Annotated in this window: 34 protein-coding genes, 1 tRNA gene and 1 pseudogene (1 of these 36 cut by a window edge); 19 read left to right on the top strand and 17 right to left on the bottom strand. The window is 60.0% G+C overall.

What is annotated here, in order from left to right; translation table 11 throughout:
* Positions 1–343 precede the first annotated feature (343 nt).
* Entirely contained in the window at positions 344–3,304 is a 2,961-nt protein-coding gene (topA, locus tag ADA16_RS04000; protein ID WP_048759373.1) for a type I DNA topoisomerase, read from the top strand.
* 45 nt (positions 3,305–3,349) lie between these two features.
* On the opposite strand, the gene ADA16_RS03995 is transcribed toward topA, so the two are convergent.
* On the bottom strand, positions 3,350–4,663 hold the full coding sequence (locus tag ADA16_RS03995) for a DUF418 domain-containing protein (protein WP_342626528.1): 1,314 nt from the start codon (positions 4,661–4,663) through the stop codon (positions 3,350–3,352).
* Between the two features lie 209 nt (positions 4,664–4,872).
* Here ADA16_RS03995 and ADA16_RS03990 point away from each other — a divergent pair, with 209 nt between their 5' ends.
* A complete protein-coding gene (locus ADA16_RS03990) occupies positions 4,873–5,463 on the top strand; it encodes a hypothetical protein (RefSeq protein ID WP_048759369.1) in 591 nt (196 codons plus the stop codon).
* On the top strand, positions 5,464–5,667 hold the full coding sequence (locus ADA16_RS03985) for a helix-turn-helix domain-containing protein (RefSeq protein ID WP_048759367.1): 204 nt from the start codon (positions 5,464–5,466) through the stop codon (positions 5,665–5,667).
* A gap of 89 nt (positions 5,668–5,756) precedes the next feature.
* Here ADA16_RS03985 and ADA16_RS03980 read toward each other — a convergent pair whose 3' ends face one another.
* On the bottom strand, positions 5,757–7,283 hold the full coding sequence (locus tag ADA16_RS03980; RefSeq protein ID WP_193387485.1) for an adenylate/guanylate cyclase domain-containing protein: 1,527 nt from the start codon (positions 7,281–7,283) through the stop codon (positions 5,757–5,759).
* 82 nt (positions 7,284–7,365) lie between these two features.
* On the opposite strand from ADA16_RS03980, the gene ADA16_RS03975 reads away from it, so the two are divergent.
* From ADA16_RS03975 to ADA16_RS03965, 3 genes are all read left to right on the top strand, one after another.
* Complete coding sequence (locus tag ADA16_RS03975; RefSeq protein WP_048759364.1) at positions 7,366–8,739, top strand: DNA polymerase III subunit delta'; 1,374 nt, start codon at positions 7,366–7,368, stop codon at positions 8,737–8,739.
* Between the two features lie 134 nt (positions 8,740–8,873).
* Positions 8,874–8,946: transfer RNA gene (locus ADA16_RS03970), tRNA-Thr, on the top strand.
* Between the two features lie 208 nt (positions 8,947–9,154).
* Positions 9,155–10,126 carry an N-acetylmuramoyl-L-alanine amidase gene (locus ADA16_RS03965; protein ID WP_048759363.1) on the top strand — a complete coding sequence of 324 codons (972 nt, stop codon included), beginning with the start codon at positions 9,155–9,157 and terminating at the stop codon, positions 10,124–10,126.
* Positions 10,127–10,134: 8 nt separating this feature from the next.
* Here the strand turns inward: ADA16_RS03965 and ADA16_RS03960 are convergent, their stop codons facing one another.
* Positions 10,135–12,186 (bottom strand): acyl-CoA dehydrogenase family protein, encoded by a 2,052-nt coding sequence (locus tag ADA16_RS03960; RefSeq protein ID WP_048759361.1) that lies wholly within the window; start codon positions 12,184–12,186, stop codon positions 10,135–10,137.
* 217 nt (positions 12,187–12,403) lie between these two features.
* Positions 12,404–13,747, bottom strand: a complete 1,344-nt coding sequence (locus ADA16_RS03955) for an MFS transporter (protein WP_048759359.1) — start codon at positions 13,745–13,747, stop codon at positions 12,404–12,406.
* 747 nt (positions 13,748–14,494) lie between these two features.
* On the opposite strand from ADA16_RS03955, the gene ADA16_RS03950 reads away from it, so the two are divergent.
* Positions 14,495–15,784, top strand: coding sequence for an MFS transporter (locus ADA16_RS03950; RefSeq protein ID WP_048759358.1), 1,290 nt, complete (start codon positions 14,495–14,497; stop codon positions 15,782–15,784).
* 129 nt (positions 15,785–15,913) lie between these two features.
* Positions 15,914–16,879 carry a GDP-mannose 4,6-dehydratase gene (locus ADA16_RS03945; protein WP_048759392.1) on the top strand — a complete coding sequence of 322 codons (966 nt, stop codon included), beginning with the start codon at positions 15,914–15,916 and terminating at the stop codon, positions 16,877–16,879.
* 6 nt (positions 16,880–16,885) lie between these two features.
* Here the strand turns inward: ADA16_RS03945 and ADA16_RS03940 are convergent, their stop codons facing one another.
* The 7 genes and pseudogenes from ADA16_RS03940 to ADA16_RS03910 all read right to left on the bottom strand — a co-directional run bounded on the left by ADA16_RS03940 (position 16,886) and on the right by ADA16_RS03910 (position 25,031).
* Complete coding sequence (locus ADA16_RS03940; protein ID WP_048759356.1) at positions 16,886–17,893, bottom strand: DsbA family protein; 1,008 nt, start codon at positions 17,891–17,893, stop codon at positions 16,886–16,888.
* A gap of 50 nt (positions 17,894–17,943) precedes the next feature.
* Positions 17,944–18,366 carry a DUF2304 domain-containing protein gene (locus tag ADA16_RS03935; RefSeq protein WP_048759355.1) on the bottom strand — a complete coding sequence of 141 codons (423 nt, stop codon included), beginning with the start codon at positions 18,364–18,366 and terminating at the stop codon, positions 17,944–17,946.
* The gene (locus tag ADA16_RS03930; protein ID WP_239659329.1) at positions 18,363–19,067 is read right to left on the bottom strand and encodes a glycosyltransferase family 2 protein; all 705 of its coding nucleotides are present in this window, start codon (positions 19,065–19,067) and stop codon (positions 18,363–18,365) included. Before ADA16_RS03930 ends, ADA16_RS03935 begins: the two co-directional genes overlap by 4 nt.
* Positions 19,068–19,078: 11 nt before the next feature.
* Positions 19,079–19,900, bottom strand: coding sequence for a glycosyltransferase (locus tag ADA16_RS03925; protein ID WP_048759354.1), 822 nt, complete (start codon positions 19,898–19,900; stop codon positions 19,079–19,081).
* A gap of 76 nt (positions 19,901–19,976) precedes the next feature.
* Positions 19,977–21,368 carry a hypothetical protein gene (locus tag ADA16_RS03920; RefSeq protein WP_048759353.1) on the bottom strand — a complete coding sequence of 464 codons (1,392 nt, stop codon included), beginning with the start codon at positions 21,366–21,368 and terminating at the stop codon, positions 19,977–19,979.
* Positions 21,369–21,386: 18 nt separating this feature from the next.
* The gene (locus ADA16_RS03915) at positions 21,387–22,847 is read right to left on the bottom strand and encodes a M1 family metallopeptidase (RefSeq protein WP_048759352.1); all 1,461 of its coding nucleotides are present in this window, start codon (positions 22,845–22,847) and stop codon (positions 21,387–21,389) included.
* Positions 22,848–22,857: 10 nt separating this feature from the next.
* Positions 22,858–25,031 (bottom strand): annotated as a pseudogene (locus ADA16_RS03910) (prolyl oligopeptidase family serine peptidase).
* Between the two features lie 97 nt (positions 25,032–25,128).
* Between ADA16_RS03910 and lpdA the strand changes: the two are divergent.
* Positions 25,129–26,544 carry a dihydrolipoyl dehydrogenase gene (gene lpdA / locus ADA16_RS03905; protein ID WP_048759388.1) on the top strand — a complete coding sequence of 472 codons (1,416 nt, stop codon included), beginning with the start codon at positions 25,129–25,131 and terminating at the stop codon, positions 26,542–26,544.
* 238 nt (positions 26,545–26,782) lie between these two features.
* Here the strand turns inward: lpdA and ramB are convergent, their stop codons facing one another.
* Both ramB and aceA read right to left on the bottom strand, forming a co-directional pair.
* Positions 26,783–28,207 carry an acetate metabolism transcriptional regulator RamB gene (gene ramB, locus ADA16_RS03900; protein ID WP_048759387.1) on the bottom strand — a complete coding sequence of 475 codons (1,425 nt, stop codon included), beginning with the start codon at positions 28,205–28,207 and terminating at the stop codon, positions 26,783–26,785.
* A gap of 214 nt (positions 28,208–28,421) precedes the next feature.
* Positions 28,422–29,714, bottom strand: a complete 1,293-nt coding sequence (gene aceA / locus ADA16_RS03895) for an isocitrate lyase (protein WP_048759351.1) — start codon at positions 29,712–29,714, stop codon at positions 28,422–28,424.
* Between the two features lie 1,019 nt (positions 29,715–30,733).
* Between aceA and ADA16_RS03890 the strand changes: the two genes are divergently transcribed.
* From ADA16_RS03890 to ADA16_RS03850, 9 genes are all read left to right on the top strand, one after another.
* The gene (locus ADA16_RS03890; protein ID WP_048759350.1) at positions 30,734–32,944 is read left to right on the top strand and encodes a malate synthase G; all 2,211 of its coding nucleotides are present in this window, start codon (positions 30,734–30,736) and stop codon (positions 32,942–32,944) included.
* Between the two features lie 303 nt (positions 32,945–33,247).
* On the top strand, positions 33,248–34,021 hold the full coding sequence (locus tag ADA16_RS03885; RefSeq protein ID WP_193387484.1) for an HAD family hydrolase: 774 nt from the start codon (positions 33,248–33,250) through the stop codon (positions 34,019–34,021).
* 15 nt (positions 34,022–34,036) lie between these two features.
* Positions 34,037–36,652, top strand: a complete 2,616-nt coding sequence (locus tag ADA16_RS03880; RefSeq protein ID WP_048759349.1) for a glycoside hydrolase family 65 protein — start codon at positions 34,037–34,039, stop codon at positions 36,650–36,652.
* Positions 36,653–37,142: 490 nt separating this feature from the next.
* On the top strand, positions 37,143–37,877 hold the full coding sequence (locus tag ADA16_RS03875) for a succinate dehydrogenase cytochrome b subunit (protein ID WP_048759348.1): 735 nt from the start codon (positions 37,143–37,145) through the stop codon (positions 37,875–37,877).
* Between the two features lie 20 nt (positions 37,878–37,897).
* Positions 37,898–39,916, top strand: coding sequence for a fumarate reductase/succinate dehydrogenase flavoprotein subunit (locus ADA16_RS03870; protein ID WP_048759346.1), 2,019 nt, complete (start codon positions 37,898–37,900; stop codon positions 39,914–39,916).
* The gene (locus ADA16_RS03865) at positions 39,916–40,665 is read left to right on the top strand and encodes a succinate dehydrogenase/fumarate reductase iron-sulfur subunit (protein WP_048759344.1); all 750 of its coding nucleotides are present in this window, start codon (positions 39,916–39,918) and stop codon (positions 40,663–40,665) included. Before ADA16_RS03870 ends, ADA16_RS03865 begins: the two co-directional genes overlap by 1 nt.
* A 40-nt stretch (positions 40,666–40,705) precedes the next feature.
* The gene (locus tag ADA16_RS03860) at positions 40,706–41,104 is read left to right on the top strand and encodes a hypothetical protein (protein ID WP_048759343.1); all 399 of its coding nucleotides are present in this window, start codon (positions 40,706–40,708) and stop codon (positions 41,102–41,104) included.
* A gap of 192 nt (positions 41,105–41,296) precedes the next feature.
* Positions 41,297–42,646, top strand: a complete 1,350-nt coding sequence (locus ADA16_RS03855) for a DUF445 domain-containing protein (RefSeq protein ID WP_048759342.1) — start codon at positions 41,297–41,299, stop codon at positions 42,644–42,646.
* A 124-nt stretch (positions 42,647–42,770) separates the two neighbouring features.
* Positions 42,771–43,082, top strand: coding sequence for a DUF2516 family protein (locus ADA16_RS03850; RefSeq protein ID WP_042388363.1), 312 nt, complete (start codon positions 42,771–42,773; stop codon positions 43,080–43,082).
* A 229-nt stretch (positions 43,083–43,311) separates the two neighbouring features.
* On the opposite strand, the gene purU is transcribed toward ADA16_RS03850, so the two are convergent.
* The 3 genes from purU to ADA16_RS03835 form a co-directional block, all read right to left on the bottom strand.
* Positions 43,312–44,217, bottom strand: a complete 906-nt coding sequence (gene purU / locus ADA16_RS03845) for a formyltetrahydrofolate deformylase (protein WP_048759341.1) — start codon at positions 44,215–44,217, stop codon at positions 43,312–43,314.
* Between the two features lie 17 nt (positions 44,218–44,234).
* On the bottom strand, positions 44,235–45,005 hold the full coding sequence (locus ADA16_RS03840) for an LmeA family phospholipid-binding protein (protein ID WP_048759340.1): 771 nt from the start codon (positions 45,003–45,005) through the stop codon (positions 44,235–44,237).
* A 93-nt stretch (positions 45,006–45,098) separates the two neighbouring features.
* Entirely contained in the window at positions 45,099–45,596 is a 498-nt protein-coding gene (locus tag ADA16_RS03835; protein WP_048759339.1) for a DUF2505 domain-containing protein, read from the bottom strand.
* Between the two features lie 85 nt (positions 45,597–45,681).
* Here ADA16_RS03835 and ADA16_RS03830 point away from each other — a divergent pair, with 85 nt between their 5' ends.
* The gene (locus ADA16_RS03830) at positions 45,682–46,857 is read left to right on the top strand and encodes a UDP-N-acetylmuramate dehydrogenase (RefSeq protein WP_048759384.1); all 1,176 of its coding nucleotides are present in this window, start codon (positions 45,682–45,684) and stop codon (positions 46,855–46,857) included.
* A 284-nt stretch (positions 46,858–47,141) separates the two neighbouring features.
* On the opposite strand, the gene ADA16_RS03825 is transcribed toward ADA16_RS03830, so the two are convergent.
* On the bottom strand, positions 47,142–48,759 hold the 3' portion of the coding sequence (locus ADA16_RS03825; RefSeq protein ID WP_065421326.1) for a long-chain-fatty-acid--CoA ligase. The gene runs 218 nt beyond the window's last position; 1,618 of the gene's 1,836 nt are visible here — the last part of the coding sequence; its start codon lies off the right edge, out of view — the gene reads right to left on this strand; it ends in the stop codon at positions 47,142–47,144.

Here is a 48,759-nt window from a genome sequence, read left to right as displayed (position 1 = left end):
GGCCTGAAAGTGTCATAGACTCGCACAGTTTCACATTTGCAGCCCGTATTTACAGGTGCAGCCCCTTCAGTCACACCCAAAATCCGCCCGATACTTGAGGATTCCACGCGACAAACTAGATTGTGTGTACGGTATTCCTTATATTCTTCATATTCTTTCCAGATATTCTTCCGGGAGAACGTGGCCGGGAACTGATTTGAACTAATCGGAACCGGTTGGAACCGATTGCGGGCTTCTCACAGCTGAAGCTCGGCCAGAGTCCGGCCAAGAACCCCAAGGTATAAACCAAAACCAGAATCTAAACAGTTAAAAACAGTCAACGTTGCAGGATAGAAAAACTTCTATGGCGAATTCAGACGGCCTCAAGCGCCTTGTAATTGTCGAGTCGGCGACGAAAGCTCGCAAGATTCAGCCGTATCTCGGCGATGATTACATCGTGGAGGCGTCGGTGGGACACATTCGCGACTTGCCCCGTGGCGCAGCCGACGTTCCGGCTCGTTACAAGAAGGAACCTTGGGCTCGTCTGGGCGTGAATGTCGACAATGGGTTCGCCCCGCTGTATGTCGTCAGCGCTGATAAAAAGAAGAAAGTCGCCGACCTGAAGGCCAAGCTCAAGGAAGTCGACGAGCTCTATCTCGCAACTGACCCCGACCGTGAGGGTGAGGCCATTGCCTGGCACTTGCTGGAGGTTCTGAAGCCCAAGGTGCCGGTGCGCCGCATGGTGTTCCATGAGATCACCAAGCAGGCCATCTTAGAGGCCGCCGCCAACACCCGTGAACTGGACCAGAACCTGGTCGACGCCCAGGAAGGTCGCCGTATCCTCGACCGTCTCTACGGCTACGAGGTCTCCCCGGTGCTGTGGAAGAAGGTCATGCCGCGCCTGTCGGCAGGCCGTGTGCAGTCGGTGGCAACGCGCGTCATCGTCGAACGTGAGCGCGAGCGCATGGCGTTTATCTCCGCTGAGTACTGGGATGTCGCCGCAACTTTGGACACCGGCTCGGCTTCTGCTGATGCCAACCAGCCGAAGGAATTCGTTGCAACCCTGACCAGCGTTGATGGTCAGCGCGTAGCGCAGGGCCGAGACTTCGATGACCGTGGCCAGCTGAAGAAGTCCGATGGCATCCGGGTCGTCGATAAGCAGCTCGCCGAAACCCTGGCGGCGGACCTCGTGGGCTCTGAGCTCAAGGTCGCGTCGGTGGAGGAGAAGCCGTACACGCGCCGCCCGTACCCGCCGTTTATGACGTCTACGCTGCAGCAGGAGGCGGGCCGCAAGCTGCATTACACCTCTGAGCGCACGATGCGTGTGGCGCAGCGTCTGTACGAAAACGGTCACATTACCTACATGCGTACCGACTCCACGACACTGTCCAAGGCCGGTATCGATGCCGCGCGTAAGCAGGCGCTGGAGCTCTACGGTTCGGAGTACGTCGCCGATGCGCCGCGCCAGTACTCGCGCAAGGTGAAGAACTCGCAGGAAGCCCACGAGGCAATTCGCCCGGCGGGTGAGACGTTCGCAACGCCGGGGCAGCTGGCGGGATCGCTGGATGCCGAGGAGTTCAAACTCTATGAACTGATCTGGCAGCGCACGGTCGCCTCGCAGATGGCCGACGCAAGCGGCACGTCCATGAAGGTCACCATCGCCGGCGCCACCGCCACGCACGCCGTCGAGTTCGCCTCCACCGGACGCACGATTCGCTTCCCGGGCTTCCTCAAGGCATACGTCGAGGTCTCCGCGCTTTCCGACGGCCGCAAGGTCGCCGACAACGCCGAGAAGCGTCTGCCACAGTTGACGGAAGGCCAGGGCCTGACGGCCACGGACTTCAGTGCCGACAGCCACTCCACCAACCCGCCTGCGCGCTTCACAGAAGCTAGCTTGGTGAAGAAGATGGAGGACCTGGGAATTGGTCGTCCGTCGACATACGCGTCGATTATCAAGACCATTCAGGATCGCGGCTACGTCTACTCCCGCGGCAACGCACTGGTGCCCTCGTGGGTGGCCTTTGCCGTGGTGGGGCTGATGGAGGAAGCATTCTCCGATTTGGTCAACTACGACTTCACCTCCGAGCTGGAGGATGAGCTCGACGACATTGCTGCGGGCAATAAGGATCGCACGACTTGGCTGACCGGTTTCTACTTCGGCGATGAGAAGGACCACCGCCACAAGGGTGCCGATGCCATTGCGACCCACGGTGGTCTGAAGAACATCATCGACGTGAACTTGGAGTCGATTGATGCTCGGAAGGTCAATTCGCTCTTCCTTTTCGACGATGCGGAGGGAAACCCCATCGTCGTTCGCGTTGGCCGCTATGGGCCGTACCTGGAGCGTACGCGCCCGGGTGCCGGTGAAAACGGTGCCGACGAGGTGCAGCGCGCCAACATTCCGGAGGCCATGACTCCGGACGAGCTGGATCTGGCCGCCGCCGAGAAGCTGCTGGCGATGCCGCAGGGCGGCCGTGAGCTGGGCATTAACCCGGCCAATGGTCGCATGATTGTCGCTCGTGATGGTCGCTACGGTCCCTACGTCACCGAGCTGGTCACCGATGAAGAGCGTGAAGGTGTCGTAGCCAAGGCTGAGGAGATTATCGCAGCTGAGCGCGCTGAAGAGGATGCCCAGCGCGCTGCGGAGGGCAAGCGGAAGAAGAACTGGGAAACCAAGACCGCTGCCAAGCAGAAGGAAAAGCGCACCGCGGAAATCATCGAGGAAACTCTGAAGCCGAAGACGGCCTCGCTGTTTTCCTCCATGGAGCCGTCGACTGTCACGCTGGAAGAGGCTCTGAAGCTGATGAGCCTGCCGCGCGAGGTCGGTGTCGATCCGGTCGATAACGAGGTTATTACTGCTCAGAATGGCCGTTACGGCCCGTACCTGAAGAAGGGCACGGACTCGCGTTCACTGGCTAACGAAGAGCAGGTTTTCACCGTGACTTTGGACGAGGCTCGTCGTATCTACGCTGAGCCGAAGCGCCGCGGTCGTGCTGCTGCGAAGCCGCCGCTGAAGCAGCTGGGCGACAACGATGTCTCCGGTCGCCCGATGTCGGTGAAGGATGGCCGCTTCGGTCCGTACGTCACCGATGGTGTCACCAATGCTTCGTTGCGCAAGGGTGATACGCCTGAGACGCTGACCGATGCCCGCGCCTGCGAGCTGCTGTCTGAGCGTCGTGCGAAGGAAGCCGCCGATGGTGGCGCCAAGAAGGCTGCGAAGAAGTCGACTCGCAAGACCGCGAAGAAGGCTGCGAAGAAGACCACCAGGAAGGCGGTCAAGCGCACCACCAAGCGCGTGGTTAAGGCGACCCGCCGGGGCAAGTAGGGCCTGACTGATAACCGCTGCAGAGGCCAAGGGGTCGCTTAACGCTTAAGCGCCCGGCGCCCGTGGCGCATCCGCCGCGCCCGGCGTCTCCTTTGGAGCTGGCTTGGGGCCGCCGACCCCGGCCAGCTCCGCCCGCATCGTCGGCCCGTAGGCCAGTCGGCGATGGACCTTCTCAAACGGCCCCTGCATGCCACGACGCTCCATTGCCCACGCGGCCAACAGCGTCACCAACCAGACGCCCACAGCGATGAGCGTTTGCACGAACGCGCCCATGTCGCGCGGGATATCCAGCATAAACGGGTACACCAGCACAAAGAAGATGACCGACTGCATCAGGTAGCCCGTCATCGAACGCTTGCCGAGCGCCACGATCGGCACCAACCAGCCAGGCACAGCCGCGCCCTCGTTCAGACGTCGCTGGAGCGGCTGCAGCGCCAGCGCCAAACCGGCCAGAATGCCAGGACCGGTGAAAGCTCCGGCAAAGCTATTGATGACCAGGAAGACCATGTGCTGTTCGGCTGGCAGGACACCAATCGCGGTCAGCCCCATAGGGATGCCGACGCCGAAGGCGACGACTACAGCCACCACGAGCCACCGAATAAGCAGGGGGCGGTGCGCGTCGACGTCGTCAAGCACGCCCTTACGCGCCCACACGAAGCCAATCATCATGACCGGCAGGTAGAGGAACAGCTGCAACGGCAGGGTAGTGATGCTCATTGCCAGCACATGAAGGTTCTCGGTGAGCATGTCCAGGTAACTCGTTTCAATCGCGCCGCCGTTGACGAACTCGCTCATGTCTGTGCCGGCGAGCTCGGCGTCGGGAATGACAATCGCGACCACTAGAAACAGCAGGCTCAGTGCGGCATTAATTGCCAGTGCTATCCACGCGAGGATCGTCAGCACCTTGTTGCTGGCGGCCATGAGCAGTCCCAGGATGATGCCGCAAAAGCCATAGAGAAACATGATGTCGCCAAAGAACAGAAACAGCATGTGCACGATGCCGAACAGGCCCAGGAACGCATATCGCTTGACGACGACCACCAGCGCCCGCGACAGTGGAAAATTCCTCCTGGCCAGACTGCGGACGATGAGTCCGACACCGAAGCCGAGCAGTGTTGCGAACATCGGCAGCCCGCGGTTATGCGCGGTCACAGCGGTAAAAAGTACGGTGACCTTGTCGGCGACGCTGTCGTTTATGACGCCGCCGAAGAATGCTCCGGGCAGCTCGGGGCTGGCAACCAACCAGGCAGTGGCAATGTTTGCGATAGCGATGCCGAGGAGAGCGAATCCGCGCGCAGCGTCGGGGACGAGCATGCGAGGTCTGGGGCTGGTGCTAGAACTGGGGCGGTGGTCAGTCATTCCTCCAACGTAAAGGAATCGCGGGAGGGTGCGCAGGTTGGCGGCGGACATCGATTGTTGTAGAAGTCTTGCGGTATATCGAAAAGCGATATAGTATCGAAAATCGATACATCGAATAACGATGTGTCGGGGTTTGGCTGCAGCTCCAAGCGACCCGTAGGAAAAAATTCACTAACCGCGCCAATGACGGTGCAGCAAGGAAACTAGCTATGGCATCTCCCCAGGCCAAGAAGCCAAAAGACCCATATGTCAATCAAACTAAGGAACGCCGGGATGTAGTTGCAGGCCTTTTTGTCGGAGTAATCGCGCTGGCTTACATCCTTCTTGAGCTCCGCCATCCGGTTCTTCACCAACAGTTCCCCAGCGATCTGACTCTGCTCCTGCCCGAAGTCCTGGGAAGTGACAAAGGGGTTCCTATCGAGGTTATGAGTGGTGGAGCCCTCTCCTTGTTTATTGCCGCGACTGTTGTTCGATGCGCTATCGTCGCCGCGATTGCCGTGCTCTGCGTGTTGTTCTCAGTCTCGTACCTGAAGGGCGAGTTCTTTACGGTTAAGACTGCGCGACGCGTTATGGCTATCTCCTGGCTGGCAGTGATCTATCCGGCAAGTGGTTTCCTGCAACTTATGGGCGAAAACTGGGTCGCGGGTGACCTGAATCTGAGCACGTGGTTCCAGCGCGACCATGCCGATTTCTATCAGCACCTAGGAATATGGTTTGTCCTTGTGATGGTCATCTCCACTCTCGGAGTTATGTTGTTCCGAGCCGCGCGAATGCAGGAAGACCAGGAAGGGCTCATTTAAATGGCGAAGGTTGTGTGCCACTTGGATGAGATACTGGAAAGCCGCGGTATGACGCTCGCAGCCCTTTCCGAACAGGTCGGGGTCACACCGGTCAACCTCTCAGTGCTCAAAAACAACAGGGCGAAAGCCGTGCGCTTCACGACGCTCACTATGTTGTGTGAAGCCCTGGACTGCCAGCCAGGGGATTTATTCTCGGTGGAGTAAGTGCGCTCGCCGTCTGAGAAGTCTAGGGATGCTAGGCGTCCAACGAGCACAGCATGAGCACAGCGAGACCAACGAGTCCGCTGCCCCCCCTAGGCCTCGTCGGCAAGCGTCGGACGCACCGGGCGCGCAAGCTGCGTCATGTGCGTGCGGCCACGCAACTCCACGGACTTCAGGGTGGTCCAGCGAGCCTGCTCGTCCTCGTTGGCCAGGCGAATGGTGGAAGCTGTAGCGAGCACGCGGCCCGGGGTGTCCTTAGCCAGCTCGGTCAGACGGGCAGCCTGGTTAACCGCGTCACCAATAACCGTGTACTCAAAGCGGTCGCGGGCGCCGATGTGGCCGGCGACGACGTGACCGGCGGACACGCCGATTCCGGCAGTGAGTTGGAGGTCGAGCAGTTCCTCGCGCAGTTCACGGGCTGCGGTGAGAGCGTGACCAGCAGTGTCATCGAGAGGTAGGGGAGCGCCGAAGACAGCCAGAGCCGCGTCACCCTGGAACTTGTTGATAATGCCCTTATTGCGGTGTACGCAGTCGACAACGTGGTCGAAGAAGGCATTGAGTTCACGGACAACGACCTCTGGGGAGTTCTTCTCCGCGAAGTTAGTCGAACCAATCACGTCCACGAACAGCACTGCGACGAGGCGATTCTCGCCGCCTAGAGTCGGCTTTTCTTCCAGAGCCTTACGGGCGACTTCAGAGCCGACGTAGCGGCCGAAAAGGTCACGCACCCGCTGACGCTCCTGCAGGCCACGCATCATTTCATTGAAGCCCGCTTGGAGGACGCCCATCTCGGAGCCGTCGTAAATAGGCACGCGCGTTTCCACCTGCCCCTGGCGGACCTTATTAATCGCGCCCGTGAGATCACGAATCGGGTCGACGATGGACATCGTGGCCAGCATCGTGCCGAAATAGCCGGTGATCAAAGCCAGAATTGCCAGCGCGGTGATGGTGGGTAGCAGGTCTGCCGCATCATCTGTAAACATGCCGCGACGCTGCCCCAGCAACACAAGCAAGATAGCCACCACTGGAACACCGCTGGTCAACACCCATGTCTGGCGAAGACGGTGGCCAATAGGCGGTTCCAGTGAAGAATCCGGTGCCCTACGCGCCAGCGCCTCCACCGCGACCGGACGCACCATGCGCTCCGCAATCAGATAGGTCAACAGCGCCACCATGGCGCCACCGAGCACCGAGGTAATCAGCACCATCATGCCAATCTTGCTGTCATAGGTGAACGCGACCGCGCTGAAAACAATCACGCCCAAAGACCAGATGACCGTGCCCAAAAGTGCCTGGTAGACCGGCACACGCATGACCAGGTAGCGCACCCGCCGTGGATCGTGCACTTCTGGATGGCGCTGCCACTTCAACAGCGGTTTGAACAGAATCCACGTGGTGCCGATGCCCGCGATAATGGCCAGAATCAAGTATCCAGCCAGGGCATAAATGACCCCATTGGCCAAGCGCGGCAGGTGAGCTTCCTGATTCAGTGGCAACAGCATGCCCAGGAACAAGCCGACAATCATGGCTCCGACAAGGTTACAGACGAAGATAAATGAGGCATAAGCAGGCCACATTGTCCCGCTTAGCCATTTCAGATTTCGCCAGAGCCGTTGCATGTCTTCTACCTTAGTGGCAAGCCCGGATTGCAGGGAGTAGTTACCTCACAAGAGTCCCGAGGGGCGCGCTAGAGTTGTGGCCATGACAGAGCCCATGACAAAGCGCAGCGTGTTTTCTCGTATGCCCGAAACCGGCGGGGTTCGCCAGCGGCTGCGGGCTGCTGTGCGCGCTGCGCATTATCGCTTTGCCAATGGCCAACCGCTGGCAGGCGATGGGGCGGAAGTTTCGCCGGAAGTTGGGGGCGCGGGGTCGTCGTTAAGCGATGTGCCACGCGACTCGGACATGACGCACGCCTGGCTGTTCACTGGCCCTGTGGGGTCGGGGCGGTCGGTGACGGCGACTGCGTTTGCGGCGGGGCTGCTGTGCACGCGGCATGACGACCCCGGATGTGGCGAGTGCGAGGGTTGCCGGACGGCGTTGGCGGGAACGCATGGCGATATCAAAATCGTGCGCCCGGAGGGCACCATCATTTCGGTGGCGACGGTCAGGGACGAGCTGCGGCCCTGGGCCTACAAGATGCCCACGACGGCGGATTGCCGCGTGCTGATCATCGAAGACGCCGACCGTCTCAACGAATCCGCCTCAAATGCGCTGCTCAAGGTGGTGGAAGAACCGCCGCTGCGCACCGTCATTATCATGTGCGCACCAACGACGAACGCGGAGGATTTCTCCGTTACGCTCCGTTCGCGCTGCCGCCACGTCTATGTGCCGACGCCGCATATCGACGACGTCACAAACCTCCTGCGCGCCGAGCGGCCAGAGCTTACCGACGAGCAAGCGGTCTGGGCCGCGACGGTGTCCAACGGTCATATTGGGCGTGCGCGTGGCTTTGTCTCCGATGAGGGTTCGCGTACCTGGCGGGGAAAGGCCTTGGATTTCGTGGAGGCTGTGTTCGATCCGGCGAAGTCGTATGTGGTCGCACGAGAGCTGGCCAACGACGTGGCCGGCGAGGTCAAGCGGCGGATGGAGCCACTGGAGGCTGAGGAGCTGGCGAACCTTGAGCGCTCGTTGGGTGTTGGTGCGTCTGGAAAGGGGGCGCAGGCGGCGCTGCGCGGCTCTAAGGGCGTGATCAAGGAGCTGGAGGAAAATCAGAAGCGGCGGCGCAGGCGTGCGGAGTCAGATCTGATTGACCTGTCGTTGACCGACATTATGGGGCTTTACCGTGACGCCCTGGTGCTGGCGTTTGGGGCCGAGCGTGGTGGTGAGACTGCTTCGGGGGATTCGGGCTTTGGTGCTGGTTCTGAGTTCGGCGATGGCGCGGTCTACCTCATTAATCCCGATCGTCGCCGGACAGCCACGGAGCTAGCCCGGCGCCTTCCTCCGGAAGCGATATTGGCCTCCATCGATGCTGTCACCGAGGTGCGCGGCATGCTCGTGACTGCAGTGAAGTTGACGGTCTTGATGGATGAATTGATGGCTAAATTGCAGATCGCAGGGCAGGTTGGTCGCAGGTAAGCCGGTAGCTGCGCTTAATTCAGCGGACTGCAGGCCCCATTTTGGTAGCGATGGGGGCAGTGCAGTAGTATTACCGCTTGTACATTTTGTGCAGGGTTATTTCTGCTTGCTTGAAAGCTCAGCGCAATGTGCGTGCCGCCTTAGCTCAGTCGGTAGAGCGTCTCACTCGTAATGAGAAGGTCGCGAGTTCGATTCTCGCAGGCGGCTCGGTTTGAAACGGGATCCTTTAAAAAAGGGTCCCGTTTTTATTTCTTGGATCGGTCAAACATGAGGAGAGCGAATCCAGCGGCAGGCCGACGTGCGGTGATTCCCCGAAACGAAGGGGGAGGAACTTTCGGAGCTGGGGACTCTCAATCGAGTGTTTGGTACTGTTACTCAGCACATGGCAGGTACGCGGATACTAGGAGAGCGCACAATGCGGCAGCCCGGACACCAGCGATTAGTAGTGCGACCATCAGCGGGACGACTAGCTGTGGTTTTGGCGGCCGCGGCAATCTTGCCTGCCGGTCTTGTGGCCTGCACCATCGACACGGAGGCGTCCAACGCAGGAAGCGCTCAGCAGGCTGCGTCTACGGAAACTCAAACCTCCTTGGCTGCTGAGGAAGAGGCCATGCCGATGCCGAACCCCACTCCACCGAATGAGGAGTCTGCAATGCCTGATTCTGCTAACCCCGACGCAGTCGCTCCTAGCGATGCACAACAACAGCAAGCTAATCGCGCTACTTCGCGTGCCGACGGCTCCAGCGCTGTAGCCGGCAAGGTCATCTACCTCGACCCGGGACACGCCGGCACCCCACCACCAGCGGACATGATGGTCACTGATGGCCGTGGTGGCCAAAAGCCGTGCAATACCTCCGGGACTGCTTCCAATGACGGTTTCCCGGAGCACGAGTTCAACTGGCTGATGGCACAGGAAATCAAGCAACTGCTCGAACAGCGCGGTGCTCAGGTACTACTCAGTCGCGTCGATGACACCGGTCGTGCAGATTGCATCGATGCCCGTGCGGAGAAGGAAAATGCCTCCAACGCCGATGCCGTGGTGAGCCTCCACGCAGATGGCGCTGGAGAGGGCAACCGCGGATTCCATGTGTCTGCGATCTCTCAGCCGCTCGCCAATAATGACGAGCAGGGATCTACCGCGCTGGCAACCGCGCTGCGCGATGCTTTCGTCGCAGCCGGTTTCGCTCCATCCAACTACCTCGGTAGCCAGGGGCTGAATCCGCGTGCAGACCTCACCGGACTCAACCTATCGACGAAGCCAAAGGCACTGGTCGAATACGGCAACATGCGCGACAGCAGTGATATTGCCCTCTTAAACTCCAACGAAGGCCGTCAGCGCTTGGCAGAGGCCACTGTGGCTGGGCTGGAAGGATTCTTGGCGCAGTAGCCAAGCTGCTAACTAGCTGGGTTGGCCTTAGCCTTCGGCGTCATTGCGTCGTAAGGCTCCATCATGGGGATATCCAGCATGGTTCTGGGGGTGCCAAAGGCGTCGACAAGCACCTCAGACCAGGGGCCAAGGGAGTCAACGAGATCGGCCAGACCCGCTCGTGCGCCCTTGGTCCGAGTACCGGTGAGCAGTGACTGCTCCAAGAACCAGCCGGCGTTATCGCAGACCACCGACAGGAAGAACACATCGCGAACCTGCTCGAGCACCTCTTGGGCGCGTTCATCTGCGAGCGTGGATTCGGCTTCAAAGAACGCTTCCAAGATGATGCGATCGATATGTGCCCACGCACAGGAAATCATGTGGTCCTGAGCCTTGTCCACCAGCTTCGCGGCTTTCTCAACAGGCAGTTTCCGCGCCGGGCGCAGCCTGCGGGCAAGGGACTTGAGAAGTCGGTTCTCGCGCTCGATAAGTAGCTGCATCTGGCTGGCGGGGTCAAAAAGCGAAGCCTCGTCAGCGTCAGTCAGCGCGTCCAAGAGGTTCTGGACGACGGCGTCTGCACCAGTGCGACGGCGCAATGTACCACTGAAACTGTCGAGACCGAAGCGCACCATTTCCAGGTTGGAATAACTCTGCACCTCCCGAGCGAAACCGCCCAGGAGCTCCTTGGTGACCAGCTGCAACATCACCACGTTGTCGCCCTCAAAGGTGGTGAATACGTCAGAGTCCTCTTTGAGAATGGTCAACAGGTTCTCTGCCATGTAGCCAGCTCCACCGGTGGCCTCACGCATCTCCTGGATGGCATCGGTGGCATGCGCGGTGTTCGCGACCTTCAATGCAGCGGCATGCGCCTCCGCTTCACGCAGATCGCGAGCCTGCTCCGGGGTTAGATTCGCACGGTCCAGCCCTTCCGCTTCGAGATCGTGAATCCGCTTGATCAGCAGGTTGGTGGCAAATTGCAGACCGTACGAACGCGCAATGCGGGGGAGTAGCCGGACTCGGTGCTGGCGGTGCTCAATGAGTTTCTTTTCCGGCAGCGAATCGTCGGGAGCAAATTGACGCCGCAAGTGTGCGTACTTGGTGCCGATGGTCAGTGCGGTGCGGGTTGCCGCACCAGCGGCCGCACCGACTGTCACGCGGCCGCGCACGAGGGCACCGAGCATCGTGAAAAACCGTGCATTGGGGCTGTCAATATCGCTGGTGTACTCGCCAGCAGCTGACACATCTGCAAAACGGTTGAGCAGGTTCTCCCGCGGCACGCGGTAATGGTCGAACATGAGCGTGCCGTTGTCCACGCCCAAGAGGCCACCCTTGGTGCCGTGGTCGCCAATTGCAACCCCGTCGACAGGCGAACCGTCATCATTGCGGATCCGGGCAACAATGCAGTGCACGCCATGGGATTCTTCCTGCCCTGGTGTGTAGAGCTGGCAAAAGACCGCAGCCCAGCGCCCATCGCGCGCGGCGTTGCCCAAAAACCATTTCTCAGAGGAAGCTGTCGGCGAATTGAGGATGAATTCTTCCGTCTCGGGGTCGTAATGTGCCGTGGTTTCGAGTGATTGCACGTCCGAGCCGTGGCCGCGTTCGGTCATCGCAAAGCAGCCGAGAGCCCGCAGCTCAATGAGGTCACGCACCAACTCGCCGTGACGCTCAGTTCCCAGATTGCTGACAGCGCCACCGAAAAGGCCCCACTGCACGCCGGACTTCACCATCAACGACAAGTCGGTGTGGCCGAGCATTTCAATCCCAGACAGAGTCCCACCGGTATCTCCTGTGCCTCCCTGGTCAGTGCGGAAAGCGCCATAGGGCATGCCGGTCTTAAGCACCTTGGACAACGCCTCGGTGGTGTGCTGCCTGGCCTCCTCCACTGTCAGCCCAGAGGTGGGCCGCAGGGTGGGGTCTTCTAAAAGGGCGCGGACATCAGCGCGTGCTTCGGAGAAATAGCCGTCCAAGACCTTTTGCAGTGTGCTTGCCACTTCCGGTTCAGGACGGGAGGGGAGTGTCTTCGGAGCGTCGGTTGAGCGCCGGCGGGGGATTCGCGTGGAGCTGGAAGAAGTCTGTGCCATAACCCAACGTTAATGGGATATCTGGGGCTTGTCAGTCGCTTTCGACTGAGAAACTCATGAGGAAATCGGGACCGAGGAAAGAGAAAACGGGTTACCGGGAGAAAAAGAAGGTGGAAACGCAAAAGCCGTCGTCAAGCAAATGCTGCGTTGTGCAATGCTTGACGACGGCTTGCGCAATCAGATCCCCTCGGTGGGGCAGAGCCCTTAGCTGTGGGAACTAGACGCGCGACTTAACTTCGCTGAGGTTAGTCTCCGGGTGCTCGATGAGGTCACGGTTTTCGAGGCCCTTCGGCAGCAGGAACAGGGCGATCAGAGCCGGGATGGTCATAGCCATCAGGTAGACGGAGATGTAGAACGGGTTGCCGGTGGCGTCCATGATCATCTGAGCAATCATCGGTGCGAATGCACCACCCAGGACGGCGCCGATGGCGTAAGCGATGGAAGCACCGGAGTAGCGGACCTCAGCCGGGAACATCTCGGAGTACATGGCCGGCTGCGGGCCGAAGGTCAGAGCCAGCGGCAGGGTGAGGACTGCGACGGTCATGATGTAGAGGAACGGACCCTGCTCCAGGAGGCTCCACATGACGGCTTCCCAAATAATAATCAGGACGTAGCCGATGATGAAGGTCTTAGCGCGGCCGATACGGTCGGACCAAGCGCCAGCAATGAACATGAAGATGGTCCAGCAGATACCGGCGACGAGAGTACCGGTCCATGCAACGGTTGCCGGGTAGCCCAGTGTCTTCTGTGCGTAAGCGCCGAAGAATGCAATCACGAGGTAACCGGTAGCCTGCTGAGCAGCGAAGATCAGGGCACCCTGGATGACCTTGCCCCAGTGGTTGCGGAAGAGCTCTGGCAGCGGAGCGGAGCGCTCGGCGGACTCAGCCTGCATAGCCTGGAAGACCGGGGACTCGTCGACACTGCGGCGAATCATGTAACCAATCAGAACCAGGATGAAGGACAGCAGGAACGGCACACGCCAGCCCCACTCCATGTAGGCTTCCTCGCCGACGATAGCCATAACAATCAGCATGGTGCCGGTAGCCAGGGTCAGACCCAGCGGAACACCGGCCTGCGGGAATGCGCCGTAGAGACCGCGCTTTTCCTTCGGAGCGTACTCCACGGACATCAGGGCTGCACCGCCCCATTCGCCACCCGCGGAAATACCCTGGAAGACTCGGAGCAGAACCAGCAGGATAGGTGCTGCGATGCCGATTGACTCATAGGTCGGCAGCAGACCGATGCAGAAAGTAGCTGCACCCATACCGATGAGGGTGAAGACCAGAATCATCTTGCGGCCGTAACGGTCACCGATATGGCCGGCGACGATAGCGCCAAGCGGGCGGAAGAGGAAGGAAATACCCAGGGTTGCCCAAGCGAGGACCTGGGCCACCTGTGGATTCGACTGTGCAGCAGGCTCGATGAAGTGCGGAGCAAGCACGATAGCTGCGGCCTGAGCGTAAATCAGGAAGTCATAAAACTCGATGGTCGTACCCACGAGAGTTCCCGTGAGCACCTGACGGCGCTGTTTGGGATCATTCGCGATGATCGAAGTAGTCATAAAAAACAAGACTTTCTTTACATACCCGTCCGCACGGCCATCGAGGACCTCGGTTGTCTCGGCGGTTACACAGAGAACACTCCAGGTTTTTCTCAGCCAGCGTTTGGGGAAAGGACAGAATGTTTGACGGTGTCGAATTCTTACACAGTCAGACCGGTAGCGACCAGCGTTTGAACTTCAGGGAGCAACGGCAAAAAGTGAACGACGGGGGTAATGGGGGTCGGTGAATGGCGGTATATTTCCTTTGTTTGTGACCGATTCGCCCGTCCGTGTGTCTGAAAAAGGTGGTATCGGGGGTATGTAAAGGGTGTGGGGAAGGTGTTGCTTAATGACGGGCGGTTTCTGACTGAATTTCCGTGAGTTTGTGGTTGTTTGCATGCGAGGTTGTCTCAAATAGGGGAAATCTGCGTTTTGTGGCAGTTCGGCTACCCCCATCTGAATTGATTTGTAATTATATAATCAGCAATATTGTGAATCTTGTGACAAAAGTGACGCAAGATATGGTTGAAATAACGGAAAAGTAACGATGTAGTGTCGAAAAGGACAATGCCCCCGGATGGGGCAGGCGACTGCAGCTGTTAAATTGCCCCCTGAGACGGGGGTGTGAGCCCCAGGTTTTAGGGGCATTTTGGTCGGAGGTGGCCCGAAGCGCCGAAACCACCCCGACACACCTTTTGTGGTTAGCCCCTGTAGCTCAATTTCCACCATTGCGCGTAAGGCGCAGGGGACCGTCGTAAAGTAAACGGCATGTCTTCTCACGCAGGAACTAACGGCAACGAAAATGAGGTACCTCACGGCAGCGCCAAGGCTAATAAAGGCATGCCGATGTGGTTGCTCTCCGCAATTGCGGTCTTCGCCGTCGCGTGGGGTGGCAATGAATTCACGCCACTGATGGTGATGTATCGCGAAAACGCTGATCTGGCGCCGGTGTTCATCGACCTCCTATTGCTGGTCTACGCCCTCGGCATTGCGCCGGCACTGCTGATTTCCGGCCCAATCTCGGACCGTATCGGCCGTAAGCCGGTGATGCTCACCGCGCCGGTGCTCTCGATTTTGGGGTCGACCCTTATTGCGCTGGGTGAGACTACCGCCCCACTGATTCTCACCGGCCGTTTTATCTCGGGCTTGGCGGTCGGCATTGTCATGGCTGTGGGCGGTTCGTGGGTAAAGGAACTTTCCGATCCGCGCTTTGACCCCACGGCCAAGTCCACCTCGGGCGCGAAGCGCCAGTCCATGGCGCTGACCTTGGGATTTGGTCTGGGTGCGGGAATTGCCGGCACGCTGGCGCAGTTCGCACCGCTGCCGGGGCAGCTGGCTTATATCATCCACATCCTGATTTCTATCCCGACAATCTTCGGTCTGTTGGCTGTGCCGGAGACCCGCCAGTCGCCGCACCTGGGCGGCAGCAATGCTCCGCGCGAGACCCTCTGGGAGTCCCTGCGTACCCCATCGGTAACTAACCGTCGCTTTCTGCTCGTCGCCGCAATGGGCGCACCGTGGGTCTTCGGTGCAGCCGGTGTTGCCTACGCAATCATTCCGTCACTGCTGCAGGAGCATGTCTCTCAGCCAGTGTTCTACTCCGCGATGGTCACGCTGTTCGCACTGCTCTGTGGTTTCGGCATCCAGCAGATTGGTCCCCGCTTTGTGACTGATTACAACGCGCGTGGCTCGCTGATTGCCATCGGTATCGTGATTATCGGTATGGGCTTGGCCGCCTGGATGTCCACCAACCCCACCGCAGTGACGGCGTTCATTGCCGCGCTGGTGTTGGGCGCCGGCTACGGTCTGTCCATGTTTACCGGCCTCAACGAGGTACAGCGCATCGCTGGCCCACGCGATATGGCTGGTCTGACCGGTATCTTCTACTGCCTGACCTACATCGGCTTCGCATTCCCGGCAATTCTGACCAAGCTCTCCGAGTCCATCTCCTGGATGACCTACCCGGTTATGCTCGGTGGCGGTATGGTCATCGCCATCTTGATGGGTTTGGTTATTTTCTTCAATTCCACCGTCAACCTGCCGCAGCGCGCTGAGTAATCTCGCATTCTTCGGAAAGCTAATCAACCCCGTCGACGTGGGGTTGGCATACGTATAAGCGGTTTTCCTTACCAAGCGCCTATAGTTCTTCCTATGGAGAAGCACAAGAACGAATCACCGGCCACCGCGATGACAGTATCGTCGGCAAGCGCGAAACCCCGCGCGCTGGTGACGGGCGGTGCGGGATTCATCGGTTCGACGCTGGTTGACCGGCTGCTGGCGGAAGGGTACGCAGTCACGGCGCTGGACGATCTCTCCCATGGAAAGCTGGAAAACCTCCAGCAGGCATCGCTTAACGACGATTTTGAGTTCGTAGCCGCCGATGTGTTGGAGGTGGATTGGGACGAGCTGCTCGAGCGTAGCCGTCCGGAAGTCATTTTCCACCTGGCAGCGCAGATTGATGTGCGGATTTCCGTGGCCGATCCGGTGCGGGATGCGACACTGAACATTATCGGCACCATCAAGCTCGCCGATGCGGCCCGAAAGCAGGGGGTTCGCAAGATTGTGTTTACTTCTTCGGGTGGATCTATCTACGGCACGCCGGAGAAGCTGCCGGTGTCGGAAAGCGTGCCGGTCAATCCGCTGAGCCCCTATGCCGCCTCGAAGGCGACGGGTGAGCTGTACCTGAACATGTTCCGCAACCTCTATGGTCTCGAGTGCTCGCACATTGCCCCGGCGAATGTGTACGGCCCGCGGCAGGATCCGCACGGCGAGGCCGGAGTGGTGGCTATTTTCGCCCAGCGACTGCTGGCGGGGGAGTCGACCAAGGTGTTCGGCGACGGCGGAAATACCCGCGACTATGTGTATGTAGACGATGTGGTGGATGCGTTTTACCGCGCATCCGGCGAGGTTGGTGGCGGAATGCGCTTTAATGTCGGCACCGGTGTAGAAACTTCGGATCGGCAGCTGCACTCGTTGGTGGCGCAGGCTGCGGGTGCTGAAGATGATCCGGAGTTTGCACCGCCGCGCACTGGTGATGTGGCGCGGTCGGCGTTGGACCCCACACGGGCGCGTGAGGTACTCGGCTGGGAACCAGCTATGAGTATTCAGGAGGGCGTGGCTCGCACTGTCGAATACTTCCGGAATCAGGGTTAGCGCAGCTTACTTGCCAGCTTCTTCCATGCGCTTAGCGTGGATGAGAGCCAACTCGATGTTGTCCTCGAACACGTCGCGCGGCTGTGCGCCCGAGACGAACTGAGTGCCAACGAGGAATCCCGGAGTGCCGGAAATGCCCAGCATGGAACCGAACTGAGTGGCATTCTCGACCGCTTCGGTCCACTTGCCGTCCTTGAGCTCCTTTTCAAAGCGCTTCATGTCCGGAACACCGGCCTCACGAGCAGTGGCAATCAGGTCCTTTTCAGTGAACTCCGGGTGCTCGTAGCCCTTTTCCTTGGCCTTCTTGAACAGTGCGCGAGAGAACTCCCAGAACTTGCCCTGAGCGGCCGCGGCACGTCCGGCCTCAGCATCCTTGATGGCCTTCTCGCCGTTGATGGCCATGTCGTTCCACTCCAGGCGGACCAGTCCCTCATTGACGTACTTTTCCACGAGGTCAGGCTCGGTTTCATTCGCGAACTTCGCGCAGAACGGGCACTCGAAGTCCGAGTAGATCGAAATCACTACCGGAGCATCCACGGCACCGAGAGCAAAAGGATCATTTTCATTGCGGCGGTGGACATTGTCCATATCCTCGGGGGATTTCAGCTGTGCTCCCGCCTTGGGCCCGTAGATGCTGGCATCAAATTCCCCGTTCGGGCCAGGCACGGGCGCAATCTCACCCTTACCCGCCGAGGCGCCGGCCATGTTTACGGTACTTGTACCATTGAAGCTAGCCGAGCGCGAACCAGCGTAGAAGCCCGCTGCGCCGACAATAAGCAGCGCGACGACGGCCAGTGCCCACGCTGCGTTCGGAATTGAGTACCACGACTTGGTCTTCACATCGCTGCCGGCAGACCAGGACTCCAAGTCCTGCTCAGAGGGCGTGGGCTGAGAATCCTGTTGTGAATCTTGTTGCGGGTCCTGCTGTGACTCCTGCTGCGCTTCGTCTGCCGAGGGCTGCTGCGGATCGCCACTGTTATCAGCGGCGGTATTGTCCTTATTTGCTTCGCTCATGGCTTCTATGGAACCACAGTCGCCAGATGCGCATGCGCTTAGCGTTCCGCTTAGTCAGACGGGGCGTTCTTCTCGACATCCGTCGCGCTGTCTTTCTGGCTGCTGTTCTGGCTGCCCGGAATCACAATTTCTTCTTCCGGACGCACAGCGGTCTTCAAGGCCACCGCACGAGCCAGTCGTGCGTAGCGCAGCTCCTGTTCACGGAAGCGGATGTAGGACGACACCGTGGTAAACACGAACGCCAACACCAGTACGTAGAGCAGCAAATCGGTGCCTCGGTTCACACCAATCCAGTTGGCCACCACGGTCAGATCGTCGGGACGCACGATTGCCCACAGGCACGCGATGACGAAAACGACGAATCCCAGCTTGACGCCCGCCTTGGCGCGCGCTTTCCGACGGTTAGCGACGAAGTACGCCACCAGGCCCACCATCGCCAGCAGCAAAATAATTTGAACGATGGATGCGGTCATGGCAGCCTCTTCGAAATCAGGGAGTCGGCAAGGATATTGACGCCGTTGAATAGGGATTGCCCCTTGGACATGGAGTACTCCGTATAGAGAATATCCACCGGCTGCTCGGCGACACGCCAACCTTTAATGTCCATGACCTCGACAAACTCGGAGGCGTGGCTCATGCCGTTCATACGCAGATTCAGTTGCTCTGCCACCGTGCGGTTGAAGGCGCGCAGGCCGTTGTGGGCGTCGGTAAGTCCGAGTCGGCGCGTGCGTGGCGACAGCATGACCACCGTTTTGAGCACAATTCGCTTAATCAGTGGCACCTGGTCATCCTCGGCGCGAGGACGGCCGAAACGGGTACCCACAATGATGTCGATCGGCTCGGTGCGCAGTCGCTGCACCATGGCGACAACGTCCTTGACCTGGTGCTGGCCATCGGCGTCGAAGGTGATAAAGTACTTCGAACCGGCCTGCGCGCGGGCGTACTCCACGCCGGTCTGGATAGCAGCGCCTTGTCCCAAATTAACGGGGTGGTTGACCAGGTGAGCGCCGGCCCTGTGGATTTCCAGACTGGAGTTATCCGAAGAGCCGTCGTTGACCGCGACAATGTTGGGGAAGGTTTCGCGAGCGTGCTCGAGAACCTCACGAATAACCTGACCCTCGTTGTAGCACGGCACAATCAGCCAGGTGTCCGAGAAATCCATGTTGTCAGTCATCGCTCCGAAGCCTACCGCACAAACAATCGTCGATATGCGCGTGACATGAGTTGGGTTGGCAAAAGTCGGAAAAGTGTCCGCGCTGCCAAATTAAACGCCGCCCGCGGCCTGGAAATCAGTCCCTCATCAACGAGCGTGCGCTGGAGCTGTCGTTCACCGCGGATGATGCCGCGCGAGGTCCGCCGCTCGAACATGCCGTCGGCACGGAAGTACACCAGCGGCTCGGGTAGATTCTCGAATTTCGCGCCCGCAGCCATGAGTCGCACCCAGAGGTCGTAGTCCTCCATCAGACGGATGTCGCGATACCCACCGACTTCGCGTACCTTCGCCGTTCGCAGCATCGAGGAGGGGTTATTCACAGGCGAATTGATCTTGATGTAACGCGCAAGCTCGGCGTGCGTCTGCGGCAGAGTCCGCACACGCACCACGTTGTCCGGCGTGCCCTCGAACTCCGCCATGGCACTGCCCAACACATCCAACTCCGGATCAGCGGTCAGCGCGGCCCACTGCTTTTCAAAGCGGTCCGCACGCGCAATATCGTCCGCATCCAGTCGCGCCAACCAGGGTGTTTCCACCAGCTGCAGCCCCGCCTGCGAAGCCACGCCCGAGCCGCCATTTTCCGCACACCGCAGCACTGTCAGCTCCGAATGCGCCTGCTCATGCTTGACGACGACCCGGTCGAGTTCCTGCCCAATCGGACCATCAATGACCAGGATGACGTGCGCGGCCGGACGAGTCTGGTCCCACAGCGACTGCAGCGCAGTATCGAGCTGGTCGGGGGCGACGCGGTGGTAGACGGTCATGAGAACCGTGAGGTCAGTGATGGTGGACATGTGAGTCTCGAGCCTTGGGAGTTGCAGGGTGATTCGGACGATGAGGGAGGGGATACGGTATCGGCTGCGGATGGTGCTATTCCATCGCAAACGCCTCCGACACCGCCTCTCTGGCAGCACGCGGGGAAAGCTTGCGCAGTGCAAGCAGGTGAATGGCAACACCTACTGCAGAGCCTACGGCGATAGCCGCGACCGTGCGCACCGACAGGTGACCAGGGAAGAACAGAATGGCTACGGCAATCGTGGTCGCAGCCAACCAACCGGCCAGATACATGTAGTGCTTTTCCACGGCCAGAGTGACCGATCCGGTGATCATCAACATGGCGGTCAAGGTCGCGCCGAGTGTCAGCGCTGCGAGTACCGGCCCGGACACGTGATAGCTCTCGTCCAGGATGAGAGTCATGATCCACGGGCCGATGAGCCATGCCAGGCCCGCCCCAAAGGTGCCGAAAGCAGCCAGCGCTCCCAACGGCTTGACCAGCGCTGCGAGCACGCCCTCGGAGCGGTGTCGGACAAAGCTCACAATGATGGCGTTTTGGAACTTCTCCAGCGGCATCAGCAGCGGAGCACGGGTCAGAGTCACGGCGTAGGCGATACCCGCAATGGTCACCGCTGCGGTGAAGTTGTTGGCATGGGGTGGGGTGAGCGACTCGGCTATCCCGGAGCCAGTGGTCACGGCTTCGCCGGCAATCTTGACGATTGTTGGAAAGCCCGTGACCAACACCGCAGATGCGCCGGAGGCACCCATGGCCGTCACCATGAGCGCGACGAAGCGGCGCACCGGGACGTCGGCACGCGCGAACATGACAGAGCGAGTGGCCGAGGAAAACAGCGCGAGGATAAGCCAACTGACCGTGCCGAAGACCGTGATAATCAGCCAGGCCAGCAGACCCCAGCCGAAGTACCAGGCGACAAGTGCCAGCGCCACGCGCACGAGAATGTCAATCATGATCAGCGCAGCGTAGGGGCCCCACAGTTGACGGCCGCTGAGCAGACCCGAAGTGGTGGCTTGCATGGAGTACAGAGCAAGGCCAGAGGCCATGAGCAGAATTGCAGTACCGGCATCATCCTGCACGACCAGTGGGGCCCACAGCGGACCCGTCACTGCCATGGTGATGAAAGTAACTGCGGCGACGCCCAGCGAAACTGTGATGGGACGAGCGCCGAGAGTTTGACCGGCTTCCGCAGCTCCCTGCTCCTGTTCCTGCTCTTGTCTCTGTTCCCGGGGCCGTTCACGGGGCCGCTCCCGCTCCCGCCCCCGGTTCCGCGCTTCCGCAGACCCAATCGCGCGCGTGGTCTCCTGCATCAACCCGCCGAGGACACCCGTGAGCGCGAAGAACAGTCCCCAAAATGCCACGAACTGCAGGTTTATAGCATTGGGAAGTGCGCGGGCCGAGATAATCAGCACCGCGAAGCTGCCTATCGCGGCGACAATCGTGGCCAGCGACAGCCATTTGAAACCGGACATTGACAGGCCTCTAGCTCTCTAATCCTTGGCCTTCGAGTAGCCGAGTTTTTCAAACTGAGCAGCCAGCTCGTTGTCCACGATTGGAGCCCCATCATTGTCGATGCCCTGGTCAACAGGGGAGCGCGTTGGGTCAGTGGGGAAATCCGGCAAGGAGCTGCGTGACAGCCAGGAGTCAAAGATGACATCCAGGTGCGAGGTAGTGATGCCACGCTCACGGCACACGCGGTTGGCCAGTGCGCGGAAGTCCACCGCATCAACCACACTGTGGCGGTTAGTGGTGGTCCACTTGCGAACCAAGTCGAAGAACACTTCGTCGCCCAGCAGCAGACGCAGAGCGTGCACAGTCAGTGCACCGCGCTTGTACAGGCGGTCGTCGAACATCAGCTTTGGTCCCGGGTTGGCAATCACGATGTCCTGGTCTTCCTCAAGCAGATCCAGGTAGTGCTTGCGGGCGTGCACATCCGCGCTGGCACCGCCGCTGACCTCGGACCATACCCACTCGGAGTAGCAGGCAAAGCCCTCGTTGAGCCAAATATCGCGCCACTGCGAAATGCCGACGCTGTTGCCAAACCACTGGTGCGACAACTCGTGGGCAATCAATCGGTTCCATGTGTCCTTGCCGTCGGCATGGTTGGCGCCGAAGATGGACAGCCCCTGTGCCTCAATGGGAATCTCCAGGTCATCCTCACAAATGACCACCTGGTAAGCGCGGAAGGGGTAAGGGCCAAAGAGCTTGGCGAATTCATCGAGCATGCGCCCCTGATCGCGGAAGTCATGGCGGGCATTGGCTACCAGCTCAGAGGGCACCCACGCCACGACGGTTGAGGTCTCGCACGGCAGCTCGACCTTCTTAAACTGGCCGACATTGATGGTGGCCAGGTAGGAGGCCATGGGCTCCTCGGTGACAAACCGCCAGCGGCGGCGCGATCCGCCCACGTTCACCGGAGCGTCGGCAAGCCCTGGTGCGACGACCTCGTAGGGAGCATCGGTTACCATCGTGAACTCGTAGAACGCCTTGACCTCGGGATCGTCATCGCAGGGGTACCACGACGCCGCGCCCACCGGCTGCGATGCCACGAGCGCGCCGTTTTCCAGCTCCTCCCAGCCAATCTCTCCCCACTTCGAGCGCACCGGACGTGGCGTGCCCGAGTAAGTGATAATCAGCCGCAGCGTCTCGTCGGGAGCTAGCTCGCGGTCAAAGGTGACTCGCAGCTTACGACCCGAATGACGCCAGCGCTTCACATCGATAGAGTGTGCCTGCGAATCGGAAATCGCATCCACCGAATCGGCCCCCAGCGCATCTGCAAAGTCGAGCGTGAGGTGCGAAGTCCAGGCATTAATCTCGATGTGCAGAGTCGCCGTCGCCTTCAGACGATTCGGCCCGACCCGATAATCGAGGTCCAGCTCGTACTTGTTCACCCGGAAACCCAGGTTGAACGCAATACCGGTATATGGATTAGTGAAATCAGCGCTACTCACGGCTGTTACCTTACTTGAGCTTGTTCCACAGCCACGTAGATATGAGTGCCTCGACGAACGCGACCTGCGAATTATCCGCCGCACCGGCGTGCCCTCCTTCGGTATTTTCGTGATAATCCACCGGCTGACCGGCTTCTTCCAACAGCCACGCCAGGCTCCGCGCGTGCGCCGGGTGAACGCGGTCGTCCCTGGTAGACGTCGTAATCAACGCCGGCGGGTAGGCGCGTTGCTCCCGCTTGACGACGCGCTGGACCGGCGAATACTGTGCAATCGCAGCCCGCTCGGTGGGGTCGTCCGGGTTTCCATACTCGGCCATCCAGGAGGCTCCCGCGGACAGCCTGTGATAGCGCATCATGTCCGCCAGCGGCACCTGGGACACCACTGCGCCCACCAACTCCGGGTAGGAAGTGAGACAGACAGCGGTCAGCAGCCCGCCGTTGGAGCCGCCGCGCACGCCCAGCTGCTCGCGGGTGCAGTAGCCACGTGCAACCAGATCGTGCAGCACGGCTTGATGATCCTCGTAGACCCTCATTCGCTCAGTTTTGACCACCGAGGAGTGCCACGTCGGACCGAATTCACCACCGCCGCGTAGATTGGCCTCCACGAAGTAGCCGCCCCGTTCGAGCCAGGTCAGGCCCCGGATTGCTGAGTACTGCGGGACCAGCGAAACCTCGAAACCGCCATAGGCATGCACGAGGGTAGGGGCTGGGGTTGGGGTGGTGGTGCTTGCGTCAACCTGCGCGCCTGCGTCAGCACCTGCAGATATGTCAGCCCCCGAGTCGAAGCGGCCGGTGATGCGATACGGAATCCGCGTGCCATCGGCGGAGGTCGCCCAGTGCTGGCGGGTCTCCATCCCCTCGCTGTCGAAGAGAGCCGGAGCACGCCGTACTTCCGTGAGCTGACTGCCGACCTGCCCATACCAGAGCGTGGCCGGCTGCGTTGCCGAGGTCGACACCAACCAAATCTCATCATCTCGCTCCGAGGCCGTATCAATCACGCTCACGGTGGCTTGGGCCGGCAACTCACCGAAGGTTTCCACGGACTCCCACGAGCGCTCCCGCAACACGACCAACCTCGTCGCGACATCCTCCAACAGCGTCAACACCAGGAAGTTCTTCGTCCACACCAGCTGCTGGAACGACGTGTGCGGATCCGGGGTGAAAATCACCTCCACCTCACGCGAGCCCGCCAGCCACTCATCGAGCTCCACAATGGCCACGCCGCCAGCCGGAATGCCATTGAACTCCGTGCGCGGCATAAGCACCAACCACTGCCTATGGACACTCGTCCGGCAGTCCTGCGGCACCTCCAGAATCTGCAGCGAAAAGTCCCCGTTTTGCTGCACCGCCAACTTGCCCGGACGCTTCGCAGCCACAAACCGCTGCGAATTATAAAAATCATGCGCACGCTCGACAAACAGCCGCTCGAAGCCGTCCGTCGCGTCGAACCAGCCGCCCACGGCCACATCATCACTGTGGCCCGAGAAAATCACGTCCGCGCTTGACGACGGCGTGCCGCGCCGCCACCTACGCACCTGCCGCGGGTAGCCCGAATCGGTCAGAGACCCCGGGCCAAAGTCACTGCCAACGAGAATCTCGTCACGGCCGACCCAACAGACATCGGACTTCGCCTCCGGGAGGCAGAACGGCTCATCTTCCACGAAAGTGCAGGTAACGAGGCCGAACTCCCGCACTACGGTGGCATCAGCGCCGCCGCGGGAGAGCATGATCAACGCGCGGTCATACTCCGGATAACGGCACACCGTACCCTTCCAGACCCAGTTTCCCCCTCGGCTTTCGCCAGCGCATCGAGATCGATGAGTACTTCCCACTCGGTTGCCTGCGGATCTTCCTGGCCAGCTAGATAGCTCTGCAAGGAGGTGCGCCGCCACAGACCCCGCGGATGCTCGGCATCTCGCCAGAAGTTATAGAGGTACTCACCACGGCGCACCGGATACGCGATTCGGGCATCGGTGTTGAGCGCAGCCAGGATGCGCTGTTCCAAGTTGGTGCGGTCGCGGGTGTCGTCGGCAAGCGAATCGACGCCTGCGACGGTGGCCTCCGACTGCGTGCGAGCCCACGTCAGCGCCTGGGAGCCGTCGATATCGTCCAGCCAATCGGGAACAAGGTCGGTGGAGAGGAAGGAGGAATCGTTACCCGTGTTGTTGCCGGTGTCGTTGCCCATGTCCACCACCGTAGCCCACCGCTGAAGGTAAAAAGTGGGGTTTGCCGGGTGGGCTTGCGAGGTGAAGTAAAGCTAAGTCGTGCGTAGACTTGTGCACGTGGCTGAACATTTTGATCTTGTAGTACTCGGCGGCGGTCCTGGCGGATACGTCGCAGCAATCCGTGCATCCCAGCTGGGTCTGAAGACCGCTGTGGTGGAGAAGCAATACTGGGGCGGTGTCTGTCTCAATGTTGGCTGTATTCCATCCAAGTCTCTGTTGAAGAACGCCGAGGTGGCGCACATTTTCAACCATGAGGCTAAGACCTTCGGTATCTCCGGCGATGTCTCCTTTGACTTCGGTGCCGCACACGCGCGTTCGCGCAAGGTGTCCGCGGGCATCGTCAAGGGTGTTCATTTCCTGATGAAGAAGAACAAGATTACCGAAATCAACGGTTTCGGTGAATTCACTGGCCCGACTTCGATGGCCATCACCGATGGCGATGATGAGGGCAAGGAAATTACCTTCGACAAGGCGATTATTGCGACCGGCTCTGTCGTTCGTTCCCTGCCGGGTGTTGAGGTCGGCGGCAACATCGTTTCCTACGAGGAGCAGATTCTCTCCGACGAGCTGCCGGACTCCATGGTCATCGTCGGTGCTGGCGCTATTGGTATGGAATTCGCATACGTCCTGGCCAACTACGGCGTGGACGTCACCATCGTCGAGTTCATGGACAACGTTCTGCCGAACGAGGACGCAGACGTCTCCAAGGTTATTGCCAAGGAATACAAGAAGCTGGGCGTCAAGCTCATGACCGGGCACAAGACCACCTCCATCGAGGACAATGGTGACTCGGTTGAGGTCAAGGTTGAGGCCAAGGATGGCGGCGACGAGCAGACTCTGACCGTTGACCGCGTTATGGTCTCCATCGGCTTCGCACCGCGCACCGAGGGCATCGGCCTGGACAAGGCCGGTGTTGAGCTGGGTGAACGCGGCGAGATTGTCATCGACGAGTACATGCGCACCAATGTCGACAACATCTACGCCATCGGTGACGTCACCATGAAGCTGCAGCTGGCACACGTTGCCGAGGCGCAGGGCGTTATCGCAGCTGAGCACATGGCAGGTCACGAGACCGAGACCATCCCGGACTACAACATGATGCCGCGCGCAACCTTCTGTAACCCGCAGGTTGGTTCCTTCGGTAAGACCGAGGCGCAGGCCAAGAAGTGGGCAGAGGAGAACGGCCGTGAGATTAAGGTTTCCACCTTCCCGTTCTCTGCAAACGGTAAGGCGCAGGGCCTGGCGGAGCCGGCAGGATTCGTGAAGCTCATTGCAGATGCCGAGTACGGCGAGCTGCTGGGTGGCCACATGGTGGGTGCCAACGTTTCCGAGCTCATGCCGCAGCTGGTTCTGGCTGAGAAGTACGAGCTGACCACTGAGGAAATCGGCCGTGCCGTTCACATCCACCCGACTATGTCCGAGGCAATGAAGGAAGCTGCCGAGGGCGTTATGGGCAAGATGATTAACCTGTAAGAGGTTCGGGTTCTGGCTTGGGATCAGCCTTCGCTGGTCCCGGCTCGGGCAGATACGAGTTAGTGCCCAGGTTTATAGCAGTTTGACCGAGAAATTCGGCACAAAAGTGCTATAAACCTGGGCACTTTCTTTTTGGGTCTTCCTTTTTGGGGCATTTTGCGCGAACCAAGCCCCCGCAAACCAGCCTTCGCCAACCAAGCTCAACCGCAGGTCGGCCCTGCGCCCGTCGTAAAGCGAATTAGTACGGCGAGACGGTGGAACGGTGCATGTTGATGTCGATATCGCGATGAATCGGCGGGAACGCGCGCTGCGGACAGGCCTCGCGGGAGCAGACCCTGCAGCCGGCGCCAATCGGGGTGGCGGCGTCGAGATCCGCGAGATCGAGACCATCAGCGTACACAGTACGCTCGGCGTGACGGGCCTCGCAGCCCAAACCAATGGCAAAAACCTTGCCTGGCTTGCCGAAACGCGCCGCATGATGTTCCACGGTACGGGAGATCCACATGTACGGCCGACCGTCGGGCATGAGCGCGACCTGTCGCATGACTTTGCCAGGGTAGGAGAAGGTCTCGTAGACGTTCCACAGCGGGCAGGTACCGCCCGAATGCGTGAAGTGGAAGCCCGTGGCGGATTGGCGTTTGGACATGTTGCCCGCGCGGTCGACGCGCACGAACGTCCACGGAATACCGCGCAAGCTGGGCCGTTGCATCGTAGACAGACGGTGGCAGATGGTTTCGTAGCCGACGCCGTAAGTGCGCGAGAGCAGCTCGATGTCGTAGCGTTTCGACTCCGCCATCGCATGGAACGACTCATACGGCAGAATCAGCGCCGCCGCGTAGTACGTCGCGACTCCGCGCTGCGCCAGCTTCCGCGACTCATCCGACATAAAATGCCCAGACGCGACGGCCTCGGAGATGGTCTCCCCCTGTTCCAAAAACCCCAGCTCCGTAGCCATGCGGAAGGCGCGCTGCCCCGGCGAGAGGTGTCGCGCGAGGTAGAGTGTTTTCGTTCGCTTATCCAGGCTGTGCTGCACATCGCCTAACGACGATTCCAGCGCAATCCGAATCCCATGGTCGCGGGACAGCCTGTTGGCCAGCACAGAGACGACATCGGTGGTCTCGTCGGTGATGCGCAGCTCGCGGGCCAGCTCTTCGGCGGCGGTGTCAACGGATGAGATGTAGTTCTGCCGGGCGTAAAAGTAGTCGCGGACTTCCTCGTGCGGCATGGTCAGCGCCTGTGAGCCGGAGGCGGTGTCGGTGCTATTGCCGAAGTTACGTTCTTCGGTAGCCAGGGAGAGTTTGTCGGTGACGTTGCGGTAGCGCCGGTGGATGTCCACCATGATGCGGGCGATGTCGGGGTGGTCGCGGACCATTTCCGAGATCTCCTGTAGGTCCATGGGGGACTTGGCGATTTCCTTGTCCATCACCACGTCCTGAACCTCAGCGAGGAGGCGGGAGTCGTCATCGCGGGAGAAGAAAGTCGCATCAACGCCGAATGTGTCTGTGATGCGAAGTAGAACGGGCACGGTCAGCGGACGAACGTCGTGCTCAATCTGGTTGACGTAACTAGCCGATAGGCCCAACGCCTGTGCGAGCGCGGCCTGGCTGAGGTCGCGCTCGCGGCGTAGCTGGCGGAGGCGGGATCCGACATAGGTTTTCGACATACTGCCCAGCATATCGCGGGCTTTGCTGAATTTGTGTAGAAAACCGTTGCAACCTTTGCTTAGGTGTTCAGACGCTCAGGTTGCCAGTCGCGCTTCACGACGGGGCGGAGTCGACATGTCGATGAATACACAAAAACACCCAGCGGTGGCTGCAGGTGCAGCCCTCGCTGGGTGTTGAAGCTAGGTCTTAGACCTAAGCTCTAAGCCGAGTGACTTAGAACTGACCCTCCTCGGTGGAGCCCTTCAGAGCGGTGGTGGAGGAGTTCGGGTCGACGGTGGTGGCGATGCGGTCGAAGTAGCCTGCGCCAACCTCGCGCTGGTGCTTGACAGCGGTGAAGCCGCGCTTCTCGGCAGCCTCGAACTCGCGGTTCTGCAGGTCGACGAATGCGGACATCTGCTCGCGAGCGTAGCCGTAAGCCAGGTCGAACATGCCGTAGTTCAGGGCGTGGAAGCCAGCCAGGGTAATGAACTGGAACTTGAAGCCCATCTTGCCCAGCTCGTTCTGGAACTTGGCAATCTCGTCCTTCTCGAGGTGAGCGGACCAGTTGAAGGACGGGGAGCAGTTGTAAGCCAGGAGCTGGTCCGGGTACTCAGCCTTGACACCCTCAGCGAACTTCTTAGCCAGCTCGAGGTCCGGAGTACCGGTCTCCATCCAGATCATGTCAGCGTACGGAGCGTAGGACTTCGCACGGTCGATGCACGGCTCCAGGCCGTTCTGGAGGTGGTAGAAGCCCTCAGAGGTGCGGTCACCGGTGATGAACTTCTGGTCGCGCTCATCAACGTCGGAGGTGATGAGGGTAGCGGCCTCAGCGTCGGTGCGGGCGATGATGACGGTCGGGGTGTTGGAGACGTCAGCAGCCAGGCGAGCAGAGGTCAGGGTACGGATGTGCTGCTGGGTCGGGATCAGGACCTTGCCGCCCAGGTGGCCACACTTCTTCTCAGAAGCGAGCTGGTCCTCCCAGTGGGTACCAGCGGCACCAGCGTTGATCATGGCCTTCTGCAGCTCGTAGACGTTCAGAGCGCCACCGAAGCCAGCCTCACCGTCAGCGACGATCGGCAGCAGCCAGTTGTCGACAGAGTCGTCGCCCTCGATGCGAGCGATCTCGTCGGCACGGAGCAGAGCGTTGTTGATGCGGCGAACGACGCTCGGCACGGAGTTAGCCGGGTACAGGGACTGGTCCGGGTAGGTCTGACCAGCCAGGTTGGCGTCACCGGCGACCTGCCAACCGGAGAGGTAGACAGCCTTCAGGCCAGCGCGAGCCTGCTGAACGGCCATGTTACCGGTCAGTGCACCCAGAGCGTTGATGTAGGAATCATCCTCAACGTTGACGCCTTCCCACAGGATCTCAGCGCCGCGGCGAGCGAGGGTGTTCTCCTCGACGACGGTGCCCTGGAGCTCAGCAACCTGCTCAGCGGTGTAGTCGCGGGTGATACCTTCCCAGCGCGGGTTCTCGTCCCAATCCTTCTGGATTTCGGCGGCGGTACGTGCCTTACCAACGTTAGACATAAACGGAGTCACTTCCTTTTGCTTGCTTTTTGAACTCCGGGTGCTGACTTAAGAACAATTCCAACAGAACCGATCTACAGGCTGACCCGATAGTGACCGCGGCGTCACTTGAATGCAGGGGACGGCAGGAAAGTGCTGTACCCCTACACACAAACACGTGGACAAAAACAATGTCCGCTTCCGCGTGCCATATTTCACATTTTGGGGCATAGCGCTGAGTTCGTCAAGCAGCTTAGGGTGTGAATTCAAGTATGTAACCCGAATAACACTTGCGAAGATTGCAAACATTGCAATGTGTAGCTTGGGTTTAGTGAATTTCGCCTGTGACCGGCCGGTACATTTGTACTGTTATTTCTCTGTGGTGGTCTCGCTAATAATGCTCCCCCCGCTTTGGGGTGATTTATATTTTGGTAAATATCGAATTATGTCGCTAACACTGTTGGGAGTTTAGGGGGGTGGCCAGTTACCCCCGAAATTGCGGCCGTGGAAGCAGAAACGGGCTTCCAAATACACCGCCAACATGCCGCCAATACCCCGACTGAATCTCCCTGGGGAGTGGCTAGAGTTCCGGCTGTCGTCTCGCATTCGTGGCGTGGCTCGAAGGCGGGTGCTGCTCCGGCGCGATTGGTCAGTGGCCCTTGAGATGCAGGTCACAACAGTAAAGCTCTGTGCGGGATAGGGTTTTCTCGTCGCGTGTGGTGTTCGGTGGTCAAGGAAAGAGCGGCAGGCGTGTCGGGGTCAACGCGGGTGGGAAGAGTGATTTGTGGCCCCCAAGATGGAATGCCCGAATGGTCATTTGGAAGGGGTGGGGTTTGCTCGCGAGGGGATTCGTCGTAAAGCGAAAGAAACGGCAAATGTGAGCGGCGCTATGCCGGCCCGGCGGGCGGCGGTTATGGAAAAAGGGGGTTCATAAGTGCGCCGAATCACATACAGTAGGGGAACAACGCATCCAGTGCGTGAGCCGCTGACGTGGCCGTGGCTGGGTGAGCAAATTGCAATCAATAGTTTTGAGGAGAGCAATGGCACAGCGTATTTCGGCAGGTGGAATGCAGGTCGCGAAGGTTCTTTACGACTTCGTTAATGACACCGCACTCCCCGCCGCCGGCATTGAGGACAAGGACGCGTTCTGGAGCGGCTTCGGTGATATTGTCGCTAAGTACACTCCGCGCAACCGCGAGCTGCTGGCCAAGCGCGACGAGCTGCAGGAAAAGCTCGACGCTTGGTACAAGGAGCACCCGGGTAAGCAGAACCAGGACGAGTACGTCGCATTCCTGAAGGAAATTGGCTACCTCGTTGACAACCCGGGTGATTTCCAGGTCACCACCGAGGGTGTCGACACCGAGATCACCTCCACCGCCGGTCCGCAGCTGGTCGTGCCGGTGCTCAACGCCCGTTTCGCCATCAACGCCGCAAACGCACGCTGGGGCTCGCTTTACGACGCGCTGTACGGCACCAACGCCATTGCTGAAGATGGCGGTGCGGAGAAGGACACCCCGGGCTACAACAAGGTTCGTGGTGACCGCGTTATCGCATGGGGCCGTAACTTCCTGGACAAGGCTCTGCCGCTGGTCGACGGTTCCCACGCGGACGTCACCTCTTACGACATTGTCGACGGTCACCTGCAGGCAACGCTGGAAGGTGACGCTACCTCTGGTCTGCGCGAGCCGGAGACCCTGGTCGGCTACACCGGTGACAAGGACGCACCGGAGTCCATTTACTTCAAGCACAACGGTCTGCACATCCAGCTGCTGATCGATCCGGAGTCCCCGGTCGGCAAGACCGACAAGGCCGGCGTCAAGGACATCATCCTGGAAGCCGCTGTCACCAACATCATGGACCTCGAGGATTCTGTCGCCGCAGTTGACGCTGCCGACAAGACCTTGGGTTACACCAACTGGCTCGGCCTGAACGTCGGTGACCTCGCAGTCGAGTTCACCCGTGGCGGCAAGAAGCTGTCTCGTACCATCAACGACGACCGCACCTACACCGCTCTTGACGGTTCCGAGGTCACCCTGCACGGTCGTTCCCTGAACCTGGTTCGTAACGTCGGTCACCTGATGCAGAACCCGGCCATCCTCGACCGCGACGGCGAGGAGATCTTCGAGGGCATCATGGATGCCGTCATCACCGCTGTGTGTGCAATCCCGGGCTTGGACCAGGACAACGCACGTAAGAACTCCCGTACTGGTTCGATTTACATTGTGAAGCCGAAGCAGCACGGCCCGGATGAGGCTGCTTTCACTAATGAGCTGTTCGCTGATGTGGAGAAGCTGCTGGGTCTGCCGCACAACACCCTGAAGGTCGGCCTGATGGATGAGGAGCGTCGTACCTCCGTCAACCTGGACGCTGCCATCAAGGCTGTCTCCGAGCGTGTGGTCTTCATTAACACCGGCTTCATGGACCGTACTGGTGATGAGATCCACACCTCCATCCAGGCTGGTCCGATGTTCCGCAAGGCTGTTCAGAAGACCGCTCCGTGGATGCTGGCTTACGAGGACAACAACGTTGACTCCGGCCTGGCGCACGGCCTGCAGGGCAAGGCCCAGATTGGTAAGGGTATGTGGGCTATGACCGAGCAGATGGCTGAGCTGCTGGAGCAGAAGATTGGTCAGCCGAAGCAGGGTGCTTCCACCGCGTGGGTTCCGTCCCCGACCGGTGGTGTGCTGCACGCTACTCACTACCACGAGGTCGACGTCTTCGGCGTTCAGGACAAGCTGCTTACCGACGGTCGCCGCGACACCTTTGGTGACCTGCTCACCATCCCGGTAGCAGCAGCTAAGGCTGGTGAGCCGGGCGCTGACTGGTCCGATGAGGACAAGGCTAACGAGCTGGATAATAACTGCCAGTCCATCCTGGGTTACGTTATCCGCTGGGTTGAGCAGGGTGTTGGCTGCTCCAAGGTGCCGGACATCAACGATGTTGACCTGATGGAGGATCGCGCTACCCTGCGTATTTCCTCCCAGACTCTGGCTAACTGGCTGCTGCACGGTGTTGTCACCGAGGAGCAGATCATTGATTCGCTTCAGCGTATGGCCGAGGTTGTTGACCGCCAGAACGAGGGCGATGAGGCATACCTGCCGATGGCTCCGGACTTCGACAAGTCCATCGGTTTCCAGGCTGCCAAGGAGCTCATCCTTGATGGTGTGAACCAGCCGTCTGGTTACACCGAGCCGATTCTGCACCGCCGTCGCCTGGAGTTCAAGAAGCGCGAGGGCATCGACCAGGACTAATTCTGGGTCAGGCTGTGGCATGCCGAGCCTGAAATAACAAAATAGCTACCCAAACTGCCGGTGTGTAGGTGGTATTGGCAAACCTCTGATGCCAATTCCGCGTGCGCGTCGGCAGTTTTATTTGTCGGTGCGGGGCGGGCTTGTGCTGGGAACGCCCGCGTTGGGTGCCCCCGTTGGAAGCGCACCATGTTCCCGCCGCCGAGATACCCGGGTTCACAAGCGGGGTAGGGGCAACGTTGCTAGCGTTGATTGAGAAGTTAATTGCGAATATGCAGTCTGCAACGTCCAAGGAGCTGCGACCCCATGACTAATTCCACGACCGACAGTGCTACCAAGCTTGCCAAGGCCAAAGAATTCCTCCGCAGCGCGGGCGCAATCCTGTTTGACCTCGACGGAGTGATTACCCCCACCGCCGATGTGCACGAGCAGGCGTGGGCGGACATGTTTAGCGACTACTTCGAGCACAAGGGTGTCTCGGCCTACACAGAGGAGGACTACTTCACCTACCTCGATGGCCGCCGCCGCGATGAGGGCATCGCAGCAATCCTGGAATCTCGCGGCATCTCGCTGCCACACGGTAGCGATGAAGACACAGCGAAAGACGAGACGATTGTGGGGCTCGGGAAGCGCAAGAATGATGACTTCCTGGCGCGAGTCGAGAAGGGAATTGAGGCCTACCCGGGGTCGGTTGCGCTGCTCGACGAGCTACAGGGCGCTGAGGACCCGTCGGCAAGCGAAAAACCGCAGTTGGCGGTGGTTAGCTCGTCGAAGAACGCGGTGCCGGTGCTGACGGCCGCTGGGCTGCGTGAGCGGTTCGTGGAGATTGTTGACGGCGTGGTGGCGCACGAGAACAACCTGTCGGGTAAGCCAGCCGCCGATACTTTCGTGTACGCGGCGGAGAATCTGGGGGTGGCACCGCGCGATGCTGTGGTGGTCGAGGATGCCATCAGCGGTGTGCAAGCGGGTGCAGCCGGCGCATTTGGTCTGGTCATTGGTGTTGACCGCGGTGCTGGCGCAGAAGCGCTGCGCCGAGCGGGCGCCGACATTGTGGTCAGCGACTTGGCGGAACTCGTCTAGGCTGGCTCGTGACAAATGGCTGAGAGAAAACCGGAAGGCATCATGGCCAACGATTCGACCACAGCAGCAGTCGACGAGACCGAGCGTGTGATTCCGCAGGGGCGGGGTCACGACGCGGAGACCGCCGAGGCTGAAAAACAGGAGGAGACGGTGTCCCCAGTTCGTCGTAAGCAGCGTCGCAACTTCCCGGCGGGTCGTGCGGATAAGCACCACCACCTGGTGAATGCCGAGGGGCTCATGGATCGAGACATCACTCCGGTCGATGAGTGGCGTCTGATTGAGACGAAGCCGAACGGCCTCCCGCTCGGTTTGGGCGAGACGCTGTTTGCGCTGTCGAACGGGTACATCGGCATGCGTGGCAACCCGCCGGAGGGCCGTGACTCCAGTGAACACGGCACTTATATCAATGGTCTGCATGAGACATGGCCCATTAGGCACGCCGAGGACGCCTACGGCTTAGCCCGCCAGGGGCAGACGATTGCCAACGCTCCGGACGCCAAGGCAATGCGTCTCTACATTGACGATGAGCCCCTGCGTCTCGGCAATGCTGAGGTCAGCGACTACGAACGTAGCCTGGATTTCCGTGAGGGTGTGCTGCGTCGTCGGTTCACTTGGCGCACCCCGGGTGGCAAGCACGTTCGCGTCACCTCTGAGCGCATGGTGTCTTTCCAGGAAAAGCATGTCGCCGCGATGAGTCTGGAAGTCGAGCTGCTGGATGCGGATGCTGCGGTGATGATTAACTCGCAGATCCTCAACCGACAGGACGGCGAGGACGAGTACCACGATGCCGCCAAGGCGCAGGGCACCGAACTGGATCCCCGTCGCGCCGAGGCGCTGGAAGACCGCGTTCTCATTCCGGCATTTCAGTCGGAATCGGCGCATGGGCAGCGCTCGACACTGGGCTATCGCTGCGCAAACTCCGGTATGACCGTGGCCACCTCCATGGACCACACCTTTACTGTCCGCACTTCCGACGGCACCGAACCGTTCGTGGAGGTTTCACAGTCGACCGAGCCCGACGCGGCCAGTGCGCTGTTTAACCTCGATGCGCCTGTCGGAACGGTCATCCGCCTGGAGAAGCTGGTGTCCTACCACTCCTCCCGCAAGGTGCGCGCCGAAGAACTCGCATTCCGCTGTGAGCGCACACTGAACCGCGTCGGCCGCATTGGCATGCTGGGTCTGATGGAAAACCAGGAGGAGTGGCTCGAACACTTCTGGGAGCGCTCCGACGTTGTCATCTACAACCAGCCGGAGATTCAGCAGGCAGTGCGCTGGAATATTTGGCAGATTATCCAGGCTGCCGCCCGCGCCGAATTCCAAGGTGTGCCGGCCAAGGGAATGACCGGCACCGGCTACGGCGGCCACTACTTCTGGGACACGGAAATCTACGTGACCCCATTCCTTACTTATACGTCGCCACAATTCTCACGCAATGCCATGCGCTTCCGCTGGGACATGCTCGAAGCCGCGTGGGCGCGTGCCGACGAACTGGCGCACGACGGTGCCCTCTTCCCGTGGCGCACTATCAATGGTCAGGAGTCCTCGGCCTACTTTGAGGCCGGCACGGCGCAGTACCACATCGATGCGGACATCGTATACGCAATGATGAAGTACGTCTATGCCTCCGGCGATGAGGAGTTCCTGCTCAAGGAGGGCACGGATCTGCTGCTCGGCACGGCCAGATTCTGGATGTCGCTGGGATTCTTCGATGCCGAGCATCGAGAGTTCCAGATTCACAGCGTCACCGGTCCAGATGAGTACAACACGGTGGTGAACAACAACCTGTACACCAACGTGATGGCGCAGTATAACCTGCGGGTTGCTGCGGACGTCGTCAAGCAGATGAAGCGTGATCGCCCTGCTGCCTATCGCGAACTGACCAACCGCTTCGACCTTACCGAGCGCGAGGTTGAAGAGTGGGAGCAGGCCGCTGAGGCGATGTACATCCCGTTCGATGAGAAGCTCGGCATTCACCCTCAGGATGACCAGTTCCTACTGCGCAAGCGTTGGAATCTCGACGATCCCGAGGTTGGCCCCCTGCGCCCGCTGCTGCTGCATTACCACCCGCTGACGATCTACCGTCACCAAGTCATTAAGCAGGCGGACGTCGTCCTTGCGCTTTTCCTCATGGGCAATCGCTTTACGACGGAACAAAAGCGCGCAGACTACATGTATTACGATCCGCTCACCACTGGTGATTCCTCGCTGTCCGCCGTTGTGCAGTCCATTGTTGCGGCCGAGTTGGGCCTGCAGGAGCAGGCAATGGACTTCTTCCTACGCGGACTCTATGTGGACCTGGCGAACTTGCATGGCAACGCTGCCGATGGTGTCCACGTCGCATCTGCCGGTGGAGTGTGGCAGTCCCTGGTCTATGGATTCGGTGGTTTCCGCGACCACGATGGCCGCTACAGTATCGATCCGCGTCTGCCGGAAGACTGGAGTGGTCTGACGTACCGAGTCACTATTCATGGTTGTCGTATCCGGGTGACGGTGCGTGGCCGCACGGTGGAAGTCGTTTTGGAGGAGGGCGACCACCAGGTTGGGCCAATCATGGTTGCTGGCCATGAGGTGATTATTGGGCCGGAGCCGTTGACCGTGGTGATGACTAAGCCGGAACAGAACGAGGGGTAGTCGGACGGTTTCGGCTGCACGGCGCCAATTGGTCAGTGTCTGTGCGGCCTACAGGGGGTTAGGAGTACGAATCCCGGGATTCTCCGAACGAAACTGCGAACAAGGCAGGGGGGGATTGCCTGTTGGGGGTGGCTATTTGGGCCGTTGGGGAATTCGGCAGGGGTGAAAAATAAAGAATTTCGCAACATAATTATTGAGAATTAAAATCGTCCACCTGAGAAAAGTGGGCGGTTTTTTATTTTCGTGCTATTTGTGTTGCGTTATTAGTTGCCTTGGGTCGGTAGAAAAACGGCAAAAGTCGGGGTAGGCGCGTTTTTAAGGTGGCGAAGAGGTTATATACAGCGACGACGTCAAAAGTCGCGAAAATGCGATAACCTGAGAAAAGGCGGAGAAAAAGCCTAGGTAACCTGTGAAAATCCCCACCCAAAAGGGGGAAAAATGTTTACCAGGCGCTGTGTGACTTTAGAGTGAATATGACACTGGAGGTGCCATGACTGTTAAAAGTTCAAACCGTGACGCAATCGCGCACGGCAAAATTAATGTAGAACCGCTGCGCGAGCAGCCTAAATACCCTTCATGGGCTCTGAAGCTGACCATGGCCGTCACTGGCGTGCTGTTTGGCCTCTTCGTTATTGTCCACATGCTGGGTAACCTGAAGATTTTCGCTGGCGAGGATGACTTCAACGCATACGCGACCTTCCTGCGCACTGTCGGTAAGGATGCAATTCCGGAAGAGGGCGTTCTGTGGGTCTTCCGCATCGTCCTGCTGGTAGCTATTATCCTGCACATTTTTGGTGGCCTCACCCTGGCCGCGCGTGCTAAGCAGTCCCGCGGCAAGTTCCGCCGTGAGGGCATGGTGTCCAGCTGGAACACCTTTACTGCACGCTCGATGGTCATTACCGGCATCGTGCTGCTGGCCTTCATCATCTTCCACCTGCTGGACCTGACCATCGGCGCTGGCGTTGCCCCGGCTTCCTTCGAGAACGGTGCCGCATACCAGAACGTGGTTGCGTCCTTCTCCCGTCCGGGTGTTGTTGTTTGGTACATCATTGCGCAGCTCGCTCTGCTGATGCACCTGTCCCACGGTCTGTGGACCGCTACTTCCGACCTCGGTATCACGGGTAAGCGCTGGCGCAAGGTTCTCTTGTTCCTGTCCGGCCTGCTGCCGCTGCTGGTTGTTGTCGGCAACATCATCATCCCCGTTTACGTGCTCGTCGCGTTGTAGGTCGAGGAGGAAAATTTACAATGACTAACACTGAAGCAACCGTCGCTGCGGACTTCCGCGCGCCGGAAAGCGTTGTCGACGGGGTCAAGATCGGCAAGGTTCTGACCGATAACTCCCCGGGCGACAAGGTCTCCATGAAGGACCACTGGCAGTACCAGAAGGATCACGCCAACCTGGTCTCGCCACTGAACCGTCGTAAGTTCCGCGTCATGGTCGTCGGTACCGGTCTGGCTGGTGGCGCTGCCGCTGCCGCTCTCGGTGAGCTCGGCTACGACGTGCAGGTCTTCACCTACCACGACGCTCCGCGCCGTGCGCACTCCATCGCTGCACAGGGTGGTGTCAACTCCGCTCGCGGTAAGAAGGTGGACAACGACGGCGCTTACCGCCACGTCAAGGACACCGTTAAGGGCGGCGACTACCGCTGCCGCGAGAACGACTGCTGGCGTCTGGCCGTCGAGTCCGTCCGCGTCATCGACCACCTGAATGCAATTGGTGCTCCGTTCGCTCGCGAGTACGGCGGTACCCTGGCTACCCGTTCCTTCGGTGGTGTGCAGGTTTCCCGTACGTACTACACCCGTGGCCAGACAGGTCAGCAGCTGCAGCTGTCGACCACCTCGGCTCTGCAGCGCCAGATTGGTCTCGGCAACGTCGAGATCTTCACCCACAACGAGCTGGTTGACATCATCGTCGCCGATGGCCGTTGCCAGGGTGCCATCATGCGTAACCTCATCAACGGTGAGCTGACCATTCACACTGCTCACGCAGTTATTCTGGCTACCGGTGGTTACGGCAACGTTTACCACATGTCCACGCTGGCCAAGAACTCCAACGCTTCGGCCATCATGCGTGCATACGACCAGGGTGCTTACTTCGCATCCCCGTCCTTCATCCAGTTCCACCCGACCGGTCTTCCGGTCAACGCGCACTGGCAGTCGAAGACCATTCTGATGTCTGAGTCCCTGCGTAACGACGCTCGTATTTGGACCCCGAAGAAGAAGGGCGACGAGCGCCCGGCCAACGACATTCCGGAGGACGAGCGCGACTACTTCCTGGAGCGTCGCTACCCGGCATTCGGTAACCTCGTCCCGCGTGACGTCGCTTCCCGTGCCAACTCTCAGCAGATTAACGCTGGCTACGGTGTCGGCCCGCTGAAGAACTCCGTCTACCTGGATCTGCGTGACGCAATTGAGCGCCTGGGCCAGCCGGTCATCAAGGAACGCTACTCGAACCTGATTCAGATGTACGAAGAGGCAATCGGTGAGGACCCGTACAAGGTTCCGATGCGTATTGCTCCGACCTGTCACTTCACCATGGGTGGCCTGTGGTCTGACTTCAACCAGATGACTTCCATCCCGGGTCTGTTCACCGGTGGCGAGGCATCCTGGACCTACCACGGTGCAAACCGTCTGGGTGCAAATTCCCTGCTGTCCGGTTCGGTCGACGGTTGGTTCACCCTGCCGTTCACCATTCCGAACTACCTCGGCCCACTGCTCGGCACTGACCGCCTGGCTGAGGATGCCCCGGAGGCCAAGGAAGCTCTGAATCGCGCTCAGGCTCGTCTGGACAAGCTGATGAGCATCCAGGGTAAGCACGGCGCTGAGTACTTCCACCGCCAGCTCGGTGAGATCCTCTACCGCGACTGCGGTGTGGCCCGTAACAAGGAAGACCTGGCTCGCGGCATCAAGGAGATCCGCGAACTGCGTAAGGCATTCTGGTCTGACCTGTTCATCCCGGGTGAGCCGAATGAGATGAACCAGCAGCTCGAGTACGCTAACCGCGTTGCTGACTACATCGACCTCGGTGAGCTCATGTGTGTCGACGCCCTCGACCGCGATGAGTCCTGCGGTGCTCACTACCGCGATGACCACATCTCCGAAGATGGCGAGGCAGAGCGCGATGATGCTAACTGGTGCTTCGTTTCCGCATGGGAGCGAGGCAACAACGGTCCTGCATGGGATCAGTCCGGTCACGAATTCATTCGCCACGCCGAGCCGCTCACCTTCGAAGCCGTCCCGCTCATGACAAGGAACTACAAGTAATGAAACTGCACCTTGAAATCTGGCGCCAAGCAGGTCCGAACGTCGAGGGACACTTTGAATCCGTTGACGTTGACGACGCCGTCGCAGAGATGTCGATCCTGGAGCTGCTTGACCACGTCAACTCCAAGTACGTCGAGTCCGGCAAGGAGCCGTTCGCGTTCGCATCTGACTGCCGTGAGGGTATCTGTGGTACCTGTGGTCTGAACGTCAACGGTCGTCCGCACGGCCCGGGCCAGAACACCCCGACCTGTCAGCAGCGCCTGCACCAGTTCAGCGATGGTGACACCCTGAAGATCGAGCCGATGCGCTCCGCCGCATACCCGGTCATCAAGGACATGGTCGTTGACCGCTCCGCTCTGGACCGTGTCCTCGAGCAGGGTGGCTACGTCTCCATCAACGCTGGTACCGCCCCGGATGCAGATACTCTGCACCTGAACCACGAAACCGCTGAGTTTGCACTTGACCACGCAGCCTGCATCGGCTGCGGTGCTTGTGTAGCAGCTTGCCCGAACGGTGCTGCCCACCTGTTCACCGGCGCAAAGCTGGTTCACCTCTCCCTGGTCCCGATGGGTAAGGAAGAGCGTGGCAAGCGTGCCCGCAAGATGGTTGACGAGGTCGAAGGCACCTTCGGTCCGTGCTCCCTCTATGGTGAATGTGCAGACGTCTGCCCGGCAGGTATCCCGCTGACTGCGGTTGCCGCCGTTACCAAGGAACGAGCTCGTTCGTTCTTCCGCGGTAAGGACGACTAAACTCTTTCTCAATTAGAGTTTTCCAGAAGGGACATAGATTATGGCGAATGCAGTCAAGCGTTACCAGGGCGAAGAGCACTTCGTCGACGGTTACGTGCCTCAGAGCATGAATGCTGAGTACTCCTCGCTCCACAAGAGCATTACCTGGATTGGCATGGGTCTCATGCTCGCCTCTCTGGCGGCCTGGGGTACCTTCATTTTCGGTCTCGCAACGACCATTTTTGCCGACCAGACTGCTGCCTCTCACAGCAACGGTTTCCTGGCTAAGGATGCCGCCAGCTACACCGACTACACCGGTGGTTGGAACTTCGACGGCAGCGTATTCATGTGGGCTGGCCTGGTAGTTGGACTGATCATGGTTATCGCGGGTGTTGCCTGCATCTCCATCGGTCGTCGTGACTACAAGGCCTACCGAAAGGAATTCGGCACTCACCACTAAAGGCGTGCCCCTGTTAAAAGGGGCTGGCCTCTAGGCGGATGCAGCGCTAGCCTTTTGAACTAGCACCTCCACAGCTGATGCCACCGCGCTCAGTGCGCTGGGGTAGGGAAGCACTCGTGTGTACCTCTCTCACCAACAGCACACTGAGGGGCGCGGTGGCATTTTCGTGTTTTCGACGCCTAATCTATACACATGGATAACAACGCCGCTAAGCTCCCGGCAGCTGCCGATTCGGCTTTGGATCGTCTCGATGTGCCCGGGCCATCGCCAGAGGTTGAAGCGGAAAAACGTGCGCAACTGCGTAAGGCAAAGACCTTCGCTACCATGCTGTTGGTCATCGCAACCGCCGTGTATTTCACATGCCGTGGTATTGAGTCTTCACACTTGTCTGCAGGAGAGGTCGTGCCCGCGTGGGTGGGCTACGTTCGCGCTGCTTCTGAGGCCGGTATGGTCGGTGCCCTCGCCGACTGGTTTGCAGTCGTAGCGCTGTTCCGCCACCCGCTCGGCATTCCCATCCCGCACACAGCTATCGTCCGCCGTAAGAAGGACCAGGTCGGTGAGTCTCTGGCGCAGTTCGTTGGCGACAACTTCCTGAACCCCACCCTGATTGTGGACAAGGTGCGTAAGGCCGAGATTCCAGAGCGCATCGGGGAATGGCTGGTAGCTCCCGGAAACGCCGACAAAGTGTCGGCGGAGGTTGGCAAGTTCACCGGCAACGTACTCGAGGCCATCGACCCCGATGACGCCGCTGCAGTGCTGAAGTCCGCAGTTATCGACGAGGTTGCAGCCCCAGAGTGGGGCCCTCCGGCGGGTAAAGTGCTCGAGCAGCTTATCGACGAGGGCCGCACCGAGCCTATCGTCCAACAGATGACCGAGTGGCTGCACCGGAAGTCTCTGGGCTCGCAGAACCTTATCGACCGCCTCGTCGGAGAGCGCGCCCCATCCTGGGCTCCTAGCTTTGTCAACGATCTCATCGGCGACAAGGTCTATCGCGAACTGGTCGATTGGACCTGGCAGGTGCAGCACGACCCGCAGCACGACGCACGTCTGGCGCTCCACCGCTTCCTCACGCAGCTAGCCAATGACCTGCAGAACGACGAGAAAACAATCGCCAAGGTCGAAGAAATTAAGACTGACATTCTTTCGTCCGCTGCCGTTACCCAGGCACCGGCGAAGATTTGGGCGTCAACATCCGCAAAGCTTGTCGACGCGGCCCGCGACCCGAACTCCCTGCTCCGCCGAAAGGTCTCGGAAACGGCCGCCCGCTACGGCGAGCGGGTCCAGTCCGATTCAGAGTTGCGCAAGCGAATGGACCGCCGTCTGGAAGCGGCTGTCGTCTTCATCGCTGAAAACTACGCAGGCGAGATCACCTCGATTATTTCCGAGACCGTCGAGCGCTGGGATGCCGATGAAGCTTCCGACAAAATTGAACTGATGGTCGGCCGCGACCTGCAGTTCATTCGCGTTAACGGCACGGTTGTCGGATCACTGGCCGGTTTGGCTATCTACACCCTGTCGACCTTAGTATTCGGGGTTATTTAGCAGCACAACCCAGCACGTCCGACGGTGTGCGTTAGCATGTAAAAAGCAATGCATACCTGTTAAAGGAGTTGTTCCCCCGGTGCGCCTGTTACCATCTTTGCCCAGCTTTACGGATTCGCCGCTTATGGCGATTTCCGTTTACGTGGACGTCCTGTTTCAGTTCGCCATCCCGTTTGTTATTGGCATTTTGGCGCTGATTGGTGCGGTGCTTGTCATCACCACCCGCGCGGACGCCTTTGACGCTGCAGACCGCAAGAGCCGCAATGTCTGGGCTGGCATGCTGGTCGGTTCGGCTATCTTCCTGCTGCTGCCGTGGCTCGGTTGGGCAATGCTGGGCATCCCGCTGATTGCCGGGCTGGTCATCACGGGTATTTACTGGCTCGATGTCCGCCCACAGATCAAGGACATTCTGTCCAACGCACAGGGCGGATACTAACCTCAGGCGGGTATTAGTCTCAGGCGGTTAAGGGCGAGTATTAGCCCGTAAAGCCGAGAAAGTGTGCGCGCTTATGGCAAAACAACTGGGTTTTTCACCCAGAAACTGCCATAAGCGCGCACACTTTCTTTGTGGCGTAGGCCGGGACCGGCTTCATAGGCGTGTAGACCCGACCGGCCTTGTGGACCAAGTCTGGCGCCCCAAAAACCTACTGAATCACCACAGACACCTACTGGAACACCACAGTGCGGTTGCCGTAGACCTGCACACGGTCTTCCAGATGCCAGCGCAGACCACGGGCGAGGACCTGCTTCTCCGCATCGCGACCCTCACGCTGCATGTCCGCAGCAGTGTACTTGTGGGAGACACGCATGACGTCCTGCTCGATAATCGGGCCGTCGTCGAGGTCTTCAGTGGCGTAGTGGCAGGTGGCACCAATGAGCTTCACACCACGTCGATAAGCCTGCAGGTACGGGCGCGCGCCCATGAACGACGGCAGGAAGCTGTGGTGGATATTGATGGCGCGGCCTTCCCACTTCTCGCACAGATCCGGCGGCAGGATCTGCATAAAGCGCGCGAGCACGATGGCATCCGGGTTCTCGGCGTCAACGATCTCGGCGACCTCGTCGAATGCCTTGCGCTTGCCGACGGCATCCTTGGGGAAGGGCACGTGGTGAAAAGGAATATCATACGCTGCGGCCAGGGGCTCCAGATTGCGGTGGTTACCCACGACTGCAGCGATTTCCATCGGGTAGTCGGACTGCGCGACGCGGCCGAGCAGGTCTTGTAGGCAGTGGCCCTCCTTCGTCACCAGAATGACAGCGCGCTTCGGAACAGCGTTGTCGGTGACCTTCCAACGGACCTCAGGACCCCAATCGCCGACGAGCTCAGCGAACTTCTCGCGCAGCTCTTCTACAGTCAGGTCGAGCGCGTCGGCGCGGACAGCCTGGCGAGTGAAAAACCATCCGGTCTCCGGGTCGGAGAAGAAGTCCGCCTCGGTAATCCACGCACCAATGTCGGACAGGAATGTCGACAGAGTGGAGACGATACCGGTACGGTCTGGGCAGCCGAGCGAGAAGATGTACTGGCGCTCGGTGGGAGTACCGCTATTTGCGGTGATGAGAGAGCGAGTCATTCTCGGTATCTTACCTGCTAGCTAAAGGTAAGTTCGCGCACGGTCGACAAAGGCAGATTTGCGCCCGTCAGCGTCAGCGCCAGCCCCTCCCCGGTGACATGTGCTTCCTCCACCTGCATGCCATGGCCGATCTCATAGCTCAGTAGGGTGCCGCTGGCTTCCCCGAGCCACCTGGCCAGGCCGTCGAGGTTCAAACCGAGAACGGAGCCGCCCTCCAGGTTGATTTCGATGTTTCCGCCGTTGGGTATCGGGCGGAATTTGGACGTCGCAAATCCGGAGGAAAACTCGATGTTGAACAGGCCTTCGTCCGGAAGCGGCGTGAGCGTGGTGGCGCGCGCTCCACTTTCCCGGTTAATCAGCGCCTGCAGCAGCTGCGGTGGAATTGTGACATCTACTCGCAGTGACCCTGCAGTCGGATCCGCGCGATTGCTCAGATCCACGTCTTCCAGGTGCACTTCCGTCGCCGGGTCGCCGGAAATTTCCGGCTCGCCACTCAGCGCCTCCGGATTCTTGACCTCCAACGTGTCCGGAGTAGTTAAGTCCATTGCGGGCACGGACTTCGTTGCCAACGCGAACAGCATCGGGCGGGCACCGAAGGAAACGCTCGGGTCCTCGGTCACGGTCACACCGCGCTCTTCGGCGGACGTGCGGTAACCGTCGGAAATCTCCTTGCTCACGAACATCCGGACGCCGATTTCCCCGGCAATCGCAATGAGCGCCACCACGACGATGACACCGAGGACAGTGGGCAGGACTTTGACGCTCGACGAGCGTTTAGCAGAACTCATGGTTCCCAGTCTTGCTTAACGACGGCCCCGTCGCTACCACTTTCCTCCACCCGGTATCCGCACGCGAGCCCGGCAAGCCCCCCGGTGCGCTACCTACTTAGCGACGTAGTCCGCCAGCACAGCGGTCTCAGCATCGAGGACACGCTCCAGGTACGGAGCTGCCTTTTCCTCGAGCTTGCCACCGACCAGCGGCACCTTGATGGCGAACTCGGAGTTGGTGGTCAGCACCGCGCCTTCGCCCTGAGCGGTGAGCTTCTGCGACGCGTTGAAGGATGCCGGTACGCCCGAGGTTTCCGTGGTCACGGTGGAGCTCGCGCCGTCGTCGGTAAGCGGGCTGATGACGAACGTGCGCGTCATGCCGACTCCGGACTTCACGAACTTCTGGGCCTGCGCCGGAATCTTGTCCGCAGCGACGGTCTGACGAATCACGACGGTCGTGCCAGCGTCAGTGGTCTCGAACTTCTCCACCTTGCCGTCAGCTGCCGAGAAACGGTTTGCGACCTTCTCCCAGAAACCGGCGTCGGTGAGGGCCTCGTAAACCTTCTCAATCGGCTGGTCGAAGTTGACGGTGTGCGTGTTAGTCGTAGTCATGCGCTTGATAATACGTAATTTGCACTACGCTAGGGGCGTGGAAAATCTCGACCAATCGCCGAACCCAATTCATCTGACCTCCGACATGGAAGAAGCCATCAATGGGCTTGCGGGGCTAGAGGGGGTGGAGCTCAGCACGCATACCGCTTTCTCGGATTTGACGACGCTCCGCCTCGGCGGGGTGCCGCGAGCGGTTGCCCGGTGTACCACCACGGATGCCGTTGTTGACGTGGTTCGCACGCTTGACGACGCTAACGTGCCCCTCCTCATCGTGGGAGGCGGATCCAACCTGGTGGTGGCCGATGAACTCGAGCCGCTGGTGGCCGTGGTGATCGAGGCTGACAACGTGACTATGAGCACTCGCGGACACGGGCTGGAGTCTGTGTCGGCGATTGTGGAGGCCGAGGCCGGTGCGGTCTGGGACGAGGTCGTGGAGATGAGTGTTGATGCCGGGTTTGGCGGCCTGGAATGCCTGTCGGGTATTCCGGGTTCGGCTGGGGCTACGCCGGTGCAGAACGTTGGTGCATACGGCGCTGAGGTATCGCAGGTCCTGGACTCGGTGCAGCTTTACGATCGCGCGACCGGCTCAGTCGAGTGGGTGGAACCGGAGTCGCTCGACCTTTCCTACCGCTATTCGAACCTGAAGTTCACCGCACGGGCAGTGGTGCTGGCTGTGCGGTTTGAGCTCAGTGTGGACGGCATGTCCGCGCCACTTCGCTATGGCGAACTGGCGCGGCGCCTGGGTGTCGACGAGGCCGAGGCCGCGGCTGGTGAGATTCGCAGGCCGGCTGAGCTGGTGCGCGAAAAGGTGCTTGAGCTGCGCCGCGGCAAGGGCATGGTCCTCGATGAGGCAGACCGGGATACCTGGTCGGCGGGTTCTTTCTTTACCAACCCGATCATTCCGGAGAGCTCGGTGGAGGCCGTGCGTGCAAAGGTTGCCGCGCTGCGTGGGGCTGACGAGGCTGCGACTATGCCCGCATTCCCCGCTGGCCCCGGCCACGAGGGGTGTGTGAAGCTCTCGGCGGCGTGGCTTATCGAGCGCGCCGGGTTCCCCAAGGGCTACCCCGGTGACGGTGCGCCCGCACGACTGTCGACTAAGCACACCCTGGCGCTGACCAACCGCGGGGAGTCCGGCGACGGTACGCCTACGACCGCCGCCGACTTGGTGGCTTTGGCTCGTGATGTGCGCGCTGGTGTGGAAAAGGCCTTCGGCGTGACCCTGGTGCCCGAGCCAGTGTGGGTCGGCGTGAGCATTGATTAGGCCCGCGGCAGGTGGCTGATGGCCAGGGGGGCGGACTGGAGAGACTGGCGTGACTGATGGGGTCGCTGGGGCTGACAGAACCGCTGGGTAGTCCTCAGCTTGCGCTCCCGGGCCTTCTCTCAATGGGCGGGGATAGAGAAAGTGACTAGGTTTATGACGCGTGAATTGCATTCACTCGCAGTTTTTTGTCATAAACCTAGTCACTAAGTCTGGGGGCCGGGGATCCGCCTTAAGGGGATAGGGGCCAGCACTACTCAGGCCCCTATCTCAGCTACCACCCCGAACTAATGGTGCTTGCGGTGGTTCAGCGAATCGACGCTCTGGCCCTTCTGCTCCAGCTGCTTGAGAAGTACGTCGCGGACGTCGCGGCGGCGGACCTTGCCCATCTGGTCGCGAGGCAGTTCCTCCAGGTGGAAGAATGCGCGCGGCACCTTGTATCGGGTCAGGTTGTCGTAGCAGTGGTCACGGTAGGCGTCGGAATCCAGGCGGGCGTAGTCAGCCAGAGTGATGGCGGCTACGACCATCTCGGAGCCGTCGCTCTTCGGCAGGCCGACGACCGTGGCATCGGTGATGTCCGGGTGGGAGAGCAGTACTTCCTCGACCTCGGCCGGGTAAACATTGAAGCCACCGGTGATGATGACCTCCTTGATGCGGGCAACCAGCTTGATGAAGCCGTCCGACTCCATGACTCCGACATCGCCGGTGCGGTACCAGCGATCGCCAGCGGGAAGCTCAGCAGGCCCATCGGTGAAGGACTTCTCCGTTGCCTCCGGGAGGTTGAGATAACCAGCGAAAACCTGCGGGCCTCGGACGATGACCTCGCCCTCCTCGCCATCAGCGCAGAGCTTGGTGGGATCATCGGGGTCAACGATGGCGACCTCGGTGTCAGGGAATGGCAGGCCAACGTAGCCTGGGCGGCGGTTACCATCCATGGGGTTGCCGACGATAATCGGTGAAGTTTCAGTGAGGCCGTAGCCCTCGACGAGACGACCTCCAGTGAGCTTCTCCCACTTCTGTACAAGGGAAACCGGCAGGGTAGCAGCACCGCAGAAGGCGAACTTCACGCCAGAGAGGTCGACATTATCGCGCTCGGCGGCTTCGACAATCTTCTCGTAGAGAGTCGGTACACCAGGAACCCACGTCGGGCGGTTGTTCTTCATCACCTTCATAATCAGCGGAATCTCTGGTGCCGGCACCAGCACCAGTTCAGCGCCAATCAGCATGGACAAGTTGGTGACAATGGTCAGGCCGTAGGCATGGAACATCGGTAGGATGCCAAGGGAGATTTCGCGCTCCTTGCCAAGGCCCGGCACCCAGGCCTTGCCCTGCAGAATGTTGGCGACCAGCCCGCGGTGGCTCAGCTGCGCGCCCTTCGGCGAGCCCGTGGTACCGGAGGTGTACATCATCACTGCAGTGTCATCAGCAGTGATGGAGTCATCGGCCTGGAGGTCGTGGCCGTCTCCGCCGACGGCGTCGTGAAGCAAGGCGTCAAAACCCATAACTTGCGGTGCGGAGGAGTGCAGCTTAGCGCGGGCGGCGCGGAGCTTCGGCAGCGGGATGGACAGGGCGGTGCGCATGACAAACGGCAGATCCTGCAGCATGTTGACCGCAATGATGGTCTCGAGCGGGGTGTTGCTGCGAAGGTCTTCAAGTACGGGGACAATCTTGTCCCAGCAGATGGCAAAGCGAGCGCCGTGGTCGTTGAACGGGTGGCGCAGCTCATGGGCGGTGTAGAGAGGATTGTGCTCTACGGCAACAGCGCCGAGGTGCAGAACTGCCCAGTAAGCGATGACATGCTGCGGGCAGTTCGGCATAAGCAGGGCCACGCGATCGCCCTTGCGTACACCGAGTGCACGCAGACCAGCGGCAACGCTGCGGACCTTGGCATCCAGCTCGGCATAC

The organism is Corynebacterium vitaeruminis (assembly GCF_001054325.1).
In the GTDB taxonomy this organism is placed as follows: Bacteria; Actinomycetota; Actinomycetes; order Mycobacteriales; family Mycobacteriaceae; genus Corynebacterium; species Corynebacterium vitaeruminis_A.
The sequence above is the reverse complement of the archived record's forward strand: the minus strand, read 5'-3'. Positions and strand labels throughout refer to the sequence as shown.

Excerpts from the sequence above, each read along its gene's own strand:
- ADA16_RS03985 (WP_048759367.1), top strand. The coding sequence starts at position 5,464 with ATGGCGAAGGTTGTGTGCCACTTGGATGAGATACTGGAAAGCCGCGGT.
- ADA16_RS03930 (WP_239659329.1), bottom strand. The coding sequence starts at position 19,067 with ATGACTGACAACATGGATTTCTCGGACACCTGGCTGATTGTGCCGTGC.
- ADA16_RS03850 (WP_042388363.1), top strand. The coding sequence starts at position 42,771 with ATGGCGATTTCCGTTTACGTGGACGTCCTGTTTCAGTTCGCCATCCCG.
- ADA16_RS03945 (WP_048759392.1), top strand. The coding sequence starts at position 15,914 with ATGACAGTATCGTCGGCAAGCGCGAAACCCCGCGCGCTGGTGACGGGC.
- ADA16_RS03940 (WP_048759356.1), bottom strand. The coding sequence starts at position 17,893 with ATGAGCGAAGCAAATAAGGACAATACCGCCGCTGATAACAGTGGCGAT.
- ADA16_RS03835 (WP_048759339.1), bottom strand. The coding sequence starts at position 45,596 with ATGACTACGACTAACACGCACACCGTCAACTTCGACCAGCCGATTGAG.
- ADA16_RS03870 (WP_048759346.1), top strand. The coding sequence starts at position 37,898 with ATGACTAACACTGAAGCAACCGTCGCTGCGGACTTCCGCGCGCCGGAA.
- ADA16_RS03865 (WP_048759344.1), top strand. The coding sequence starts at position 39,916 with ATGAAACTGCACCTTGAAATCTGGCGCCAAGCAGGTCCGAACGTCGAG.
- ADA16_RS03830 (WP_048759384.1), top strand. The coding sequence starts at position 45,682 with ATGGAAGAAGCCATCAATGGGCTTGCGGGGCTAGAGGGGGTGGAGCTC.
- aceA (WP_048759351.1), bottom strand. The coding sequence starts at position 29,714 with ATGTCTAACGTTGGTAAGGCACGTACCGCCGCCGAAATCCAGAAGGAT.
- ADA16_RS03965 (WP_048759363.1), top strand. The coding sequence starts at position 9,155 with ATGCGGCAGCCCGGACACCAGCGATTAGTAGTGCGACCATCAGCGGGA.
- ADA16_RS03960 (WP_048759361.1), bottom strand. The coding sequence starts at position 12,186 with ATGGCACAGACTTCTTCCAGCTCCACGCGAATCCCCCGCCGGCGCTCA.
- ADA16_RS03855 (WP_048759342.1), top strand. The coding sequence starts at position 41,297 with ATGGATAACAACGCCGCTAAGCTCCCGGCAGCTGCCGATTCGGCTTTG.
- ADA16_RS03880 (WP_048759349.1), top strand. The coding sequence starts at position 34,037 with ATGGCTGAGAGAAAACCGGAAGGCATCATGGCCAACGATTCGACCACA.
- ADA16_RS03890 (WP_048759350.1), top strand. The coding sequence starts at position 30,734 with ATGGCACAGCGTATTTCGGCAGGTGGAATGCAGGTCGCGAAGGTTCTT.
- ADA16_RS03885 (WP_193387484.1), top strand. The coding sequence starts at position 33,248 with ATGACTAATTCCACGACCGACAGTGCTACCAAGCTTGCCAAGGCCAAA.
- purU (WP_048759341.1), bottom strand. The coding sequence starts at position 44,217 with ATGACTCGCTCTCTCATCACCGCAAATAGCGGTACTCCCACCGAGCGC.
- ADA16_RS03860 (WP_048759343.1), top strand. The coding sequence starts at position 40,706 with ATGGCGAATGCAGTCAAGCGTTACCAGGGCGAAGAGCACTTCGTCGAC.
- ramB (WP_048759387.1), bottom strand. The coding sequence starts at position 28,207 with ATGTCGAAAACCTATGTCGGATCCCGCCTCCGCCAGCTACGCCGCGAG.
- ADA16_RS03935 (WP_048759355.1), bottom strand. The coding sequence starts at position 18,366 with ATGACCGCATCCATCGTTCAAATTATTTTGCTGCTGGCGATGGTGGGC.
- ADA16_RS03875 (WP_048759348.1), top strand. The coding sequence starts at position 37,143 with ATGACTGTTAAAAGTTCAAACCGTGACGCAATCGCGCACGGCAAAATT.
- ADA16_RS03995 (WP_342626528.1), bottom strand. The coding sequence starts at position 4,663 with ATGACTGACCACCGCCCCAGTTCTAGCACCAGCCCCAGACCTCGCATG.
- ADA16_RS03975 (WP_048759364.1), top strand. The coding sequence starts at position 7,366 with ATGACAGAGCCCATGACAAAGCGCAGCGTGTTTTCTCGTATGCCCGAA.
- ADA16_RS03990 (WP_048759369.1), top strand. The coding sequence starts at position 4,873 with ATGGCATCTCCCCAGGCCAAGAAGCCAAAAGACCCATATGTCAATCAA.
- topA (WP_048759373.1), top strand. The coding sequence starts at position 344 with ATGGCGAATTCAGACGGCCTCAAGCGCCTTGTAATTGTCGAGTCGGCG.
- ADA16_RS03925 (WP_048759354.1), bottom strand. The coding sequence starts at position 19,900 with ATGTCCACCATCACTGACCTCACGGTTCTCATGACCGTCTACCACCGC.
- ADA16_RS03840 (WP_048759340.1), bottom strand. The coding sequence starts at position 45,005 with ATGAGTTCTGCTAAACGCTCGTCGAGCGTCAAAGTCCTGCCCACTGTC.
- ADA16_RS03950 (WP_048759358.1), top strand. The coding sequence starts at position 14,495 with ATGTCTTCTCACGCAGGAACTAACGGCAACGAAAATGAGGTACCTCAC.
- ADA16_RS03980 (WP_193387485.1), bottom strand. The coding sequence starts at position 7,283 with ATGCAACGGCTCTGGCGAAATCTGAAATGGCTAAGCGGGACAATGTGG.
- ADA16_RS03955 (WP_048759359.1), bottom strand. The coding sequence starts at position 13,747 with ATGACTACTTCGATCATCGCGAATGATCCCAAACAGCGCCGTCAGGTG.
- ADA16_RS03920 (WP_048759353.1), bottom strand. The coding sequence starts at position 21,368 with ATGTCCGGTTTCAAATGGCTGTCGCTGGCCACGATTGTCGCCGCGATA.